This window comes from Rhodococcus sp. NPDC079359, assembly GCF_040702585.1.
Classification (GTDB): domain Bacteria; phylum Actinomycetota; class Actinomycetes; order Mycobacteriales; family Mycobacteriaceae; genus Rhodococcoides.
Window position 1 is genome coordinate 1 of sequence record NZ_JBFBLH010000010.1, and the last position, 57671, is coordinate 57671.

Genomic DNA, 57671 nt, shown 5'->3' on the forward strand with positions numbered 1-57671 from the left:
CTCCACTCCGGTCTCGTAGCAGGGGTCGAGGCGGGAGTGGAGCCTGCGGAACGACCCGAAGGCACCTCGCGCACATGCGGCGGAGCCGCTCTATCCGAGATTGCGGTAACGACCGAGTCTGTTTCGAGTCCGGGTGGCGGGATCGACGGTGGACAGCGCATGCAGTTCCCGGACGATGGCGTCGGCGATGCGGCCGGAGAAGGATGCGGGTTCGTCGGCCGCATCGGGGAGTTCGGGAACGATGGCGTCGACGATGCCATCGCGCAGAAGATCGACCGACCTGATGCCTTGGGCCTCGGCCATATCCGGAGCGTGAGCGGTGTCGCGGTGCACGATGGCACTGGCACCCTCGGGCGGAAGTGGTGCGAGCCAGGCATTCTGGGCGCACAGTACGCGATCGGCCGGCAGCAGTGCGAGCGCTCCACCGCCGGTTCCTTGACCGAGCAGCACCGAGACGGTCGGGGTGTCGACGGTGACCAGATCGGAGATCGAGCGGGCGATCTCGGGTGCCAGGCCGCCTTCTTCGGCTTCCTTGGACAGTGCCGCGCCGAAGGTATCGATCACCAGCACCAGCGGTAGGCGCAGTTCCTCGGCGAGGCGCATGCCGCGTCGCGCTTCTCGCAATGCCGCCGGGCCCATGGTGGCGGTGGCGGTGCTGCTGCTTCGGTCGTTACCGAACAGGACGCAGGAGACTCCTTGGATTCGGCACAGCGACAACAGAATCGACGTGTCGGCCTCGCCCTGACCGGTGCCGCTGAGCGGAACATGTTCGCTGGCAGCGTGTTCGATGAGCTGCCGAATGCCGGGGCGATCCGCGCGACGCGACGACTGCACCGAATGCCAGGCAGACTGCTCCGGTATCTCGGCCGGCTCATCGCCGGTGAGATCGGGCCACACGGTGGCGTCGAGGATCACTCGAAGTGTGCGAATCAGTAGGTGACGCAGGTGATCCAACGGCACTACGCCATCGATGACGCCGTGCTGGTAGAGATTCTCGGCAGTCTGCACCCCGTCCGGAAAGGGCTTGTCGTACAACGCCTGATAGACCCGCGGACCGAGAAATCCGATGAGCGCACCGGGTTCGGCGACGGTGACGTGCGCCAACGATCCCCAGGACGCGAACACCCCGCCGGTCGTGGGGTTGCGCAGATACACCAGGTACGGCAGGTGCGCCGCCTTGTGTGCGGTGACGGCGGAGGCGATCTTGACCATCTGCACAAAAGCCAACGTTCCCTCCTGCATGCGCGTGCCGCCGGAGGTGGGGGAGGCGATGAGCGGCAGGCCCTCCGCGGTGGCGCGCTCGATGGCCGAGGTGATGCGCTCGGCCGCAGCAACGCCGATCGAACCGGCGAGAAACGCGAACTCGCACGCGATCATCACCACCCGCCGGCCGTCGATGGTGCCCTCGCCCGTCAGCACCGACTCGTCGACCCCGCTCTTCTCCCGCGCCTTCGCCAGGTCGCGCTGATAGGAGTCGTTGGGGTGCACATCGACCGGCTCGGAGTCCCAGGACACGAACGATCCGCCGTCGAGAACGGAATCGAGAATCTCGGCGGCGGATGTCCGTGGGCTCATGTCGGGGAGCCTACGCAGCGAACCCTAGCGAGCAAACGCTTCCTTCCACGAGACGGTCTTGCCGATCCGGAGAATGGATCGCTGGTAGATCTTCGCTGCACCCATCGCCAGGATCGCGGTGGTGACGATCATCAGGACTGCCGATCCGACGATCTGAACCGGCGAGGTCACCCCGGCTGCGATACGCAGTGGCATCATGATCGCGGAGAACGGGGGAATCCAGCTCAATGTGTTGGCCAGGGTGCTCTCCGGATCGCTGACGGAATAGAAGGCCGCGAAGAACATCGCCATGATCAGGATGAGTAGCGGCATGGTCGTCGAATTGACGTCCTCCTGCCGCGAGACCATCGACCCGCCGGCGGCGTAGAGCACCGCGAAGAAGGCGAATCCCAAGATGAACCACGCCAGCGTTGCCGCGAAGACGCTCACCGCGGCACCGGTGACCGTCAGGACGCCTGTGCCCAATCCTGCTCCTACACCGGCTATTCCGTACAGGGCGAGCTGCAGAATGCCGACCGCACCGATACCGAGAATCTTTCCCCACAGCAACTGCAGGGGGCGGACGGTGGAGAGCAACAGTTCGACCACGCGTGAGGACTTTTCCTCGACGACGCCCATCGCGACGTACATGCCGAAGCCGATGATCTGGGCATACAGCAGGAACACTGCGGACAGCGCCAGAGCGGTCCGCTGCCCGGCCTCGGGATCCGGCGGATCGATCGCGTCGACGGTGACCGTCGCGGCACTCGTCGCTGCCCCGAGTTCGTTCTGATCGACACCTTGTTGCGCCAGTGCAGTATTCGTTGCCTGCGTCGCGACACTACCTTCGACGACGGCCCTCAACGTTCCGGTCAGATCGGACTCGGTGACGGCGGTGTACGCACCCGCGGTTCCGTCCGGAACCAGCGCCACGTCGAGATCCCCGGATTCGACGCCGCTGCGTGCGGCTGCCGCGTCGGCGACTTCGCGCACCTCGACCGGAGATCCGACGGCGTCCCCGGTTGCTTCCACCACGGCCGCGATGGATTGGTCTCCGGCAATGCCGACGACGTCGCGCTCTTCGTCGCCGCTGCCGGAGAAGATCGAGAACGCGATGATGCCGCCGACGATGACGGCGAGAATGATCACGTTGCTGATGACGAAGCTCTTCTTCATCACCTGAACGGTGAACTCGCGCTTGGCTATCAAAGACACTGCGCTGAATGAGTTCAGTTGGGAGCTCATGCCACTACCGCCTCTCGGAACAGGTCGCTCAGGGAAGGTTTCTGGATGGAGAAGTCGTGTACCGGACCGGTCACCAGTGCGGCTCGGAGGACTTCTTGATCGTCGGCCCCGGGTGCCAAGCCCAGGACTGTGACGCCGTCGCTGTGGCCGAGGGTGCTCACCCCGGCGATGCCCGACGCCCATCCGGGTGCCGCGTGCGGTGCATGGACGCGCAGTTGCGCATCTCCCGATCCGCGTAGCTCGTCGACGGTACCGACGGCCTTCATCGAGCCGGCGGCGATGATGCCGACGCGATCGCACAGACGTTGCACCAGGTCGAGCTGGTGACTCGAGAACACCACCGGTACTCCGGCAGCGGCCTTTTCGCGCAGCACCTCGCTCATCACGTCGACGGCGATGGGGTCGAGACCGGAGAATGGCTCGTCCAACACGAGAACCGCGGGGTCGTGCACCAGCGCGGCCGCCAACTGCACCCGCTGCTGGTTGCCCAGGCTCAGCGCGTCGACTGTGTCGTTGACGCGCTGATCGATGCCGAGGCGTTCGGTCCAGCGGATCACCGCAGCCTTCGCGTCCTTGGACGACAGGCCGTGCAGTTCGGCCATGTACGCCAACTGCGGGCCGACCTTCATCTTGGGATACAGGCCGCGCTCCTCGGGCATGTAGCCGATGGTGCGACGAACATCGAGGTCGACGGGCTTGCCGCCCAACAGAACCTGGCCGGAATCCGCCGACAAGACTCCGAGCGCGATGCGCATCGTGGTGGTCTTGCCAGCACCGTTGCTGCCGACGAAGCCGAACAGCTCGCCGGGCCGGACGTCGAAGCTGAGGTTGTCCAGGGCGATCTTGTCGCCGTACTTCTTGGAAACGGAGTCGATCGTGAGGGTGCTCATGGTGCCCTTTCGGTCGTTACTTCGGGTCGAAATCTTCGGGGTCTTCGAGTTCGGGGTCGGGGGTGATCCAGGCGAGAATCATTGCGGGGGAGCAGATGCCGGCCAACAATGCCGCGAGAGTCCAGCCGCCACCCGCGTAGGCGAGGCGAGGCATTTCGTCGTTGGCCGTCGACAGGAAGATGGACGCGAACGCTGCCGCCATCACAAGGGTCTGCGTGATGGTGAGGCCGATGGAGCGAGCCTCGTTGCGTTGCTGTACTTCCCACTCGTCCAGTGCTCCGACCGGAGCGTCGCCGTGCCTTCCGGAGACCGTCTGCAGCGCCGTCCAGATCGGAAGGAACAGCAGAACGGCCGGTATCCATGCGATTGCTGCCCACTCGACGAAGAGGCTGGTAATGCTGATGACGAAGAAGGAGAAGAGAACGACGGACAGCGCGACAACGAGGATTCGACGTCGATGCTGTGTCCGCCAGGCGGGCAGCCAGTGCCTTGTCTTGGCGTCGTTCTCGAGAAATCGCCGCGTGCGATAGGCCTGATAGCGGGTGAGGATGTCGGGTCGTTCGCTCATTGTCAGCCGTCCTCGGGGTCGGGGTCGGGAGTGGTCCATGCGAGAAGCATTGCGGGAGTAGCACCTCCAGTGCTCAAAGCGGTCAGCATCAGTGCGCCGCCGGAGATCCCGAGATTCGTTGCCCCGAAAATCGATCCGAGGAACAGGTACGCCGCGGCAGCGGTGCCCAACACCTGAGTAACCGTCAGGCCGATGGATCGGGCCTGGTTGCGGAGCTGGACTTCGAGCTCGTCGAGCGCTTCCACCGGTGCTTCGGCGCGCCGATTGGACACGATGCCGAGGACGATGGTCGCGAACGCGAACACGATGTAGCAGATTCCCCAGAATCCGATCGCCCACTCGAACAGCGGGTCCGACAGTGCGAAGCCCGCGGAAGCTGCGAGCAGCACCAGGAGGATGGTGACGAAGGCTCGGCGGCGTTTCTGGACTCGCAATCCCGGCAGCCAGTTCGCATAGGTCTTTTCGTTCTCCAGAAACACTTTCGTCCGGGCTTCCTGATATCTACTGAAGATGCTGGGACTGTGCGTGTTCATCGATCCTTCTCCCTTCGGAAGAGTTCGGCGGAGAGTGGTCCGAGTTCGGTGCGTGAGAACACTGCTTCGATCGGCAGATCGAAGACGTCGCAGATGCGCATCGCAAGGTCGAGGCTCGGGTAGTGGTCGCCTCGTTCGAGGGCACCCACTGTCTGGGGGTTGACTTCGACGAGTTCGGCCAGTTGCGCGCGGCTCATCTTCCGTTCTGCCCGCAGAACACCCACCCTGTTGAAGATCGGGAGCGCGGTACCGCGCTTGACGGGGCTCATGACAATGAAGTGTTGTATAAACCCAACGATCTGTCAACGGTTAATAACAGATTGCTTCCGTTGACTACGTTGCCTGTTGGTCCCGGGCGTCGGCGACGATGGCGCGCATCGTCGTCAGAAACTCGTCGATCGTTGCCCGCTGATCGGGAGTGAAGCGTGCGAGCTCGTCGACCGCCCGACCGATGACGGGGCCGAAGAACGTCGTGCCGAGTTCGGCTGCGTGTGCGGTGACGTGCAGGAGTACGCGCCGCCGATCAGCTGGGTCGGGTTCACGCGATACCAACTCGTGCTTGGCCATTCGATCGATCAGGGCGGTAACGGACGCGGATTCCAAACCCAGTTGCGCGCCGAGCCAGCCGGGTGTGGCACGCGTTCCGGCTCGGTCTGCATCCAGCAGGCAGATCAGCGCGCGGATGTCGGTCGGGTGAAGTGAGTGCTTCTGGGCGAAGCCTGCGCCGAGGAGATCGAGCTCGACGGTGAGTGCTCGCAGCTGATGCACGGCGGCGACAGGTTCGGTCATGTGCTGATCCCTCGGGAGATGCTGGACGAGCGGTCTCTCTATTGTCTACTATCTCGATCATCGAGAGAGTAGAGGGTTGTAATGTCGCTGGACGAATTCTTCTCCGCCTACGACCGGGTGCTGCTGAAGTGGCCCGCAGATACCCACGCCATCGACGTGAAGACGGTGCACGGCACCACGCGAATCAACGCCTGCGGACCCGCCGACGGCCCGGCGCTGGTCCTGCTACCGGGGGCGGGTGCGACGTCCACCGTGTGGTTCGCCAACGTCGAGTCACTCTCGCAGCACTATCGGGTGTACGGGGTCGACCTCATGGGCGACGTCGGGCGCAGCGTTCCCGGAAAACAGTCCATCGACTCCGTGGACGAGCTGCTGAACTGGGTGACGGCGGTTCTCGATGCACTGGACCTTCGAACTGCGGCACTCTGCGGACATTCATACGGCGCGATGATCGCCCTGGCGTTCTCTCTGCGCAGCGAAAGCCGCGTCGACGCACTCACACTCCTCGATCCCAATTCCTGCTTCGGCTCCATGAGCCCGCGGTACCTGCTGCATGCGCTACCGATACTGCTGCGGCCCAACGAAAACCGGCAGCGCCGCTTCGTCGCGTGGGAGACCGATGGCCTGGAAATGGATTCCGACTGGCTCGACGTCCTCGCGCTCGGGGCCGCACATTTCCCGACGGCAAAGACCATCGTTCCGAAGCGGCCGAAGCCTGCTGAATTCGAGAACTTCGATGTGCGCACCACTGTGGTCCTGGCGGGGAAGGCGAAGGTGCACAACGCGGCTCGTGTCGAATCGGCTGTGCATGCTGTCCTGCCGACGGCGAGGACGGTGCTGCTCGAGAACGCCACCCACCACGGGCTGCCGATGCATCCGGCACTCGAGGTCAACGAAATTCTGCTCAGTTGATGAAAATCGGGTGCAGCTGACCGCGCTCACCGCGGTCAGCTGCACCCGATTTCGACTCCCCGCGTCTACAGTTCCGACAGCTGCCCGTCGTTCATCGTCCAGTGTCTTGTGCTGCGGACCGTGTCGAGCATTCTGCGGTCGTGGGTGACCAGCAGCAGTGTTCCCTCGAAGTTCTCCATCGCACGTTCGAGTTGTTCGATGGCAGGTAGATCGAGGTGGTTGGTCGGCTCGTCGAGTACCAGCAGGTTGACGCCGCGGGCCTGCAGCAGCGCGAGTGCCGCGCGGGTTCGCTCACCGGGCGAGAGAGACGACGCCGGCCGCAGTGCATCGTCGCCGCGTAGCCCGAATTTGGCCAACAGTGTGCGGACCTCGGCGTCGGGCCACTCGGGAACGGCCGCGCTCAAGGCGTCGGACACTGTTCCCTCGCCGACGAAATATGCTCGTGCCTGATCGATTTCACCGACCGCCACACCCGAACCCAACGATGCCGAGCCCTCGTCCGGGTCCAACCGGCCCAGTAGTACCGACAGCAACGTCGTCTTGCCGGAGCCGTTGGGCCCCGTGATCAGAATTCGATCGCCCCACTCGATCTGCGTCGTCACCGGGCCGAAGGTGAGCCCGGATCGCCGGACAATGGCACCGCCCAGAACTGCGACGACAGTGCCACTGCGTGGAGCCGCCGCAATCTCCATCCGCAGCTCCCACTCCTTGCGCGGCTCCTCGACCACCTCGAGTCGCTCGATGCGCCGCTGGGTCTGACGGGCTTTCGCGGCTTGCTTCTCGGTCGACTCGGCGCGGGTCTTGCGGGCGATCTTGTCGTTGTCGGTGGCCTTCCGGCGTGCATTGCGCACCCCCGACTCCATCCAGTTCCGCTGCATCTGCGCCCGAGACTCCAACGCGGACTTGGTGTCTGCGAACTCGTCGTACTTTTCCCTGGCGTGCTGGCGCGCAATCTCCCGTTCCGCCAGATAGGACTGGTAGCTGCCGTCGTACACATCGATGCGCCGCTGCGCCCGATCGAGTTCCACTATTCCCGTCACCGTCCGCGCCAGGAATTCACGATCGTGACTGACGACGACGATCGCCGCCCGCGTCGCGACGACGAACTGCTCCAGTTGCTCGAGTCCCGCCAGATCGAGGTCGTTGGTGGGCTCGTCGAGCAGCAGGATGTCGTAGCGAGCGAGCAGAATCGCGGCGAGCCCCGCGCGGGCAGCCTGCCCACCCGACAGCGCCGTCATCAGCGCAGACCCGTCGACATCCAGACCGAGATCCGCGAGAACCTTCGCCGTGCGCTCCGCCAGATCCGCGCCGCCGAGTGCCAGCCACTTCTCCAACGCGGGGGTGTAGAGGTCCTCGTCACTCGAGCCCAACGCCTCGGCGGCTGCGTTCATGGAGGCTTCGGCCGCCGTGACCCCGGTACGTCGACCGAGGAAGTCCAGCACCGTCTCCCCGGCGATCCGCTCGGGCTCCTGCGCCAGATATCCGACGGTCGCGTCGGGCGGGCTGGTGTAGATCTCGCCCTCGTGATCGGCCGTCCCCACCCCCGCGAGCAGGGTCAACAACGTCGACTTGCCTGCACCGTTCGCTCCGACGAGCCCGATCACATCACCCTCGGCAACCGTCAGATCGAGTCCGGAGAACAGGGTTCGATCGCCGTGAAAAGCGGCGAGATCATCGATACGAAGCGTTGCGGTCACACCGAAACACTAAGGGGCGGGAACAACACCACCCCACCCACCGTTGCCATTCGTATGACGTATTCAGCCGAGACCAGTACTGTCCCGACCATCGTGCTCAACGACGGCACGTCCATTCCCCAGCTGGGGTTCGGTGTGTGGCAGGTGCCCGACGACGGTGCGCAGGCCGCAGTGACCGAGGCGCTGAAGGTCGGCTACCGCAGCATCGACACCGCCAAGGTGTACGAGAACGAGACCGGCACCGGCCGCGCAATCGCAGAGTCCGGCATCGCCCGTGACGAGCTGTTCATCACCACCAAGCTGTGGAACGACGATCAGGGCTACGACTCCACTCTGAAGGCATTCGACGCGAGCATGGATCGCCTCGGACTCGAGTACCTCGACCTGTACCTCATTCACTGGCAGCAGCTCGATCGCGACAAGTACATCGATACCTTCAAGGCTTTCCAGAAGCTCAAGGCGGACGGCCGCATCGGCTCCATCGGCGTCTCCAACTTCACCATCCCCACCCTGGAGAAGCTGATGGATGCCGTCCACGAGGTGCCGTCGATCAACCAGGTCGAGCTGCACCCGCGGTTCGTCCAGGAGGAGTTGCGCGCCTTCCACACCTCGAAGGGCATTGCCACCGAGGCCTGGAGCCCGCTCGGCTCGGGCACCATTCTCGACGAGCCGGTGTTCGCGAAGATCGGTGACGCGCACGGCGTGACCCCGGCCCAGGTCATCCTGCGCTGGCACATTCAGCTCGGCAACGTGGTGATCCCCAAGTCGGTGACCCCGAAGCGCATCGCCAGCAACTTCGACGTGTTCGGCTTCGAGCTCAGCAACGACGAGATTCAGCAGATCAACGCGCTGGACTCCGCAGACGGCCGCACCGGCCCGGACCCGGACAAGTTCAGCAGCTGACACCGGGGGCCTAGTCTGTACCCATGTCCGATTCGCTCGCAGGCAAGACCGTTGCCCTCACTGCCGAGCGACGTGCAGACGAACTGGCCACCATGCTCGAACGCCGCGGCGCGAACATCGTTCACGCCGCGGCGATTCACGTTCTGCCCCTGATCGACGACTCCGATCTGAGGTCCGCCACCGAGGGCATCGTCGAACGCCCACCGCAGATCGTCGTGATCAGTACCGGCATCGGTTTCCGGGGCTGGCTCGACGCGGCCGCCGACTGGGGTATGCGCGAAGAACTCGTGACAGCGCTTGGTCACACGCGAATCCTTGCCCGAGGTCCCAAGGCGCGCGGGGCAATTCGTGGCACGGGGCTCCGCGAGGAGTGGTCGCCGGCCACCGAGGCCTCGCAGGAAGTCTCCGATCATCTCGAGGCCGAGGGTGTTGCCGGGGTGGACATCGCAGTTCAGCTGCACGGGGTGATCACCGAGTGGGAGCCGACCATTCACCTCAGTGATGCGCTGACCGAACTCGGCGCGCATGTCCGACCGATCCCGGTGTACCGCTGGATTCGCCCCGCGGATCAGGCTCCACTGGTCGACCTGTTGGAACAGATCATCGAGAATCGGGTGGACGCGGTGACGTTCACCAGCGCCCCCGCGGTCGCGTCCCTGCTCTCGACCGCCAAGGACAACGGCATGCTCGACGCCTTCCTCGACGCGCTTCGAGGCCCCGTCGCCGCGATCTGCGTGGGGCCGGTGACGTCGGCACCGTTGGACGCGTTGGGTGTTCCGACCTCCATGCCGAGCCGGGCGCGACTGGGCGCGCTGGCGAAATTCGTGACCGAGCGGCTGGGTTAGTCCAGGGTCTCGAGCAGTTCGGTCACCGCGGCTCGCCCGGCTCGGTTCGCCCCGATCGTGCTGGCGGACGGCCCGTAGCCGAGCAGGTGTACGCGATGGTTCGCGGCCACGCGGGTGGTGAGCCTGCCGTCCATGACGATTCCGCCGCCGTGTCCGCGCAGACGCAGCGGAGCGAGGTGGTCGAGGGCGCTCCGAAATCCGGTGGCCCACAGAATCACATCGGCGTGCTGAGTCGACCCGTCCTCCCACACAACGGAATCTTCCGTGATGGACGAGAACATCGGCTTGCGTTCCAGAGCCCCGCGTTTCTGGGCGGCAGCCAACGACGGCGTCAGCAGCAGTCCGGTCACCGAGACGACCGAGCCGGGTGGCAGGCCCGCCCGCACACGTTCCTCGACCATGGCGACGGCCTTGCGGCCGGCATCGTGATCGAATTCGCTGTCCCGGAACACCGGTGGTCGACGCGTCACCCATGTCGTGGACGTGACCTGCGAGATCTCGTCGAGCAGTTGGACGGCCGAGATGCCGCCGCCCACGACGACGACGTGCTTGCCTGCGAACTCGTCGGCCGTCCGATAGTCCTTGGTGTGCAGTTGCCTGCCTGCAAAGGTCTCGGCTCCGTCGTAGTGCGGAACGAACGGCTTCTCCCACGTGCCGGTCGCATTGATCAGCCCCTCGGCCATGACGACGGTCTCGCCGGCTTCGACACGGAATCGGGGTTCCCGATCGCACACGACGGTCACCGTGACGGGGCGTCGAACATGCAGTTCGAAGCGTTCCTCGTACTCGCGGTAATACCGGGGGACGGCGTCGGCGGCGGCGATGGTCTCGGCCGGCTCGTCTCCGAGCGTGTCCGCGAAGGCCATACCGGGCAGGTCGTGGACGCCGTTGACGGTGCTCAGCGTCAACGAGGGCCAGCGGAACTGCCATGCGCCGCCCGGCCCGGGGGAGCGATCCAACATCACGAAGCCCTCGCCTGCGGTGAGTCCGGTGCGGTGCAGGTGATAACCGGCCGAGAGTCCGGCTTGGCCGGCGCCGATGACGGCGACCCGAGTGTCGATCATGGAGACCAGTAGATCAGGCCCCGCACTGTCATTTTCTGTACTGGTGGGTAACCTCTGCTCTCGTGATCGGACTCTCTCGTGACGGCGACGTCGTCACCCTCGAACTGCAGCGGCCGGATCGACGGAACGCGTTGAACTCCGAGTTGTGCCTGGCGGTGCATCGCGGAGTCGAACAAGCCGAGCGTGACGGCGCGCGGGTCGTGGTCGTCACCGGCCAGGGCACCAGCTTCTGTGCGGGTGCAGACCTGACGGGGGACGCGTTTCCCGAGCACTTCGGGCAGATCCTCGAAGAGATGCTGACGGCAATCCAGCGGACCTCGATTCCGGTCGTGGCCGCGGTGAACGGACCGGCCGTCGGTGCCGGCACACAGTTGGCTGTCGCGTGCGATCTGCGAGTCGTTGCGCCGGGCAGCTTCTTCGAAATACCGTCGACCCGGCTCGGCATCGCGGTGAGCAACTGGACCATCCGGCGGTTGGCCTCGCTCGCGGGCGGAGGTGTTGCGCGCACCATCCTGCTCGGCGGTGAGCGGGTGTACACCGAGCAGGCGTTCACCTGCGGGCTGGCGAACAAGCTCGGCGACCTGGACGTCGCGATACAGTGGGCGCAGTCGATCACCGAACTCGCTCCTTTGGCGTTGCGTCACCTCAAGCTCGTCTTCAACGACGATGGAGCACAGGATGTTCCGACGCCGGAGCAGGTCGCTGCGTTCGAGGCCGCGTGGAGCAGCGAGGACATGAAAGAAGCGCGCCGCGCACGATCCGAGAAGCGCAAGCCGAAGTTCGTGGGCAGGTGATCGTCGGCGCGCCCGATGCGGGCGATACGGCGTGGCTGCTGACCAGTACCGCGCTGGTGCTGTTGATGACTCCCGGCCTGGCCTTCTTCTACGGCGGCATGGTGCGCTCGAAGAGTGTGCTGAACATGATGATGATGAGTTTGTCGGCGATCGCAGTGGTGTGGCTGCTGTGGTTGGCGTTCGGATTCTCGATGGTGTTCGGCGACAACGTGATCGGCGGGTGGATCGGAAACCCGTTGCAGTTCGCCGGTTTCGAGGGTCTGCTGGGTGGTGTGTACACCTCGGCCGCAGGGACGGTGTCGATTCCGTTGGTGGGAACCGTTCCAGCACTGGTGTTCGCGGCGTTCCAGGCGGGATTCGCGATGGTGACGGTGGCGCTGATCTCCGGTGCCGTCGCAGACCGAATGCGATTCGTACCCTGGGTACTGTTCGCGGCGCTGTGGTCCACACTCGCCTACTTTCCGGTGGCGCACTGGGTGTTCTCGCTCGACGGGCTCACCAGTGAATTCGGTGGGTGGATCACCAACAAGCTCGGTGCCATCGACTTCGCCGGCGGAACTGCGGTGGAGATCAACGCCGGTGTCGCCGGCCTCGTTCTCGCGCTCGTGGTCGGCAAGCGGCGTGGTTGGCCGCGAGATCCCATGCGCCCGCACAACCTTCCGGCCGTCATGCTCGGAGCCGGGTTGCTGTGGTTCGGTTGGTTCGGGTTCAACGCGGGATCGTCGTTGGCCGCGGACGGCGTCGCCGCGGTGGCTCTGGTGAACACGATGGGTACCGGAGCGATGTCCATGGCGGCGTGGCTCGTGGTCGAGAAGCTGCGGGACGGCCATGCGACGTCGTTCGGTGCGGCCTCGGGCGTCGTGGCCGGGTTGGTGGCCATCACACCCTCGTGCACGGCGGTCACCCCCATCGGCGCCGCGGCGATCGGCATCGCGTCGGGTGCGCTGTGTGCCCTGGCCATCGGCCTCAAATACCGCTTCGGCTACGACGATTCGCTCGATGTCGTCGGTGTGCATCTCGTCGGCGGCATCGTCGGCACGCTGATGATCGGACTCGTGGCCAGTGCGCAGATGCCGGCAGGCGTGGACGGTCTGTTGTACGGCGGCGGGCTGCACCAGCTGTGCGTACAGGCGGTCGCGGTGGCTGCGGTGTTCGCCTACTGCGCCGTCGTCACCACCGGCATCGCGTTCGCGATCAAGGCTGTCATGGGAGTGCGCGCCGACGCGCAACACGAAGCCGACGGTCTCGACGAGCACGAGCACGCCGAGTCCGCCTACGACTTCGGGGTGAGCCACGGAGGCAGCAACAAGCCGGGTCTTTTCGGTAAGTAGAGACAACCCGCGCGTGTCGTTTACGAACGGTTTGGACTTCGAAAGCCGTTCTGTCCCTTATGAGTCGATGCGCGCAATCGTTGTTCGGTTCGACCCCGATCGTTCATCTTCGGTTCTCCTGACCCGCGTGTTCCACCCATAGTTTTTCGCTGCTCGCATCGAGTGATGGACACGACGAAAGACTGAGGAACATGAAGCTGACTCGATTCGCGGCAACGTCCGCATTGGTCATTGCAGCGATGACGACCGCCATGGGCACCGCCTACGCGGATCCGGCACCGGCTCCCGCCGCTGCCGTCGGGTGGAACGTCACCCAGGCCGGCAACCAGGTCCTCGTCGACACGACGGCCGGCACCCTGAGCAACGAGGACAACCACCTCGTCGTCCGCGACGCCAACGGTGTGCTGGTCGACTCGGTGCCGTTGGCCATTGCCGCAGACGGCTTCTCGCACCCCGTCGCAGCCGTCATCGACGGAAACCACGCCACCCTGACCGCCGACGCCTCACCTGCCGCGGCAACCCCGGTCTCCGCCTCTCTCCCGGGTCTGCAGCAGGTCGACCTGCCCGCCGCAGTCTCCGGCGTCAAGGACAACATCAGCCTGTCCGCTTCGGTCGGTGGATTCCTCGGAGCCGCAACCGGTCTGGTCACCGGTTGCTTCCTCGGAGCCATCGCCGCCGGCACCGTCTCCGCGCCTGCCCTGCTGCTCTTCGGTGCAGCACCGGTAGCCGGATGCGTCGGCGGCGCACTGCTTCTCGGCTCGGGTGCTTCGCTCGCCGGAACCGCCATCGGTGGTCTCGGTGCCATCGCCGGCAACGCAGGGCAGTTCATCCAGCTCCTCAACGCTCCTCCCGCCGTCAAGAAGTAACTCTCGTACAGCAGTGCTGTGGCCCGCATCGGATCCTCCGTTGCGGGCCACAGTCGTCGGCAGGTTCTTGTCGCTAGCGAGCCAGCGCGAGATCTCGCACGTGTGCACGGCGAGCCGCCGTCACGAGTTCGACGACGGCATCGGCCACTTCGCGGGCCCGTTCCAGGATCACCATGTGCCCGGCCTCCGCGACGCACACCAGGCGAGCGTCGGGCAGATGTTCGGCAATGGTTTCCGAGTGACGCATCGGTGTCATCAGGTCGTCCGAGCCGCACAACACCAGGGTGGGGATCGAGGCGAGAGCAGCCAGGCCGGCCACCTCGTCCAGACCTCGGAATGCCCCGAGGAAGCCGGCCAGCGTCACGATGGACGTCTCGCCCAGCATTGCCGTCGCCAGCGTCACCACCCTCGGACCGACTCTTCGGGATCCGCATCCCGCAGTCCTGACGATGGGTGCCCATACGCCGCGACTGAGTCTCTTGGCACCCGACATCAGTCGAGGGGCGCGTCGAACAGCGGCCTGGAACACCGACACCGCGGGATGCGCGAGGGCACTGCCGAGTCCGTCGTCGGTGATTCCACCCGCCGACGTCGCGATCAAACCGACTCCGACCAGGCGCGTGCCGATGGCCTCCGGGTTCTGACGGGCGTAGGAGAGCGCCGTCATTCCCCCCATCGAATGGCCGACGACGACGAACGGTCCCGACGGGACCACAGCACGGATGACGTCGGCCAGATCCTCGCCGAGTCGGTCGATGGTGCAACTCTCCGGCGCGGCCGCACTCGATTCCCCGTGCCCGCGGTGGTCGTACATCACGATCCGCACGTCGTCTCCCCAGGCGTGCTCCACCTGCTCACGCAGGTCGGTCCACGACTGCATCCGCAGGCAGTGTCCGTGCACGAACACCGCGGTCAGCGGTGCATTCGGATGCCCGAACTCGCGAACCGCCAGAGCGGTGCCGTCGCCGGCAGCGACGGTGCTGCGGCGACCGACCTGATGGCTCTGCTCGCTGGTGATCATGGGCGCTCCGCGGGTGTGAGTGTCACGTGCTGCGACGACGGTGTTGTCCGGTACTTCGCTTCGTCGACACACCGTGTTACCTGAATCACAATTTTTGTTCGGTGTGGTACCCGTTCGGACCAAGCCGGGTGGGAATCGGCACCGAAGTACTGGTGAGCGTTCAGGAGAGGACGCGCGTTGCCAGTGAGGAGATCGGCCATGAGTTTCGGCATGGACAGGCTCGAGGACGTTGTGCCCCGCGCCGTTGCGGGAGATCGACTCGCTCTCGAACAGGTGCTGGTGTTGATCCAGCCACCGGTTCGCCGATACTGCGCAGCTCGCATCGGGAATCTCGACGTCGCCGCGGACGATGTGGTGCAGGAGGTCTGCCTCGCACTGGTCACCGCCATTCCCAAGTACCGCGACATGGGGAAGCCCTTCATGGCGTTCGTGTACGGGATCGCCGCGCACAAGCTGGCCGACGCAGGTCGTAAATCGGTTCTGCGACAGTCGTTCTCGATCGACGAGATGCCGGAGGAGCAGTCCACCGATGCCGGGCCGGAGCAGCTGGCGCTCGGCGACGAACTGCGTAGCCACACCCAGGCATTGATGGACACCCTGCCGACGAAGTACCGCAAGATCATCCTGATGCGAGTCGTGTGGGGAATGACGGCACCGCAGACCGGCGAAGCACTCGGAATGACGGCCGGAGCCGTGCGAGTGGCCCAGCATCGCGCGATGAACATGCTGCGCGCCGAGCTGTCGAACTTCTCGCTGCTGGCGGCGCGCGCAGTCGCCTGACAAACCTCGCCGGCGGGACTCCGGGGTCGAATGTCCGAATCGCCGGACTGAGTAACCGTAGCTACATCTTTCCAAGACATAGCGGCAACGTGGCGGTTCTACGTTGTTGAACCATGACCGCCGTACAGCCTGCGCCGACAGACACCGCGCTGAAAGAGACGCTCGAGGACTACACGCTGCGCTTCGCGCCGCGTAGCTACCGCAAGTGGGGTACCGGTGTCGTCGCGACGTCAGCGCTCGGCGGCATCGCGTATCTCGCGGACTTCGCCATCGGTGCCAACATCGGAATCTCCTACGGAACCGGCAACGCGCTCTGGGGCATCCTGGTGTTCGCCGTCGTGATCTTCCTGACGGGACTTCCGCTCGCCTACTATGCCGCCCGCTACAACATCGACCTCGATCTGATCACGCGGGGAAGCGGTTTCGGATACTACGGATCGGTCGTCACCAACGTCATCTTCGCGACGTTCACGTTCATCTTCTTCGCGCTCGAAGGCTCGATCATGGCGCAGGGACTCGAACTCGGCCTGGGCATCCCGTTACCCATCGGCTACGCGGTGTCCACGATCATGGTCATCCCGCTGGTCATCTACGGCATGAAAGCCCTTGCCAAGCTTCAGGTCTGGACCACTCCGCTGTGGCTGGTGCTGATGGTGCTGCCGTTCGTCTACCTCGTGTTCAGCAATCCCGATTCGGTCGGCCAATTCCTCGCCTACGGCGGTCAGGACGGTGCCGACGGCAAGGGGGTCAACATCGGATCGGTGATGCTCGCGGCCGGCGTGTGTCTGTCGCTCATCGCGCAGATCGCCGAGCAGATCGACTACCTGCGTTTCATGCCGCCCAAGACTCCCGAGAATTCCCGACGCTGGTGGACCGCAGTACTTCTCGCCGGACCGGGCTGGGTCATCTTCGGTGCGCTCAAGCAGGTCGTCGGACTGTTCCTCGCCGTGTACCTGATCGCCAACGTGGTCGACGGATCCACCATAGCCAACGAGCCGGTGCACCAGTTCCTGGAGATCTACGAGAACTTCATGCCGGGCTGGCTCGCCATGACCCTCGCGGTGATCCTGGTCGTCATCAGTCAGATCAAGATCAACGTCACCAACGCGTATTCCGGGTCGCTGGCGTGGACCAACTCCTACACCCGCATCACCAAGACCTACCCGGGGCGCATGGTCTTCGTGCTCTTCAATCTCGCGATCGCGCTGATCCTGATGGAAGCCAACATGTTCAGCTTCCTCAACGACATCCTCGGCTTCTACGCCAACTGCGGTATCGCGTGGATCGCCGTGGTGGCGTCGGACATCGTCTTCAACAAGTACATCCTGAAGCTCTCACCCAAGGTCCCCGAGTTTCGACGTGGCATGCTCTACAACATCAATCCGGTCGGCTTCGGATCGATGGCGGCGTCGGCCATCCTGTCGATTCTGGTGTTCTTCGGGGCATTCGGACCGGCGATCAAACCGTACTCGCCGATCGTGGCCCTCGTTCTGGCACTGATACTTCCGCCCATCCTGGCGGTGGCAACCAAGGGCAAGTACTACCTGCGTCGTACCGACGACGGCATCGATCTGCCGATGTTCGACGAGCACGGCAACCCGTCCGACGCACTCGTGATGTGCCACGTCAGCGGTATGGAATTCGAGCGACCCGACATGATCGCGTCCAACGTGCCCGGGCCCAACGGGGAGAAGCAGTACATCAGTTCACTGTCGCTGAGCACCGACAAGACGGGGGAGCACATCCTGCCCCCGCAGTAGCGACTTCGTCGCAGGTGAGCGGAAACTCGTAGTGGGGCCCGAGTTTCCACTCACCTGGCGAGTCAGCGTCCTCGGAACTCGGGATCGCGACGCTCGAGCATCGCGTCGACAGCCTCGGAATGATCCTCGGTGTGGTGTGCGATGGCCTGATAGGCGGCGGAGAGTTCGAGCAAGGATTCCAGACTCTGCTGCTGGCCCTCGCGCAACAATTTCTTCGTCATACGCAGTACCTGCGGTGGGTTGGCCGCCACACGCCGAGCCAGTGTGTGGGCAGCGTCGAGCAGATCCTCGGGCTCGACGACCCGAGAGACCAGGCCCCATTCCAATGCCGTAGCGGCGTCGATGGCCTCGCCGGTGAACGCCATTTCGCTCGCCCGTGCCATGCCGATGGCCCGGGGGAGCAGCCACGCCCCACCGTCTCCGGGAATGATGCCCACCTTGGCGAAACTCTCGGCGAATGTCGCAGTGGTCGAGGCGATTCGGAGATCGCACATCAAGGCCAGATCGCAGCCTGCTCCGATGGCAGGGCCGTTGACCGCGGCGATCGTGGGAATCTCGCAGTGATACAACGCCTTCGGGATTCGTTGGATGCCGTGGCGGTAGCCCTGCCGCAACTCGGCCGGGCTACCACCGAACATTCCCTGCTTGTCCCGCATGTGCTTGACGTTCCCGCCCGACGAGAATGCCGAACCGGCACCGGTCAGGACGGCAACCCTGATCGATGGATCCCCGTTCGCGTCGGCGATCGCGGCCTCGAGGGCGTCGATGGTCTCCGCCTCGGAGATGGGATTACGGGCCTGGGGGTTGTTCAACGTCCAGACGACCACGTCGCCTTGTCGTTCGGTAAGAACAGGTTCTCTCACGGTCGGGCCTTTCGTTGCTTGGCCGCAGTGGCGCGGTTAAGTGCCGCCTGGGGCACATAACCACACCACTGCCGCAGGCACTCAGATGGTCCGCGTCAGCCTCTCGGCCAGCAGACGGGAGAACTTCGCCGGGTCCTTGAGCTCGGTGCCTTCGGCCAACAAGGCCGTCGCATAGAGCAATTCGGCGGTCTCGGCGAGGTGCGGATCGTCACTGCGATCCTCGCGGGCCTTCTTCAGTCCCGTCACCAGGTCGTGGGTCGGGTTGAGTTCGAGGATCCGCTTGGAGGTCGGCACGAATTGTCCCGACGCCTTGTACATCTTCTCGAGCTGCGGGGAGAAGCTGAACTCGTCGCCGACGACGCAGGCCGGGGACGTGGTGAGCCTGGTGGACAGGCGCACCTCCTTGACGTCCTCGCCGAGGGTCTCGGTCAGCCAGGTGAGCAGGTCGGCGAACTCCTTGTCCTGCTCCTCGCGCTTGGCCTCTGACTCCTTCTTCTCCTCTTCGGTGTCGAGGTCCACCTCGCCCTTGGCGATGGACTGGAACGACTTTCCGTCGAAGTCGGTGACGTTGCCGACCCACACCTCGTCGACCGAATCGGTGAGCAGCAGCACCTCGAGCCCGCGAGCCTTGAAGGCCTCCATGTGCGGAGAGCTCTCGATCTGCTGACGGGATTCGCCCGTCATGTAGTAGATCTGCTGCTGGCCGTCCTTCATCCGGTCCACGTACTCGGCGAGGGTGGTGAGCCCCTCCTCGGAGTTGGTGGACGCGAACGAGGAGATGCCCAAGAGGGTTTCGCGGTTGTCCGAATCCGAGATCAGGCCCTCCTTGAGGACCGTGCCGAACTGCGACCACAGCGTCTTGTACTTGTCGGGCTGCTCGCTCTGCAGTTCCTTGACCGTCGAGAGGACCTTCTTGGTCAGGCGTCGACGGATCGCGCGGATCTGCCGGTCCTGCTGCAGGATTTCGCGAGAGACGTTGAGCGAGAGGTCCGCCGCGTCCACAACACCCTTGACGAAGCGCAGGTACTCGGGCAGCAGTTCCTGCGAGTCGTCCATGATGAACACGCGCTTGACGTACAGGTGCACGCCGGCCTGGCTCTCGCGCATGAACAGGTCGAACGGTGCCTGCGACGGAATGAACAGCAGCGCTTGGTATTCGAACGTGCCCTCGGCCTTGAACGGGATGACCTCGAGCGGCTCGTCCCAGGCGTGGCTGACGTGCTTGTAGAACTCCTTGTACTCTTCCTCGGACACCTCGTCCTTGGAGCGGGTCCACAGAGCCTTCTGAGAGTTGATCGTCTCCGTCTCGATCGTGACGGTGTCCTCGCCGCCCTCTTCTTCACTCTTGACGCGCTTCTCGACGTCGATGCGAATGGGCCAGGCGATGAAGTCGGAGTACTTCTTGACCAGTTCCTTGATCTTGCGCTCGGACGAGTAGTCGTGGAGGTGGTCCTCCTCGTCGGCGGGCTTGAGGGCCAGCGTCACCGACGAACCCTGCGGGGCGTCGTCGACGTCGGTGATCTCGTAGGTGCCCTCGCCGGTGGACTCCCACTGGGTGGCCGTGCTCTCGCCCGCCTTGCGGGTGAGCAGCGTGACCTTCTCGGCCACCATGAACGTGGAGTAGAAGCCGATGCCGAACTGGCCGATCAGTTCTTCGGAGGCGGCCGCGTCCTTGGCTTCCTTGAGCTTCTTGCGAACCTCGGCGGTGCCGGACTTGGCCAGCGTGCCGATGAGGTCGATGACCTCGGCGCGCGACATGCCGATGCCGTTGTCGCGGATGGTCAGCGTGCGGGCCGCAGCGTCGATGTCGATCTCGATGTGCAGATCCGAGACGTCGACGTCCAGGTCCTTGTTGCGGTACGACTCCAGGCGCAGCTTGTCCAGCGCGTCCGAGGAGTTCGAGATCAGTTCACGGAGAAAGCTGTCCTTGTTGGAGTAGATGGAGTGCACCATCAGATCCAGGAGCTGACGCGTCTCCGCCTGGAATTCGAGCTGTTCGGTACTCAATGTCTCCCCTTCTAGCAGCAAAACCGACGCGAATATTCTACGGCAAGACTACGGGTGAGCTGCGAAGACGTCGGCGCCGCCTACTGTGGTGGCCGTGACGAAGACGAAGTTCGTTCTGGGAGCAACGGCAGCACTGAGCGGGGCCTGGTTGGCGCGTGCGCTGTGGGGTCTGCCGTCGGCCATCGGTGCCCGACGCGTGCACATCACTCCGTATGCCGCCGGGTCTCCGCGATACCGCGATCGCCGGTTCCACAACTCCGACCCGAGCTCGAGCTACGTACCGGGGCGCGGCGAGAAGGGACAGCAGAACATGTTCGTCTCGCTGATCACCGAACGCGGCAAGGGCAGGCCGCAACGCCCGATTCCGTTGGCACCGCCGATCGCGCCGGTGGACGCGGGCGAGCTGGCCGTCACCTGGTACGGCCACTCGAGTGTGCTCGTCGAGGTCGACGGCTATCGCGTCCTCGCCGATCCCGTGTGGAGCAACCGGGTGTCCCCGTCCTCGGTGGTGGGCCCGGCACGGCTGCATCCGACGCCGGTCGAGTTGGTCGACCTACCGACGGTCGACGCCATCGTGATCTCCCACGATCATTACGACCATCTCGACAAGGCGACGGTGCAGAAGCTGGCGAGTACACAGTCGGCTCCGTTCGTCGTGCCGCTCGGCATCGGCGCTCACCTGCGTAAGTGGCGGGTGCCCGACGAGCGCATCATCGAGCTGGACTGGGACGAGCAGACGAACATCGGCGGCCTCACCGTCACGTGCACCGAGGCTCGGCATTTTTCCGGCCGCGGTCTGACCCGGGACTCGACGCAGTGGGCGTCCTGGGCCTTCGCCGGTCCGATTCGACGCGTCTTCTTCGGCGGCGACACCGGCTACACACCGAAGTTCGCCGAGATCGGCAGCAACTACGGCCCCTTCGACCTGACGCTGCTGCCCGTCGGGGCCTACGACGCCCGGTGGCCGGACATCCACATGAATCCCGAGGAAGCAGTCACGGCGCACATCGACCTGACGGCGTCGGGCATCTTCGTTCCGATTCACTGGGCCACGTTCAACCTCGCCTTCCATCCGTGGTCCGAGCCGATCGTGCGGCTGCATGCCGCTGCGCAGGACGTCGGTGTGCAGGTGGCAGTGCCGATGCCGGGCCAGCGCATCGACGGCACCCGAACCCTGCACGACGATCGCTGGTGGTCTCGGCTCGGCTGAGCGGGTTTAAGCTGCACGCATGTCTATCGAGGCCGATGCTCAGCGGGACACCGGGCTGACCGAGGCGGAGGTCGCCAGGCTCAGGGCCGAGGGAAAATCCAACGACGTTCCGGCCCGTGCTTCTCGGTCGGTTCGCGACATCGTCCGCGGCAACGTGTTCACCCGAATCAACGCGATCCTCGGTGTGCTGTTGATCATCGTGCTCTCGACGGGCTCGGTGATCGACGGCATGTTCGGGCTGTTGATCGTCGCGAACAGCGGCATCGGCATCGTGCAGGAGATTCGCGCGAAGCGCACGCTGGATCGGCTGGCCATCGTCGGACAGAACAAGCCTCAGGTTCGACGCGACGGCGTCTCGAAGCAGATTCCCCCCGACGAGGTCGTGCTCGGCGACATCGTCGAACTCGGTCCCGGTGATCAGATCGTCGTCGACGGTGAGGTGATCGAGAGCGCCAGCCTCGAGGTCGACGAGTCGTTGCTCACCGGCGAGGCCGACACGGTGCACAAACTCGAAGCAACGCAGGTGCTGTCGGGAAGCTTCGTGGTCGCAGGCAGTGGGGCGTACCGTGCGACGAAGGTGGGCCGAGATGCGTACGCGGCCAAGCTCGCCGAGGAGGCCAGCAAGTTCACGCTGGTCAAGTCCGAGCTGCGCAGCGGTATCGACAAGATCCTGAAGTTCATCACGTACCTGATGATTCCGGCGGGCGCGCTGATCATCTACAACCAATTGTTCTCCAGCGGTCAGGCTTTGAAGCCGGCCCTCAACGGTATGGTCGCCGCGCTCGTTCCGATGGTGCCCGAGGGCCTGGTGTTGATGACGTCCATCGCGTTCGCGGTGGGCGTGATCCGACTCGGTCAGCGGCAGTGCCTGGTCCAGGAGCTGCCTGCGATCGAAGGCCTCGCCCGCGTCGACGTGGTGTGTGCGGACAAGACCGGAACCCTCACCGAGAACGGTATGCGGCTGTCCGAGTTGATGCTGATGGACGAGCACGATTCCGACTCCGTCACAGCGGCTCTCGCATCTCTGGCGCACGACGATCCGCGGCCGAATGCGAGCGTGCAGGCCGTCGGCGAAGCGTATCCGGACGCGCCCGGGTGGACGCAGAGTGCCGTGGCCCCGTTCTCCTCGGCCAAGAAGTGGAGCGGACTGTCCTACGGCGACCACGGGAACTGGCTGCTCGGTGCACCGGACGTGTTGCTCGACGCCTCCTCCGACATCGCTCGTCGCGCCGAGGAAACAGGCTCGCGTGGCCTACGGGTGTTGTTGCTCGCCAGCTCGGACCGCTCGGTCGACGACGACGAGGCACCCGGTGTGGTGACACCGCGTGCGCTGGTGATTCTCGAGCAGAAGGTGCGCGAGGATGCCCGAGACACGTTGGAGTACTTCGCAAGCCAGCACGTCGAGGTCAAGGTCATCTCCGGCGACAATGCCGTCTCGGTCGGTGCGGTCGCGGGTTCGCTCGGGCTGCCTGGCGGCGACGCCCCGATCGATGCGCGTGATCTGCCCGAGGACTCCGAGAAGCTGGCCGACGCCGTGGCGTCCTCCACCACGTTCGGTCGGGTCCGGCCCGATCAGAAACGGGCGATGGTGGGCGCGTTGCAATCTCGCGGCCACACGGTGGCGATGACCGGCGACGGCGTCAACGACGTGCTCGCACTCAAGGACGCCGATATCGGCGTCTCGATGGGTTCGGGGAGTGCGGCCACCCGAGCCGTCGCGCAGATCGTGTTGTTGGACAACAAGTTCGCCACGTTGCCCTACGTCGTAGGGGAGGGGCGACGCGTCATCGGCAACATCGAGCGTGTGTCCAATCTGTTCCTCACCAAGACCGTGTACTCGGTGTTGCTGGCGTTTCTGATCGGGCTCTCGGGTGTGCTCTCCCAGATCTTCCACTTCGAGCCGATTCCGTATCCGTTCCTGCCCCGGCACGTGACGATCGCGGCATGGTTCACCATCGGAATCCCGGCGTTCGTTCTCTCGCTCGCGCCCAACAACGAGCGGGCGCGCAGCGGATTCGTTTCGCGGGTGATGCGGCTGGCCGTCCCGTCCGGTCTGATCGTCGGCTCGTGCACGTTCGTCTCCTACCTGCTGGTCTACGCAGGCCCCAACGCCAGCGAGACCCAGGTGACGCAGGCCAGTACCACCGCGCTGATCACGTTGATCATGATCGCGCTGTGGGTGCTGGCCGTCGTCGCGCGGCCCTACAACTGGTGGAAGATCCTGCTGCTCGGTGGGTCGGTCGGTGGCTATCTGCTGCTGTTCGCAATCCCGTTCTGCCGCACCTTCTTCAAGCTCGATCCGTCGAACGTCGGAGCCACCACCAGTGCCTTGATCATCGGCGGCATCGGTATCGCGCTCGTCGAGGTGGCTCATCGATTCGGATCGGTACTACGCAATCGGCAGAACGAAACGTAGGCTTCCGGGTGTTCCGTTGCACCCGACCGGCAGGAGAGTTTCATGGGCTTCGCAGACAATTTGAAGGGCATGGTCGACAAGGGCAAGGACCTTGCGGCCGAGAACTCGGACAAGATCGACGACGTCGTGGAGAAGGCGGGGGACTTCATCGACAACAAGACCGGCGGCAAGTACTCCGACAAGGTCGACAAGGTTCAGGACGCAGTCAAGAAGGCGATTCCGGACAAGTAGGACCTTTCGGTCTCCCGCATCGGTGATCGTGGCCGTCGGTCGTACCCCGGGGTGCGGCTGACGGCACAATCGTCGGGGTGGACGGACCGATTCTTCTTCTCGTAGTCATCTTCGCGATCGCAGTCGCCGGTTTCGCCAGGCGCATCGATCTGCAGGTCCCGCTCGTCCTGGTCACCGTCGGCTCCATCGCCTCGTTCGTTCCCGGGGTGCCGCACGTCAGCCTGTCGCCTCAGCTGATCCTCGGCGTGGTGCTTCCGCCGCTGCTGTACTCCGCCGCGCTGGATTTCTCGTTCGTCACGTTCAGGCGAAACCTCGGTCAGATCCTTCGGCTCGGACTGGTCATGGTGATCGTGACGACGGTGGCCGTCGGCTGGTTCGCCAATCTGCTGATCCCGGAGCTGACCTTGGGTGCGGCTCTGGTCCTCGGTGCCGTCGTCGCCCCGCCCGACGCAGTGTCCGCTGTCGCCGTCGGCCGCAAGCTCGGTCTGCCCGCGCGGATGATGGCGATCCTCACCGGCGAGTCCCTGGTGAACGACGCGGCCGCGTTGACTCTGTTCACCCTGGCCGTCGCGTCGGTGACGGGCAGTCGAATCGAACTGGGCTCACCGGTGCTGTTCTTCCTGTACGAGATCGTCGGCGGTGTGCTGGTCGGATTCGTCCTCTCGCGCCTCGTTCGTTTCGTCCGCAATCGCATCGCGGACTCGGCGCTCGAGACTGTGCTCGGACTCGTCCTACCGTTCGCGGCCTATCTGGCGGCCGAGGAAATTCATGCCTCCGGTGTGCTCGCCGTCGTCACGGCAGGCTTCGTTCTGGGCCGCGTCACTGCCGACGTCTCGGTGTCCACGAGGGTTCAGGAACGGCAGGTGTGGCCAACTCTGGATCTTCTGCTCGAAGCATTCGTGTTCGCCTACATGGGTTTACAGCTGAAGTTCGTCATCGAAGAGGTTCAGCGTGAGGGGTTGCCGGTCCACCACGTGTTCGCCTTTGCGGTGCTGGTGCTCGTCGCGGTCATAGCGGTGCGTCCAGCGTGGATCTTCGCAAACTCCGGTCGAGACATATTGCTTCGTAAGCTGTTTCGACGATCTGCGACCGGTGAAGCCGGATTGACGTGGCAGCAGAACCTCGTGCTCTCGTGGGCGGGCATGCGTGGGGTGGTCACGCTCGCTGCGGCGGCCGGTGTGCCGCTGACCACCGTGCTAGGCGACGAATTCCCCGGTCGCGCAGTGATTCAGGCCGTGGCCTTCGTCGTCGCGGTCGGGACGTTGCTGCTGCAGGGGCTGACGCTTCCGCTGCTGATCCGTCGACTCGACGTCGCAGATCCACTCGAGCAACAGCGCAACGACAATCAGCGGCTGCTTTCGCAGGCCATCGCCCGTACCGCGGCGGAGGACTATCTCCAGCGCGCGGCGAAGGACGGAATTCCAGGAGTGGACAGCGAACGTGTCGCGGAGGTGATCGAGCGCGTCCGACGCTCGGTGCGCGCTCGATTGGATGCAGACGAGACCGAGGATCGCGAGAAGCGGATCGCGGCGGCAGGGGCGTTGTTCGATTCGCTGCGGCACAACGTCCTGGTCGCGCAGCGGGCGGCGCTCATCGCGGCCCGCGACTCGGGGGAGTTGGAGGACGAAGCTCTGCGGGCAGTGTTGAATGGCTTGGACGTGGAAGAAATTGCGGCGGAAGCCCGCATCGCACGACGCACGACGTAGACGAACGCAATGTAGGAGCGCAGAGACAGTGAGGTCGACCGGACCGGTGGTCGCCGCGGCACTGGTGTTCGCCCTTGCCGCGTGCAGCACTCCCGCCGCCGAATCGGTCGACCCGGCCCCCGTGCAGTCCGCGGGCTCCGCTCCGGCACCCGAGGGCTCGGAACGCGGTGAGATCGTGTCGTCGATGCTGCTCGGTCAGGTCGACATCGGGGTCGCCTACCTCGGCGCGACCGCCACGAAAATCGTCTACCGCACCACCGACGGGGTCACCGGAGGCGGAACGGAAACCTCGGGAACGGTGTTCGTGCCCAAAGGGTCTGCGCCGCCTGGAGGCTGGCCGATCGTCTCCGTCGGGCACGGAACCACCGGCGTCACCGACGAGTGTGCGCCCTCGCTGTACCCGAATCTGTTGGGCACCATCGGCCTGGTGACGCCGTTCCTCGAACGCGGCACAGTGGTGGTGGTGACGGACTACCAGGGCCTCGGAACGGCGGGTGATCCCGCCTACCTCGACCGGGACGCCGCAGCGTACGACGTCATCGACGCGGTCCGCGCGGCCCGCAACGTGGTCCCCGACGTCGGCACCAGGTGGGGTGCAGTGGGCACCTCCCAAGGCGGACAAGCAGTCTGGGCGGCAGCCGAGCGCAACGAGAACTACGGCGGCGGTCTGCAACTGGTCGGAGCCGCGGCGCTCTCGCCCACGGCTGATCTGACGCGATTCTTCGCGCCCGAGACCGAGCAGAGCGTGCCGCGTCAGCTGCTGGTGCCGTATCTCTACGAGGGTCTGCGCACCGCGGATCCGAGTGCCGAACGCTCCGACTACATCCGCGGCACGTTCGCCGACAACGTGACCGCACTGACCGCCTGCAGTGACCTGCTCGGCTTCTCCAAGGCCGACGCCGGAGCCGTCCTCGATCCGGCCGATGCTCTCCCGGACTCCGAGGAGGCGTCGGATCGGATGACGCGGTGGCTCGAATCGGTGGCGCTACCGACCACTCGCACCGGGGTACCGCTGATGGTCCTGGTCGGCGAACGCGACGACCTCATCGATCCCCGGTGGACCCGCGACGCGGTAGCGCGGGCCTGCGCACTCGGCGACGATGTCGAGCTTCGCTCCGAACCGGAGCAGGGCCATGCCGAACTGGCCGCCAACGGCATCGGAGTCGACTGGCTCGTCGAACGCTTCCTGAACGTGCCCACCTCGACCACGTGCGCGCGATGACCGCGGCACTGGCGGCACTGGCGGTGATCGTGGCCGTGATCGTCTCGGTGATCGCCGTGATCAGCCTGCGCGGTCGACGTGACCTCACCACACCTGCCGAGCGGGCCGTCCACGCCACCCTGCACACCGCCTCGCTGGCGGCCAAGCCGTTGCGCGACGGTCTCGACGCTCGTTCGGCCGCCGCCGCCGCGCCGCATCTGCGGGTGCTGACGGGTGCGGACGCACTGGGCATCTGCGATCCCGACGGTTCGCTGCTGGCCTGGGACGGGCCGTGGGACGAGCTGACACCGGCATTCGTCGAGGCGGCGAAGCGGGCGGTGGACGGGCAGCGGCGCGTCCTGGTACGTCTGCCGCTCGGGTCGATCCACGAGGTCAGAGCGCTGGTGGTGCAGCCGTTGGTCGTCGACGAGTCTCCGGTGGTCGGGGTGTTGGGGGCCGCTGTCGTGGCCGAGCCCGGGCCCGGCATGCTCGGTGCCATCGCCGAGGTCGCGCGCTATGCGTGCGGGCAGATCGAGCTCGCCGAACTCGATGCGTCGAGGGCGCGGTTGGACCGAGCCGAGGTGCGGGCCCTGCGCGCACAAATCAGTCCGCACTTCATCTACAACGCATTGGGCACGATCGCGTCGTTCGTGCGGACCGACCCGGATCGGGCGCGGGAGCTGGTGCTCGAGTTCGCCGACTTCACCCGATACTCGTTCCGCAACGCAGGAGAGTTCACAGTGCTCGCGGACGAGCTGCGCAACATCGATCGGTACCTGACGCTCGAACGTGCCCGCTTCGGCGACTCCCTGCAGGTCACGTTGCAGGTCGCGCCCGAGGTGTTGGGCGTCGCCCTGCCGTTTCTCGCGCTGCAGCCGCTCGTCGAGAACGCCGTCCGGCACGGCCTGTCCGGTAAGGCCGACGGCGGCCGCGTGACGATCATCGCCGCCGACGAGGGCACCGACGCGGTGATCAGTATCGAGGACGACGGTGTGGGGATGGACCCCGAGGTGTTGCGCTCGGGAAGCCTGCACACCGAGGACGCGGCCCATGTCGGATTGGCCAACGTGGACGATCGGCTGCGGGCAGCCTTCGGAAACGACTACGGTCTCGTAGTGGACACCGCACCGGGCGCAGGCACCAAAGTGAGCATGCGGGTGCCCAAATTCAGGCCGGGAGTGCGGGCATGACTCAGGCTGCCAAAGACAACCCCGGCCGCGGATTGGTCGTCCTCGCCGTCGACGACGAGCGCCCGGCGCTGGACGAACTCGCGTTTCTGCTGCGCCAGCAGGAGACCGTCGCCGAGGTATTCACAGCGCAGGACGCCACCACTGCCCTACGGCAGATCCAGAACACCGCCGCCCCGGGGCAACCAGTGGTGGACGCGGTCTTCCTCGACATCAACATGCCCGGGCTCGACGGTCTCGAACTGGCCGGCATCCTGTCGGCATTCGCGCGGCCCCCCGCGGTCGTGTTCGTCACCGCCCACGACGACCGAGCACTGGCTGCCTTCGACCTCGGTGCCGTCGACTATCTGCTCAAGCCGTTGCGGGAGGATCGGCTCACCGAGGCGCTGCGCCGGGTGCTGCTCGCGCGGCGTCGACCCGCTGAGTCCGCGGACACCTCGGCCGACGAGGTCATTCCCGTCGAACTCGGCGGAACCACCACCCTGGTGCACCGGTCGTCGGTCGCGTGGGTCGAAGCCGACGGCGACTACGCGAGACTGCACACCTCCAACGGCTCACACCTGGTGCGCATACCCATCTCGGCTCTCGAAAGTCGTTGGGCCGATGCCGGATTCCTGCGTGTGCACCGCTCCTACCTGGTCTCGCTGCGGTTGGTCACGGGGATCCGCAGCGTCGGTTCTGGTCTGGTGGTGTGCCTGCGGGCCAGCGGGAACCTTGCTGCCTGCGAACTGCCGGTGAGCCGACGGCACGCCAGAGAACTCAAGGACAGACTGGTCCGCGGTCCGTTGCAATCGTGGTCGTCTCGGTGACGAGGGATCGGCAGTGAGCCAGCCGCACCGACAACGGGTGGTGCTCTCGCAACGTCGCGGCGCACGGATGGTGCGCACCCGCGTCGAAGTGCAGGAGCAGACCGAGGTCGGCGACGCCCTGGTTCGCAGCCTGGTTCGCGCGCAGCTGTTGCTGTCGGTGCGCCTGGCGGTGATGACGCTGTCGATTCTGTTCGCAATTCCGTTGCTGGGCATGCTCCTCGCCCGCTTCACCGACGTCGCGCCGTTCGGTATCGGTCTGCCGTGGTTGGTGCTGGGGGTGGCGATCTATCCATTGCTGTTCGGTGTCGGCTGGGTGTACACGCGTCGAGCCGAACGCAACGAGCAGGACTTCACCGCCTTGACCGATGATTGACGTCGCCGAGGGATCAGAGGGCGTTCAGTGTCATGTACGTGCCGAGGCCCAACAGGATCACGGCCAGAACGAGGCCACTGTGCGCAATGAATCCGTCGACGATCGCGTTCAGTGGCCGGCGGGCACGGTCGCGGAAGACGAGCAACGCGAGTGCGGGTGCCGCGACACCGACGCTGGACACCACCACGAACACCACGAGAGCCGCCGCTTGGACGGCCACGGCCGAGGATGCGTCCACGATCACCGCCACGGCCGACAGTGCGATGACCACACTCTTCGGATTGACCGATCCGAGGAGGAACGCGGTCGCGAATGCCCTGCCACCGTCGAGGCGACGTGCTCTGTCCACCCATCCCGGTTCCTCGCGGGCCGGGCCGTGTCGTACGCGCTCGATCAGCTTGCGGGCACCCAGGATCAGCAGAGCGACGCCGAGCGCGATTCTCAACCACCGCACCCAGGCGGACGAGTCCGAGGCCACCACCGCGGTGTCCACGACCACCAAGCCCGCCGTCGCGACGACCGTGACGCCGACCAGCCATCCGGCGGTGAACCGAGCGAGCACGGAACCGGTGTTGAGTGTGGCCAGGGCGGCAGCCATTGCCGTGGTGGGCAGGTGTGCGATCAGCGCCCCGGCCGCCAACGGAAGACACGCAGAGACGGCTGCCGTCACGGACATCAGGTGGCGCTCGTCCACTGCATCGGTAGATCGTCCCACTGCACCACCCGAGATGTCGTCGATTTCGCTACCGTCCGCGAAGTGCGCCGTTCCCGTGCAGGGCATGGCGAGCAGGGGCGGATTCGGTGAACGGGTCCATTCCGATCGCGACGGTGATCGCATTGCTCGCGGCCGCGCTGGCCACCGTGGGCATCGGTATCTACGGAGTTCGGTTGGCACGCACCACCTCCGACTTCCTGGTGGCCTCGCGAAGCGTCGGTCCACGCTGGAACGCCGCCGCCATCAGTGGTGAATACCTTTCCGCTGCATCGTTCCTCGGGGTTGCCGGGCTCATCGCGAAATACGGAGCCGATGCGCTGTGGTACCCGGTAGGGTTCACCGCCGGCTACCTGGGTCTGCTGCTGTTCGTTGCGGCTCCGCTGCGTCGAAGCGGCGCGTACACGGTGCCCGATTTCGTCGAATTCCGGCTCGGCGCACCATGGTTGCGCACCGTGGCGATGCTGGTGGTCGTGGTCATCTGCGCGCTGTACCTGGTGCCGCAGTTCCAAGGCGCAGGCCTGACGCTGAACATTCTGTTGGGGGTGCCGGGGTGGGTCGGGGCCCTGGCGGTGGGGCTCATCGTCATCGCGAACGTCGTCGGCGGTGGCATGCGCTCGATCACCTTCGTCCAGGCCTTCCAGTACTGGCTCAAACTGACCGCGATCGCCATCCCGGCACTGGTGCTGGCCGTGCACTTCTTCGCCGACGACCGTAGCGTCGGCAGCCCCGCCCCACCGACCGTGTCCGAGCAGACCGTCGTCGACATCACCACCGACGTTCTCGTGCAGGTCGATTCGCCGATCGTCGTGTCGGTGGCGGGAACCCTCGACGACGAGAGCGTCGACGGGCGAGTCCTACTGGACGCAGGCGAACATCGGTTGGGCTCGGGCACGTTGCTGACGCTCGACGCCGGATCGCCCGTTCCCGTCGTCGCAGGCGCGCCGACCACCGACCGAGCGTGGGCGATGCCCGGCGGGGGACTGGGCGGAGCGCATCCGCTCTATCAGGTTTACTCGCTGATTCTGGCCACGTTCCTCGGAACCCTCGGCCTGCCGCACGTGCTGGTGCGGTTCTACACCAACCCGGACGGCCGAGCGGCGCGGTTGACCTCGCTCACCGTCCTGGCGTTGCTCGGCATGTTCTACCTGTTCCCGACGGTGCTCGGCGTCTTCGCCCGGCTGTACGTGCCGCAATTGCTGATCACCGGAGCATCCGACGCCGCAGTGCTGCTGCTGCCCGGCTCGGTGCTGTCCGGAATACCGGGCCAACTGCTGGCCGCGCTCGTGGCCGCCGGTGCCATCGCGGCCTTCCTGTCGACCTCATCCGGTCTGCTGGTCAGCATCGCCGGGGTGCTCAGTACCGACGTTCTCTCGGGCAAGGTCCGAGACTTCCGCGTCGCCGCGATTCTCGCCGGTGCCGTGCCGTTGGCGCTGTCGATCGGCGTTGTCTCCCTGGACCTCTCGCGCACCGTCGGGCTCGTCTTCGCCGTCGCCGCGTCCACCCTGTGCCCCCTGCTGGTACTGGGCATCTGGTGGCGCGGACTCACCGCGGCTGGAGCGGCAGCCGGACTGTTCCTCGGCGGCGGCATTTCCCTCGTCGCCGCGTCGATCTCCGTCGTCACCCCCATCTCCGACGGCGTCCTCGGCGGCTGGGCGGCAGCGATTCTCGGCTACCCCGCCGCCGTCAGCGTGCCCGTCGCCTTCGCCGCGATGATCGCCGTCAGCCTCGCCACCCGAAAAACCGTACCGTCCGACATCTCCCGCATCTTCGCGCGACTGCACCTGCCCGAAGGCCTCGACATGGGCAAAGATCGCGAGCGCGAACTCTGAGACCGCTGGGTCATTCCGCAGGCTCCACTCCCTCACTGGGTCATTCCGCAGGCTCCACTCCCTCACTGGGTCATTCCGCAGGCTCCACTCCCTCACTGGGTCATTCCGCAGGCTCCACTCCCGCCGCCGCTCAACTGCCATTCTCGACCGCTCGTCGCACACTCCCGCTTCCCATCGTGTGATCGACACCACCTCCTGATTTTGTGACCTGACTCTCATTACTGTTCCGATTCAGCTACAGCTCACATCTACTTCAGGAGTCCAAGGTGACCGCACCGGAAACCAATTCGCCACCGGACGCGCAAGCGTTCGTCGACATGCAGGCCAGTCCAGAGTTCCAGGAACTTCGGCGTCGTCTGCGTAGCTTCGTGTTCCCGATGGCCGGGTTCTTCCTGGTCTGGTACGTCATCTACGTGCTGCTGAGCACCTACGCGGTCGACTTCATGTCGACCAAGGTGTGGGGCAACATCAACGTCGGGCTGCTGCTCGGCCTCGGCCAGTTCGTCACGACGTTCGCCATCACGGGCATCTACGTGAAGTTCGCCAACCGTGAACTCGATCCTCGCGCCGCAGCCCTGCGCGCCGAGATGGAAGCCTCCCAGGGAGCCAAGTCGTGACCACATCGCTGATTCATTCCGCAGGCTCCACTCATCTACTAGCCCAGGCCGCCGATACAACAGTCGGTGAACCGCTCGTCAACATCGCGATCTTCGGTGCGTTCGTCATCATCACGATGGCCGTCGTCATTCGAGCATCGAAGAAGAACGCGACCTCCGCGGAGTTCTTCACCGCAGGCGGCGGATTCTCCGGACCGCAGAACGGCGTCGCGATCGCCGGTGACTACCTCTCGGCAGCAAGCTTTCTCGGTATCGCCGGTGCCATCGCCGTCTACGGCTACGACGGCTTTCTGTACTCCATCGGCTTCCTCGTCGCCTGGCTCGTCGCGCTGCTCCTCGTCGCCGAATTGCTCAGGAACACCGGCAAATTCACGATGGCGGACGTACTGAGCTTCCGGCTCAAGCAGGGCCCGGTTCGCACCGCGGCCGCGCTGTCGACCCTGACCGTCTCGCTGTTCTACCTGCTCGCTCAGATGGCCGGTGCCGGCGGACTCGTCGCACTGCTGCTCGACATCTCCGACCGCACCGGACAGTCCATCGTCATCGCGATCGTCGGTGTGCTGATGATCGCCTACGTGCTCATCGGCGGCATGAAGGGCACCACCTGGGTCCAGATCATCAAGGCCGTTCTGCTCATCGCGGGTGCGGCGTTCATGACGGTGCTCGTTCTCGCCAAGTTCGGCCTTAACTTCTCCGAACTGCTCGGCAGCGCCCAGACCATGGTGGCCGGATCGGCCAACGAGGCTGTCGCAGCCCGTGACGTCATCGAGCCAGGTGCCCAGTACGGCGGCAGTGCCACCTCGAAGATCAACTTCCTCTCGCTCGGTATCGCACTCGTGCTCGGCACCGCGGGTCTGCCGCACGTGCTGATGCGCTTCTACACGGTGCCCACCGCCAAGGAAGCTCGTCGCAGCGTCGTGTGGGCCATCGCGCTCATCGGTGCGTTCTACCTGTTCACCCTGGTGCTCGGCTACGGTGCCGCAGCGATCGTCGGACCCGACCGCATCCTGGCCTCGGCCGGCGGTCAGAACTCCGCGGCTCCGCTGTTGGCCTTCGAGCTCGGCGGCGTGATCCTGCTCGGCGTCATCTCGGCGGTTGCCTTCGCGACCATCCTCGCCGTGGTCGCCGGCTTGACGATCACCGCCTCGGCGTCGTTCGCTCACGACATCTATGCGAGCGTCATCAAGAAGGGCAAGGTCGACGACAAGAAGCAGGTCAAGGTCTCGCGGATCACCGCCGTCGTCATCGGCGTCCTGGCCATCGGCCTCGGCATCCTCGCCAACGGGCAGAACATCGCCTTCCTGGTGGCACTCGCGTTCGCCGTTGCTGCGGCCGCGAACCTGCCGACCATCCTGTACTCGCTGTTCTGGCGTCGCTTCACCACCACCGGCGCACTGTTCAGCATGTACGGCGGCCTGATCTCGACGATCGTGCTGATCATCTTCTCCCCGGCCGTCTCCGGATCGCCGACGTCGATGGTCCCCGGCTCGGACTTCGCCTGGTTCCCGCTCTCCAACCCCGGCATCGTCTCGATCCCGTTGGCATTCATCCTCGGCATCGTCGGAACACTGATCTCGAAGGACACCGAGAACACCGACAAGCAGGCCGAGATGGAGGTTCGCTCCCTCACCGGTATCGGTGCGGAGAAGGCCAGCGCTCACTAGTCGATAGCAGGTTCCACCGAAAATGTCCGTGTGAGCAAGGCCTCACACGGACATTTTTCGTGTAGCGGTTACCATCCCTGCTGTGGCCAAGCTGAAGGTTTCCCTCGACGTCCCACTCACCCCCGAGCAGACGTGGGCGCACGCGTCCGATCTGTCCGGATACGAGCAGTGGCTCTCCATCCACGAAGCGTGGCGCGGTGAGCTGCCCGAGCAGCTGGCCGTGGGCACCACCTTGGACTCCGTCGCCAGCGTGAAGGGCATGCGCAACCGGGTGTCCTGGAAGATCGAGTCCTACGACCCGCCGAAGAAGCTCGAGCTCGAGGGCAAAGGTAAGGGCGGGGTCAAGATCGGCCTGAACCTGTCCGTGAAATCCAAGGGTGACGGCTCCGAGATCACCATCGACGTCAACCTCGGCGGCGCGCCGCTGTTCGGTCCGATCGGGTCCGGCGTCGCACGCGCTCTCAAGGGCGACATCGAGAACTCGCTGAAGACGTTCGTCAAGATCTACGCCTGACGCGGCAGGGGTGGAGCCTGTGGAACGACCAGTGAAGTAGGAGCCCGCGATGCCCGGTAGACACAGTGCCCCGTCGTCCGCGACGAGCAACAGAGGGTTCGCCAAGTACGGCGTCGTGGCCGTGGCCCTGTTTCTCGTGGTGGGCGGCGGCGTGGTCGTCGCGCAGAAGGCTTTCGGTTCCGAGTGCGGCGATCCCGCGTCCTACTCTCTGGCCGCGGACCCTGCCATCGCGCCGGTGCTGCAGAAGATCGTCGACGAGACGTCCACGGAAAGTCTCGGTTGCGCTCGGATCGAGGTCACCGCAACCGAATCCGGTCAGGTTTCGGCTGCGGTCGCCAAGGGCGACGATGTTCCCTCTCTCTGGATTCCGGATTCCTCGCTCTGGATCGGCAAGACCGTGCGGTCCACCGCGTCGCTGATCGACCTGGCGAGTCAGTCGGTGGCCGGCACCCCGGCTGTGCTCGCGGCCCGCAAGGACGAGGTGCCGTTCTTCGACACCTGGCTCACCGCGTTGAAGCTCGAAGGTCTGCGCATCGGTAACCCGCTGACCAACACCACGTCCGATGCGGCCATCCTGGGGGCGGTGGCCGAGGCCGGATCGGACGAGAGCGCCCTGGACTCGGTCGGAGCGGCGCTCGTCCCCATCGCTCAGGCCCAGGCCGCCACTCGCGGTGAGGCCGATCCGACGGTACGGCTGGACGATCTGGTTGCCGATGGCGGTGTCGCAGTGGTCTCCGAGCAGGCCTTCCTGGCCTACCAGCAGGACAACAGCGTCGAACTGGGCGCGACGGTGCCACCGACGGGCAGCATCTTCCTCAACTTTCCGCTGGCCGTGACCGAGCCCACAGGGGATCGACACGAGACCGCGAAATCCGTCGGGACGGCACTGGCCACGGCCATCGAATCCGAACAGGGGCAGCGGGCTCTGTCCGAAGCCGGGTTCCGCTCCGCGGACAACGCACCCCTCGATTCCGATCGCGGGATCGGTGACGTGACGCTTCTGACGATCGCCGACCAGCAGGCCGCCGAGTCGACGTTGCGTCAGTACCAGGTGTTGGCGCTGCCGTCGCGGACGCTGGTGATGGAGGACGTCTCCGGATCGATGAACTACAGCGCCGGGGCCGATTCACGTATCGCACTGACGGTGCAGGCCAGCGAAACCGGAAATCGACTGTTCCCCGACAACGCGTCGATGGGGTTGTGGGCATTCTCGATCGGACTCGGCGGCGAATCGCAGGACTACCGTGAGCTCGCACCGATCCGGCGAATGGACGAAAAAGTCGGCAACACCACGCAGCGTGAGGTGCTGCTGCAGCAGACTCGAACGCTTCCGGCCCTGGTCGGAGGTGGTACTGGTCTCTACGACACCACGTTGGCAGCGTTCCGCACGGTGCAGCAGGGCTACGATCCCGACGCGGTCAACAGCGTCATCATCCTCACCGACGGCACCAACGAGGACCCCGACAGCATCGCGCTCGACGAGCTGCTGTCCACTCTGCGTGCGGAGCAGGACCCGTCCAGGCCGGTCGTCATCGTCACGATCGGCATCACCGATGACGCCGATGCCGGTGTGCTGCAACAGATCTCGGCGGCAACGGGCGGTACGAGCTTCGTTGCACGAAATCCCGCGGAGATCCCGAACGTTTTCGTCAATGCGCTGAGAAGTCGCTCCGGTCGCTGAGAGGGCTACTATGCTGTGCGTCGCGTCACTTCTGAGGGCGCGTGCGCTTGCACTCGTCCTGTGAGTGCAGCGGGGGGCCGAGCAGGGGGTTGCATCGATGTCGGGACGTCACAGCGGTAGTGCTCGGCGGTTCGGTTCGGCCGCGATCTGGTCGGTGCTTGCGCTGGTGGCAGTCGTCGTCGTGGTCGGTGGCTGGTTCGGCGTTCAGGCCGTCCGCGCGTCCGGTGCCGATTCCTGCGATTCCGTCGACACCGTCTCGCTCGCCGTGGACACCTCCATCGCCGAGCCCGTCGAGCAGATTCTCGCGCAGGCCACCGAGTTCGATCGTGGTTGCGTGAACTTCGAGGTTCGCCCCGAACGACCCGCCGACACCGCCACCGAGATCGCCGGAACCGAAAATCGCCCGGACCTGTGGATACCGGATTCGACACTGTGGCTGCTCAAGACTCTTCGCTCGACCGGTGCGCTTCCCGAGCTGGCCAAGGCCTCCGTCGCGAACACGCTGCCGGTCCTGGTCTCGAAGTCCGATGCCGCGCCGGTGACCGATACCTGGCTCAGCGTGCTCCAGCTTCCCGGGCAACGCATCGGTGATCCCCTGACCAGCAGCGCCTCGAATGCCGCGATCCTCGGTGCGCTGGCCGAATCCGAGGTGGCGATCTCCGACGCCAAGGCCGTGTCGGCGGCACTGGTCCCGATGGCTCAGGACTTCGGACGAATCGCGGACACTCCACACGACACCCCGGATCTGGTGGCCCAGGTGGCCGCCGAGGGTGGCACCAGCGTGGCGACCGAGCAGGCACTGCTTGCGTACGAGGCCGACAATCCGGGATCGGGACTGACCGAGTCGGTTCCGCCGACCGGCAGCTATTTCCTCAACTACCCGCTGGCCGTGACCGCGCCTGCCGGCCCCGAATACGACCGCGTCAAGCAGGCCGGAGCCGCTCTGGGCTCGGTTCTCGCCACCGCGTCTGCCGCTGAGACCCTGGTCGCAGCCGGCTTCCGAACATCGAGTGGCACACCGCTTCCCGACGGTCGAGGCGTCGGGTCCGTCGCGTCGCTCGAGATCAAGAACCCGCTGTCCATCGAGACGACGCTGCGGGACTGGGCCGTGCTGGCACTGCCGTTGCGCACCCTTGTCGTCGAGGACGTGTCGGGTTCGATGGCCGCGAAATCGGGCGACTCCACCCGCATCGCGCTGACCGTGGACGCGTCGGTAGGTGCCAACTCGCTCTTCAGCGATCAGACGCAGATGGGGTTGTGGGCGTTCTCGATCGGTCTCGGTGGTGGCAAGCAGGACCACCGTGAACTGGTGCCCATGGGTAAGGCCGACGGAACGTTCAACGGAAAATCGCAGCGCGACGCCATTCTCGATTCGATCCGGGGGCTTCCGGCTCTCGTCGGCGGCGGAACGGGGCTCTACGACACCACGTTGGCTGCATTCCGGCGGGTCAAGGAGGGATACGACCCCGACTACGTCAACAGCGTCATCATCCTGACCGACGGTGCCAACGAAGACGAGGGCAGTATCTCCCTCGACGAGCTGCTGGCGTCGCTGCAGAAGGAACAGGATCCGGTGCGCCCCATCGTGATCATCACCGTCGGCGTCACCAGTGACGCAGATCCGGTTGCGCTGCAGCAGATCTCGGCTGCGACCGGCGGAACGAGCTATGTCGCCGAGGATCCACGCGACATCCCGGAGGTGTTCGTCAAGGCCTTGAACTCGCGCACCGAACGTCTCGCGGGGGAGTAGGTCAGCCCAACAGGAAGCTGATCGCGATCGCCGCGGCGCACGCCAGAGTCACCACGATCAGTGTCACCGCGTCCGAGGCCTTGAACCGCGCGTCGGTGGCGGTGATCATTCCGGTACCTCCGCGAGCGGTGATGGCCCCACCCATTTCGTCGGCCCGCCTGATCGCCACCGACATCACCGTCGTGACGATGTCGACCAGAGAATTGTCCGACGCGCTGTTGACGACCGGCTTGGGGCGCAGGCGTCGGGCAGCATTGAGGGTGCGCATCTCTTCGATCAGCAGCGGAAGCGACCGCAGGCTCAGGGCCACGGCGATGGCCCACTCGTCGACCGGCAACTTCAGCTTCTTCAGCGGTGCGCCCAGTTTGGAGACCGCAGGCGCGATGTCGCTCATCGACGTGGTCCAGCCGATCATCATCGATGCGCCGAGCAGGACGAAGATGAACAGCGTCGCGCGCAGATACACCAGCACTGCCGCGCCGCCGATCGGCAGATTGATGAGAGCTCCGACGCCGAACAGTGCCCAGATCCACCACGGTGGACGCGGAATTGCGGTGATCGGGACATGCGCGATGATCGCGGCGATGACCAACAGCGCGAACACGATTCCGAGGGCAGGCCACGTCGGTGCCACCACGAGAGTGATGCTCAGCAGCAGCACGGCGACGAGTTTGGTGCCGGCCCACAGGCGGTGGATCGGTGAGAATCGCGGGACCTGACGCAGTACGACGGTGGTCACGAGTGCACGCTCCCCAGGATCGAATCGGAGACGATGTGGCCGTCGGCCATCGTGATGGTGCGGCTGCAGACGGTGTCCATACCGTCCACGTCGTGCGAGATGACGACGATGGCGACGCCGCGATCGCGCAGTCCGGCGAGAACGCCGATGATGTCGTCGCGGCCGGGAGGGTCGAGCCCGGCCAGCGGTTCGTCGAGAACCAGCAGTCGAGGCCGACGCGCGATCAGCCCGGCCAGCACCACGCGTCGCATCTGACCACCACTGAGCGAATCGATGTCGCGAGCGGCCAGCGACCTGTCCAGGCCGACGGCATCCATCGCGGCCGACACTGTGGCAGAACCTGTTTCGGGACCGGCAGCGGCAGCGATGTCCTCGGAGACGGTGCGCCGCTGCAGCTGCAGGCGAGAGTGCTGAAATGCGAGTCCGACGTCGCCAACACGTGCGGTCATCGCCTTGCCGCCGAGCTGGGCGGTGCCTCTGGTCGGGCCGGTGAGGCCGGCCATGATCCAAGCGAGAGTGGACTTGCCCGAACCGTTCCCACCGAGAACGAGCACACCCTCACCGCGTTTGACAGTGATGTCGATGCCGTTCAGTGCTACCTGCGCCCACGGTGTGCGCCGGTTGTACGTGTGCGCCACGCTGCTCAGTTCCAGAAGACGTTCGCTCGAATTGTCGTGCAGCGCAGCGGGGTTCTCCGTCCGAGCGTGCATCCACGTCGAGTCGTGCTGCACCTGATAACCCTCGTGCAGATGTACGACGCGATCCGCGGCGACGGTCTCCGAGACATGGTGGGTGACGAGCACGACCGACATCGCGTGCCTGCGGGGCAATTCGGCGAGGAGCGAGACCAGATGTTCGCGCCCGGAGGCGTCGATCATGGCGGTTGCCTCGTCGGCGATGAGCAGTGCGGGACGGCGAGCAAGTGCTGCGGCGACAGCGAGTCGCTGCATTTCGCCGCCGGAGAGGGAGGCCGTGTCGCGCGCTCCCATACCGCCGAGCCCGACCTCGTCGAGCAAGGCCTCCACGTCGGGGCGTGAATCGCCGGGCGGCAGTCCCCACACCACGTCGTCGGCGACGCGGGTGCCGAGGATCTGGCTTTCGGGGCGCTGCAGCACCACCGCGGTGCCGCCGTAACGTCCGAGTCCGGTCGAGCCGGGCCTGTCCACGGTGCCCTCCGACGGTTCGAGGCCGGCGAGGATCCGCGTCAGCGTCGATTTGCCGGAACCGTTGTGGCCGACGATCGCCACGAATTCGCCGGTGTCGATGCGGAGGTCGACGCCGGTCAACGCGGACGTCGTGCTTCCCGGGTACCGGAACCCGACCGCGGTGAGCGTGACCGGCAGCGGCCCGATCTCGTCGTCGGTGCTCGAGGCCAGAGGCTCGGGGGTGGGGATGGTGGAGAGACGGTCCAGAATCGCGGTGAGGATGAGCCACGCGAACAACGTTCCGGTGACGATGCCGAAGGCGATCGATCCGCCGACCCACCACCACCAGTTGTCGAGCACGGCCGTGCTGCTGCTGCGGAGCACGTCCGCGGCACCCTGCAGCGCCGACGTTCGCTCGAGCAACCGAGAAATGCCCTCCATCGTGTTGCGAAGCGTTTCGAGGAACAGCTCGCGCAACGGAACGAGGATGAGCAGCATCAGCACGGTCAACGCCCCGAGCACCGGCCCGACGACCATCGAGGTGACGAGAACGCCGAACAGTCCTTGCTTCCTGCGTTTCGCCCGCCCGACCAGGCCGCCCAGTAGGGCGGCGCTGGCGACGGTGATGGCCGTCTGGGTTCCGGCCGCAACGAAACCGACGAGGGTGCCGGCCACTGCGGAGGTGACCAGTGCGCGGGTCCGATACCGGAGTGCGACCACCGACATGGGAATCGCCGCGACGACCTGAAGGATCGCCGCCATCGGTACCAGCACACCGATCACCGTCAACGCGACGGTGAAGCTGCTCATGACGGCAGCGGTCGCCATTTCCTGCGGACCGAGGGGCCCTGACTTCGGCGTGTGGGAAGAGCTGACGGTCACCGCTCCAGTGTGCCAGCCTGAGATCAGCGGCTGCGCTGGCTCGTGGCGGGGCCTGCTGCACGACGGCTGTGGCCGCCGCCACCGCTACGCGGCTGACCACCGCTGCGGGGCTGTCCACCGGAGCGCGGCTGCCCACCGGATCGGGCCGGGCCGCCGCGTCGGGCGTTGTTGCTGTTGCGAGGGTTCGCGGCGCGAACTTCCGGCTCGGCCTTCGGCATCGGCTGGACGTAGCGAGCCTGCTCACCGACGAGGTTCGCCACTGCGGGCGAGTCGGCGGTGACGCGGACGGGCGTGACCTTGATATCGGCCTTGCGCAGCAGAACGGCGGTGTCCTTGCGCTGCTCGGGCAGGACGACGGTCACGACGTCTCCGGCGCTTCCCGCGCGAGCGGTGCGGCCGGAACGGTGCAGGTACGCCTTGTGCTCGGCCGGGGGATCGACGTGGACGACCAGCTGGACGTCGTCGACGTGAACGCCGCGGGCTGCGACGTCGGTGGCGACTAGAACACGGGCCTGGCCGGAGGAGAACGCGGCAAGGTTGCGGTCACGGGCGGCCTGCGAGAGGTTGCCGTGCAGGTCGACGGACGGGATTCCGGCGTCGGTGAGCTGCTTGGCGAGCTTGCGGGCCTGGTGCTTGGTGCGCATGAACAGGATGCGGCGTCCGGTTCCGGAGGCGAGCTGGTGGACCAGCTTCTTCTTGGCTTCGACGCCGTCGACCTCGAACACGCTGTGCGTCATGGCCTCGACGTGTGAGGTGGCCTCGTCGACGGAGTGCGTGATCTGGTTGTGCAGGAATCGCTTGACCAGCTTGTCGACGCCGTTGTCCAGGGTCGCGGAGAACAGCATGCGCTGGCCCTTGTCCGGGGTGGCGGCGAGGACGCGGGTGACGACGGGCAGGAACCCGAGATCGGCCATGTGGTCCGCCTCGTCCAGGACGGTGATCTGAACGCCGTCGAGGGTGAGGTGGCGCTGCTTCATCAGGTCTTCGAGGCGACCGGGGCACGCGACGACGATGTCTACTCCACCCTTGAGTGCGGAGACCTGGCGGACCTGCGAGACACCACCGAAGATCGTGGTGACCTTCAGCGAGTACGCGGACGCGAGGGGTTCGATCGCGACGGCGATCTGGGTGGCGAGCTCACGCGTCGGCGCAAGGATCAGGCCACGGGGGCGGCCGGGCTTGCGGTTGCCGGGAAGCTGGCCTGCGAGGCGAGCGACCATCGGGATGGCGAATGCGAGTGTCTTACCGCTGCCGGTCTTTCCGCGTCCGAGCACGTCGCGTCCCTGCAGTGTGTCGGGGAGTGTGTCGGCCTGGATGGGGAATGCCTCGGTCTTGCCCTGGCTCGCGAGTACATCCGCGATGGCCTGGGGTACGCCGAGTGCAGAAAAAGTCTGTGGGGTCGTCATAGTGATGAAAAGTGCCTTTCGGGCAGGGTGTTGCACCTGCGGGCCTTCGGGCCGAGATGCAAGGTGGCGAGACTGCCGGTGGGCAGTTTCGATCGCCGTAAGAGAAGCCTGTGCAGGGTGCACATGGAGGTTCGGGAGCATTCCACGACGTCTGGCGTGCAGCTACGCGCGCCGTTGACGAGTGTAACCGAGTCGGTGCTCGGTATCTTCCCGCCGCAACCCGTCATGCGGCGTCGTCGTCGAAGAGGCCGGTGATCATCACGTTCTCGATCGTCGAGCTGTACAGCTCGACCACCGGCATCGGCGGCGCACTCGAGTCATAGCTGTGCCCGGTGGGTGAGATGAGCCGGTAGCGGTGTCGCGCGTTGCGTTTGTCTCGCCATGCTTCGGCTGTCCAGCCCTCACCTTCTTTCGCGTAATTGCATGCGGCACAAAGGCCTGCGCCGTTCTCGGCACTCGTTCTGCCACCCGCGGAGTGCGGTCTGATGTGATCGTGGTGACGGATCGGTGCGTCGCACCACGGGGTTCGGCAGGTGCGATCGCGGAGATCGATCAGGCGTCCCAGCGCGGTGGGAAATGCGCGCGAAGTGGACTCCACTGCCGTCAGCGCACCGGACTTCGGGTGCGCGTAGAGGCGGCGCAATGCGACGTGCGTCTCACTGTCGAGTGTGTCTCGGATCAGTTGCCGTGCGACATCGGACGGAATGTCGCCGTAGCCGTGCATGTATGCGGACGTGTCACCGCCGGCGAGGAGGGTGGAATCCGAGATCACGATGTCGACGGTCACCGGCGGGCCCTGAGCTGCAGATGCGCCGGTGATGCGCTCGAACACGAGGTCGGCCATGATCTGATCGCGGGTGCGTGTGTCACCGCCGGAGTTGATGATTGTGTCGGCGTCTCGTCTCAGCGTCGCCCACATGCAGACCATCTTTTCCATCGACGTGAGGACCGTGAAGAAGCCCATCGATTCGGGTGCTGGACGGGTGCTGGTGCGGCGGGCGGCGTAGGCCTTGGCGCGTCGTTTCACCTGGGAGGCGGCGTCGAGCTCGTTGGCGAGTGCGCGGGCGCGGCCTTCGATGGTGCGGTCGCCGGCACCGGCCAGGGTGGCGGGGTCTGCGCACAGTCGTGCGTCGATGGTGCGGCGATCGTCGACGGTGAGGCATGCGGTTTCGCGAGCGAGGATCATGGCGCGCCACTCGTTGAGTTCCCCAGCTTTCAGCCGCGCGAGGGTGTGCGGCATTTCGTGCACCAGCGCGCGAGCGAGTCCCAGGTGAGTGCCCCCACGGTTCGGTGATTCGCGCCGAGCCAGTCCGATCTGTGACGCAATACCATTGTGCCACTGGGCTTTCGGCTTGCCGCGCTCTCTGCGTTCGTTGCTGATGGCTGTCGCAACGGCATCGGTCACCACGGCTTGCGTTGCCACGCTGGCGCACTTGACAGTCTCGAGAGCGGAGATCAAATCGATGCCGGCTGCTGCGTCGACATCGAGATCGGACGCCTGAAGACGCGCAACGAAGCGCAGCACTTCATCGGGCGTGAGTGGTGAATCTTGTACAGCTGTGACCACGAGTTCCTCCCCAGTACTCGAATACATGTTCGATAGTACGGGGAGTTTTGTGGCTGCGCAATAGTTGCCAGCAATTGGGGAGGGTGGAGCGCGAAGTCGACTCGTGGTGCCCTCGGCAGGATTCGAACCTGCGACCTACCCTTTAGGAGAGGGTTGCTCTATCCCCTGAGCTACGAAGGCTGGTGACCGTTCTGCTGATCCGAAGTCATTGTCCAGCAACGGCTTTCGATCCATCGAACAATCGGTTGCGGATGGGTTCGCTGCCACGGTGTACAGCTGGCCCACATCGCGCTCGCTAGTCTAGCGGCCCACCGTGCCGATCGTGAAGCAGGTTGCCGCTGCTCCTCGCCGTCCCGGTCGGCGATGCGATCAGGTTAAGGGCAGTGCGGTGCTGGTCAGCGGTGTGATCGGCAGCCGATTCGATGCCGACGAAGCACCGAATGTCGCGGGCGAAGGCATCGGTCATCCTTGGACAAACGCGCGCGCATTCGCCAAACGCGCGCAGAGTCGCCGGCCACTGGCTGTCTATTCCGCTCGCACCTGACAAACGCGAGCGCATTTGCGGATCCCGAGGCCGGAGCCCGTCTGCGGATCCCCATCCCGAGGCCCCGCCCACCATCTAATCCGCCGCGATAGCGTCCACGATGCTCAGTCGAGAGGCATGCACGGCAGGCGGAGCCGAACCCAGCAGCGACAGGCCGAGGGCAACGAGTCCGTACAGCAGCACCGACCAGCTCGCGGTGTAGGCGACCGGAATTCCGATGCTTGCTCCGAGGATCAGGGTGCTCAGGTATTGCAGACCCGCACCGATGATCAGGCCGAGCACACCACCGACGACGCCGACCGAGAGCGCCTCGGCGAGCACCATTCGCGCCAGGGTTCCGCGGCCACCGCCCATGGCCCGCAGTACGCCGAGTTCACGTCGACGCTCGAGTACCGACAGTGTCAACGTGTTGAGCAACGCGACCGCAGCGACGAGCGCGACGATCCACTGCAACGCGATGGCCAGTGCCCCGGACTGTCGGATAGCGGCGCTCGTTCCCTCGAGTGCGGCATCGCCGGTGTAGACGAAAGCCTCGGGTGGCAACGCTGCGCGCAGCGAATCCTGGACTGCCGCAACGTCTCCGTCGACGCTGATCTCGAGGTAGGTAGCCCCGGGCCGGTCGTACCAACGCTGCATCGAATCCAGCGAGATCGCCATCGTGCCGCCGGCGGCGTTGATGTACTCGACCAGGTCGAGCACCCGCACGGTCTGCACCCCGGTCGGCGTCGGCAGATCGATGGAGTCGCCCACCGAGACACCGAGTGTCCTGCCGAACCCCTGAGAGAGCACCACACCCTCGCCGGCGAGCACCGCCGCGCGGACGTCGTCGGAGAGCGATGCGAGCGTCACTGCGTTGCTACCGTCGGCGACCCCCTGGATGGATACCGTCTCGCCGTCGATCGTCGCGTATGCCCACTGTCCCTCGACGATGCGAGAGACCCCCGGCGTCGCCCGGACAGCGTCATCGACAGAGGCGGGAACGATCGGGCCCGACGGTATGGCGTCGGGTGAGGTCATCGACACGTACAGGTCGGTGTTCGCCAAGGACGACAACGATTCGGCTGCCGAGTCGGTCATGTTGGTCAGCGAACCCGACACTCCCACACTGACTCCCACGGCGATCACGATCGTCATCACGGTTGCCCAGATACGCCGCGGGGCGCGTTCGATGGTGGCGGTCGCGAGGCGTCCGGCACCACCCCAGCGGCGGGGGACCGCTGCGGTGACGGACACGATCGGCCCGGTCGCGCCGACGCACAGCGCGACGACGCCGAACATGAACAACGCACCGGCTCCGAGGGTCAACTGCCCGTCGACGTTGACGGCGAAGAGGAAGGATCCGGCGACGGCGAACACGCCGAACACGGTCGCGGCCAGGGTGAATCGCAGACCGGGGCCACCCGAGGTCTCTCCGCCGCCGACTGCGAGCGCTTCGATCGGTGAGATGCGATACACCTGCACGGCGGCGACGGCCGAGGCCCCGACGCAGGCCAGCACGCACGCGACGATCGCCACCGGAATCGCGAAGCCGGGCAGCACGTATTCGATTCGCGCATCGAAGGCTTGGGAGAGGAACGGCGGCAGACTTTCGATCGCGATGCGGCCCATCACGATTCCCAGCGGAACTCCGACGGCACCGCCGACGAGACCGACCAGAACGGACTCGAACAGCAGGTCGCGGACGATGTCGCCGCGGCGGCCACCGACTGCCCGGAGCAGAGAGATGGTGGGTCGACGCTTCGCGATGGCCATGTTCATGACGTTGAAGACGAGGAACGCCGCGACGACGAACGCGATGAGCGAGACCATCAGTGTCGCATTGCGCGTCAGGCTCATCGCCTGGTTCGCGCGGTCGGCCCGGAAGTCCGGACTCATCACCGACACCCGGCCTGCCAACGCGGTATCGAGTTCGGTGCGCAGAGAGTCGCCGCTGCCGAGGACGAAGATCGAATCGAGCTGATCGGGGCGGTCGGTGAGCGCCTGAGCCGTCGGGACGAGCGCGACGGCGAACATGCCCCCGCCGATGCGCTGCGTCCCGGGGCCGTCGACCACGCCGACCACCGCGGTCGGAACATCGTCGATGGTGACGGTGTCGCCCTGCGTCAGACCCGTTGCGGCCCCGACCAATACCCCGTCCGGATCGGTGAGCAATCCTGACGCGTTTCCGACGGCACCTTCCAGATCGGATTGCAGTGCCGTGATGGATGAGTCGACACCGAGAATCGTCAGGTCTCCGACATCGGACCGAACGGTGCTGCGCAACAGTGGAACCGCTGTCTCGACGCCGGGAACAGCACGGACGGCGTCGAGTTCGCTCTGATCGAAACCGGAGTCGGTGACACCGACGATCTCGTAGTTCGCGTTACCGGCGATCGACACGGCGAGCCGCTCGACGGATCCGGTCAGGGAGCCGTAGGTGCCGAGGACGGCGATGAGCAGCCCGGCCGCGACGGCGACGACACCGGCCGAGACCAGCGAACGCACCCAGTGCATGCGGAGATCGCGAAGGCTGATGACTCTGAATCTGCTGAGCGCGGTGCCTATCACCGATCGAGGCCGGCCGTCAGAGTGTCGGTCTCGACGCGACCGTCGATCATGCTGACGATGCGATCGGTGGACCGTGCCGCCTCGAGGTCATGGGTCGCCATCACCACTGCTCGACGACCGTTGCTGGCGTGCGCCACGTCGGCGAGGATCTCGAGGACGTTGTGGGAGGTCTTCGAATCGAGATTGCCGGTCGGTTCGTCGGCGATGAGCAGCGCCGGATCCATCATCAACGCCCGGGCGATCGCAATGCGCTGGATCTGACCACCGGACAACTGTGCCGGTCGGTGCTCGGATCGGTTCGAGAGTCCGACCATCTCGAGCAGACGCATCGCGTCGGTCTTGGCCTTTTTGATGGGTGTGCCGTCGAGCAGCTTGGGCACGGCGACGTTCTCCCACGCGGACATCGTCGGCAGCAGGTTGAAGAACTGGAAGACGAACCCCACCTGGTGGCGTCGGAAATCGGATTGGGCGTTGTCGTCGAGGGTGGTGACCTCGACGTCGTCGAACCGGATGGAACCCGACGTCGGCGTGTCGAGAGCGCCGAGCATGTGCAGCAGCGTCGACTTTCCGGCACCGGACGGCGCGACGAGCGAGACGAACTGGCCACCCTCGATCGTGAGATCGATACCGTCCAACGCGCGTACCGGTTGCTCGCCGGTGGGGTACTCCTTGACCACACCGGACAGCTCGAGCTTCAAATTGGTCATGCAACGATCCCCTGCTCCTCGAATACTTCCGACGCTACCTGCCGTCGGGTCGAGAAACCGGTCGGAGTTCTCAGATCACGCTGCGCCGCGCGAGGATTCGAGCCGCCGAGCCACCAGTGCGGCCTGCAGGTGCCGAATTCCCGAGGGGCGGGTGGGATCGAACCCGGTGAGTTGGGCGATCCGCTTGAGGCGGTAATCGACGGTGTTGGTGTGCAGATGGAGCTGGCGGGCGGACCGCTGACGGTTCAGATCGTGGGAGATGTGGATCTCGAGGGTCTCGAGCAGCTCAGGGGACGAATCGAGGGGCTCGAGGATCTGGGTCAGGTGGCGACGCCCGGGGCCAGGCCGCGTGAGCTGGTACTCCAGCACCAGGTCGTCCATGCGGTACAGGCCGGACGGGCGGTGCAACTGGTGCGCCAACGACAGCAGTTCGTGTACCTGATCGGCTGCGGTGGGGATGTCGGCGGTTGCGGCTTGTTCGGCGGTAACTGTGACGGGAACCTCGGCGGCGGTACCGATGCGATGTACCAGGGCCTCGACCCACTCGTCGTCGTGGGTACCGGGGATGAGCACGGTGCCACCCTCGGTACTGAGCAGAGACAGGGGAGTGCGGCCGCAGATCGTGGCCAGCTCGGCCTGGACGCGGCGCAGCTTTCTACGGGCGGCGACGGTCTTCTGAATGTTGGGATCGTTCTCGTCGGGGTGCGGCGGAACAGAGATGGCGAGCACGAGGTAGCTGTCGGCGAGTTCGATGCCGGACTGACGGGCCATCGAGACCGCGTTGTGGCCGCTGAGCAGCGAGGTCACCAGGGTGTGCGCTGCCGTGTGGTGCTCACTTGCCACCGCTTGGAGCTCCTCGACGTAGCTCTTGCTGGCGGCGATGGACACCTTCTCCGACAGCAGCACGAACATCCGCGCGGCCTCGATCAGTTGAGCGGCGTCGCCCTCACCTGCCCTCTTGGACACCAGATTCCAGCCGATCTGGATGCCCTCGTGGTAGACGCTGAGCACGGATTCGAGGGGCACGCCCTCGCGTGCCCACTGGCTGGCTTTGACGCGAAGTTCGGCCAGGTCGGACTCGGCCGGAGCGCGCCGTTCGTCGAGCATCTGCACGGCGATGCTGATGCACTTGACGGTGAATTCGGTGACGTCGCCGTGGAGCTGTTCGCCCGGCAACGACCCGCAGGGGGTGTTGGCGGCGAAGTGCCCCACGAGGAGCCGCGCCACTGCACGGAAGTCGCGAAGAGGAGCCGACGCAGGCTGACCCGCGACCATGATTCCGAGGCTAGTCGAGTTGTGAACGGTCACAGATCAACCCTTCGTGTTGGGATCTTCAGGTCATCGGAGAGCAAACTTACTTGCGCGTATCGATGCGCTTCCGCGGCTCAATGTATGCAATCCCCGACGAAACCGCGGCGTTTTCGTACTTCAAGTTTGTTTCCTGGCCTCTAACAGGGTCGATCATAGGTTGTTATCAACGCGTGATCCACCATTTCGGCAAAACTCGTTGTGACCTGTCTCGAGCGCGCGCCCCGAGCGCTTGCGACTTGCCCTAAACAATCCGCAAGCGCTCCACGGTGCGAGTTCGGCGGATCTACCTTTGTCTCCGTCGGAGAGGGTAGGCGGGCGACGAAGGGGCGGGAATGCGCAGAGATATCGGGCAGTTCGCGGTACTGCGAGAACTGTTGCCGACCATCGAGGCCAACCTGGCTCGGCATCGCGACGAGGCCGTTCTGTGGGAACCGGCCGACTACGTCCGAGCCGAGATGTACTGGGGTTCGCGTCCCTCGACCCTGACCGAAGCTGCCAAAGCGGCACTGGTGACCACCCTGCTCGTCGAACAGAACATTCCGCTGTATCGGCGGGATACTGCAGCCTCCGAGAACGGGGTCTGGCCGTCGTGGCTGACCGAGTGGAGCGACGAACGAACCCGGCATGCAGTTGCCGTCACCGATTACCTGGTCGCCACCCGCAGCGTCGACCCGGTCGCCCTCGGTCGAGCCCGAGCGCAGTGCATGACGGTGGGTTTCGACGCCCCGATGAACGGAGCGCATCTGCTCCGGTCTCTGGCCCAGGTCGCCCTCGACGAGTCGGTGTCGAGCGTCTGCCATCGCAACACTGCCGTTCAGTGCCACGATCCGGTGGCCGATCGTCTGCTCGGACGCATCGTCGCCGATCAGGACCTGCATGTCCGCTTCTTTTCCGACCTGGTCTCTGCGGCGCTCGAGGTGGCACCGTCGCTCACCGTCACGGCGATCACCGAGGTCGTCATGAACTTTCAGCTGCCGGGTACCAACCTGCCGGGGTTTGCGCGCAGCGCGATGCTCATCTCGCGGGACGGAATCTACGATCTGCGCCGCCATCTCGACGATGTTCTGCGACCCCTGTTGGCGCAGTGGCGCATCTTCGAGCGCACCGATCTCGGTGCCGGAGCCCGCAGCCGCGACCAACTGGCCGACTATCTCGATCATCTCGACGCCCAGTACGCCGCAACCCAGCTCGGCCGCACACGAGTCCGCGAATACTCGAACGCATTGCGCGCCAGCTGACACACATACCCCGGGGGGTCCGTGGGACCGGTGCCTCTTCGGTTCGATTCGAATCGAAGAGGCGCTCGGGCGGACCCCATCGACTAGCCTGAACGCCTATTCGTCATACGCGCGAGGATTGGTTCTCGCGCAAGACCGGAGGCCCGAAACGTGACAGGCTCTCGACCGATCATCGTCGGTATCGACGGATCCGCTGCAGCGGACAAGGCCGTGATCTGGGCGGCTCTCTGCGCTCACCGACGGGACCGACGATTGCACATCGTCACTGCCGTCGACATGCCGGGGGTGGTCGACCTGAGCGAATTTGCAGGAGAAGCAACCGAATTCGTTGCCACTGCCAAGTCGAGGTTGGTGGCGGCAGAAACGCTGGCCGCACTGGTCGTCGACGATCCAGCCTTCGAGGTGACCTCCAGTGCCGTCGAGGGCGGCGTGATGGATGTTCTCATCGGCGTCTCGGCGCAGGCCGAGATGCTGGTGATCGGGGCCAGCGAAACCGGCGCTGTCACACTCTCGTTGGCCGCGCACAGCGTGTCCCCGGTCGCGGTGGTGCGAGGCCGCGACATCGATGGCCGCCCGGTTGCCGAGGGGCCAGTGATCGTCGGTATCGACGGCTCGGACGTCAACCAGGCTGCGGTTGAGTGGGCTTTCGTCGAAGCATCCGCTCGCGACGCCGTGCTGATCGCGGTTCACGTGTGGTCCGATGTCGATCTCACCCAGTCGTTCGGCCGTGCGCCCAAGGACTGGCAGGCCATCGCCGACGGCGAGGAGGTTCTGCTGGCAGAGAGCCTCGCCGGCTGGCAGGAGAGGTTCCCCGACGTCGAGGTGCAGCGCGTCGTCGCTCAGGACCGTCCGGTGCGGGTTCTGAGCGGACTGTCCGAAACCGCGGCGTTGATCGTGGTGGGCAACCGGGGGCGCGGCGGATTCGGTGGGATGCTGTTGGGCTCCACCAGTTTCGCGCTCGTCAATACCGCGGACTGTCCGGTGCTGGTCGTGCGGAAAGCGCTCACATAGCGACGGTCAGCAAGAAGCTCACGTCTTCGAGGGCCTCGACGCTGTGTCGGGCGTCGGGGATGACGAGAAGGTCGCCGGTCGAGCCCTTCCAGGAGCGCTCACCGGAGATCAGTTCGAGCTTGCCGCTGAGCACCAGGACGGTGGACTCGCCCGAGAGGTCGTGTTCGGCCAGCTTGTTGCCGGCGGCCAGTGCCACCACGGTCTGCCGCAGGTGGCGTCGGTGACCGCCGTACACCGTTTGTGAACTGCGGCCACTCGACGCGCCGACTGCAAGTTTGAGCTGTTGGCGGGCAAGGGCGGTGAGTGACTTCTTGTCCATGATCGTCAGTATGACGCACCGCTCGCAGTCGCGACGGGGGAATCCTGAACGCGCTCAAGAAGGTTGGGTAGGCTTTCCGTACTCGACCCAGCGGAATCGGGTTCCGTCGACCCGGCTGCTCTGCCACTCACCTGCCGTCGCGACCCAGCCGTCGGGAATCTCGGGGGCTTTCGTATCGCCCTCGACGTCGAGATCGACCTCGGTCACTTCCAGGTGGGTCGCGATATCCATTGCACTGCGATAGATTTCGCCGCCCCCCATGATCCAGACCGGGCTCTCGCCCACCAGGGCCACGGCGTCGGCGACACTCGGTGCGTTCTCGGCACCGTCGGCGCTCCACGAGGGGTTGCGAGTGACCACGATGTTGCGACGGCCCGGCAGTGGACGGAACTTCGCGGGCAGTGAGTCCCAGGTCTTACGGCCCATGATCACCGGAAGCTCGGCCGTCTTCGATTTGAAGTGCGCCATGTCCTCGGGGACGTGCCAGGGGATCGATCCCGCGTCTCCGATGACGCCGGCGGTGGTCTGAGCCCAGATCAGGCCGACGAAGTGCGGTGCACTCACACCGCTACCGGGGCCTTGATCGCCGGGTGATGCTGGTAGTCCACTATCTCGATGTCCTCGTAGGTGTAATCGAAGATCGAATCCCGTTGCGCCAGTCTCAGAGTGGGGTACGGATACGCCTCGCGTGAGAGCTGCTCGGTGACCTGCTCGCGGTGGTTGTCGTAGATGTGGCAGTCGCCGCCGGTCCAGACGAACTCGCCGACCTCGAGGCCGGTCTGCGCCGCCACCATGTGCGTGAGCAGTGCGTAGCTGGCGATGTTGAACGGCACGCCGAGAAACATGTCTGCGCTGCGCTGGTAGAGCTGGCAGGAGAGTTTTCCGTCGGCCACGTAGAACTGGAAGAACGCGTGGCACGGCGGGAGCGCCATCCGCGGGATCTCGCCGACGTTCCACGCCGAGACGATCATTCGCCGCGAATCCGGATCGGTCTTCAGGGTCTCGATGACCTGGCTGATCTGGTCGATGTGCTCGCCCGACGGGGTGGGCCACGACCGCCACTGCACTCCGTAGACGGGGCCGAGTTCGCCGTCCGGAGCGGCCCACTCGTCCCAGATGCTGACGCCGCGCTCTTGGAGCCACGTGGCGTTCGAGTCTCCGCGCAGGAACCACAACAGCTCGTAGACGATCGACTTCAGGTGGACCTTCTTGGTGGTGATCAACGGGAAGCCCGCTGCCAGATCGAAGCGCATCTGATGCCCGAACACGCTGGTGGTGCCGGTTCCCGTGCGGTCGGATTTCGCCGTCCCGGTATCGAGGATGCGGCGCAGCAGATCTTCGTACGGAGTCGGAACCATCACGACGGTCATCGTAGCTGCATACTGGACGCATGCCGGAATTACCCGAGGTGGAAGCCCTTGCCGGCTTTCTGCGCGAGCATGCCGTCGGAGCCGTGATCGGCCGAATCGACATCGCTGCGCTGAGCGTTCTCAAGACATTCGATCCGCCGATCACCGAGCTGCAGGGCAAGGACGTCACCGATGCCGCCCGCTTCGGAAAGCACCTGGCGCTCCGAGCCGGTGACCTCTGGCTGATCACCCATCTCTCGCGTGGAGGATGGCTGCGGTGGGTGGACAACCCCAGCGCCGCGCCGCCGAAGCCGGGCAAAGGGCCCCTCGCGCTGCGGATCCACTTCTTCACCCCCGAGGGAGCGACGCCCGCGATCGATCTCACCGAAGCGGGGACCAAGAAACGGCTGGCGGTGTGGGTGGTACGCGATCCGCAACAGGTGGCGAGTATCGCCCGGCTCGGACCCGACGCGCTGACGGTCACCGAGCTCGAATTCGCCGAGATCCTCAGCAGCACCACCGCGCGACTGAAGACTTCGTTGGTGGATCAGTCGCTGTTGGCCGGCATCGGCAATGCCTACTCGGACGAGATACTGCACGTGGCGAAGCTCTCGCCGTTCGCATCGTCGAGCAAGCTCGATTCCGAGGCCGTCGGGGCGCTGTACGCGGCGATGCGCTCGGTGCTGTCCGACGCGGTGGCCCGCTCGGCCGGGCAGGATGCGGCGCGTCTGAAGGGAGAGAAGAGATCGGGGATGCGCGTGCACGCCAGAACCGGACTTCCGTGCCCGGTGTGCGGCGACCCGGTACGCGAAGTCGCCTACGTCGATCGCTCTTTTCAGTACTGCGCGACGTGTCAGACGGCCGGCAAGATTCTCGCCGACCGTCGTATGTCGCGACTGCTCAAGTGACGGGCTCTAGCTTCTGGCTGTCGTAGCCCCGGTAGCCTTCCCACGCCTTGCGACGGTCGCTCCGTGGGTCCTTCTGTACCCGGGTGCGGGTGTCGAAGATCAACGTCTTGCGGTCGGTCTCGTTGTACTCCGGCCACGATTCGAGGGGTTTTCCGTTGGTGGCGAACGCAATCCAGTTCGCCTGGACCTGCTCGGTGACTTCGGCGAAGGCCTTCCGTCCGCCTGCGAGCGTCAGCGCCTTGCCGAACAGTGTTTCGCTGATGCCGAACACGGCGAACAACTCGAAGCCGTGGGTGGCGTCGAAGCCGAGCAGCTTCATCGACCGCGGGGCGAAGTCGAACCGGTAGAAGTACGTGGGTGCATGACGCGAATGTCCTTCGGCCACTTCGAGAGAGGGCTTCCAGAACGTGAAGTCTCCGCCGAAGTCGATGGCTGCCCTCTCGTTGGGGTAGCCCCGGTAGCCTGAAGTGACCACGGCCTCGGCGTCGGGATCGGTGAGGGAGAACAGCTTGGTGATGCGCTCGGGGTTGGTGGGCAAAGCGTCGAGGAACTTCGGAAACAGTGTTCCCTCACGGGCATTGGTGCCGATGATCAGCGGGACGCGGTGCGCCGTTCCGTTCGCGTATGCCTCGACCGGGCTGACCGGGAGGAAGTCGCCGTCGATCACCGGGCCGAACGGGAGCAGCCCCGGGGTGCGGTGCAGGGTGGTGAGGCCGAGTTTGGTGCCCGCCCGGCCGAGCCGGAGCACCTCGGCGTTGTCGAGGGTCTCGGTGGCGGTCTCGACCGTGCCGCCGAGGTAGCCGACGTACTCGCGCGCCCACTGATCGGCGCGCTCCTTGGTGGCCGTCATTCCCGGGGCGGAGCTTTCGGAAATAGCTTGCGCGAACAGGCCTTTCGCGGCGGGAACGGTCATGAGAGTGGTGACCGCATTGCCGCCTGCGGACTCGCCGAAGATGGTGACGTTGTTCGGATCGCCACCGAAGTTCGCGATGTTGCGCTGCACCCATTCCAGCGCCGCAACCTGATCCCGCAAGCCCAGGTTGGAGTCGAAGGGCCGCTCGGGAGTGGAGAACTGGGACATGTCGAGGTACCCCAGTGCGCCGAGTCGGTAGTTGACCGACACGTAGATGATGCCGTCGCCGTCCTTCAGCGAGCGGCGTACCAGAGAGCCGCCGCCGTACAGCGGGGTCGCCGATGTGCCGAGCGTGTAGGCACCACCGTGGATGAACACCATGACCGGCCGTGGGCTCGCGCTCGGTGTGCTGGGGGCCAACACGTTGAGCGTCAGGCAGTCCTCGCTCGACGGTTGGTACTTGCCCACTGCGAGCATCGTGCCGCGCTTGTGCTGAACGGAGGCATTGCCCCACTCGGTGGCGTCGCGCACACCCGACCAGGGCTCGGTGGGTTGGGGCGCTCTGAAACGAAGCGGTCCGACGGGCGGGGCGGCGTAGGGAATGCCTCGCCAGGTGGTCAGATCACCCACCGGCTTTCCCTCGATGATGCCGTCCGATGTGGTCACGCGGGTCGTCACAGCCATGTCGCGAGTCTACTGATCTCTCCTTACCCGCGGGTAAGAACAGCGGGGGACGGGCACACGGCAGACTCGAAGGCATGTCCTTCGAGTACCGCGCCGAGATCGTGCAGCTGCTGCGAGCGCCCACACACGCCTATTTCGGCAGATCCAAGGACGGCCCGGCCGACGTACCGACGGACCTGCCCGAGAGTGTCGAGATCGTGGCCCACAAGGGCATCCGGGGCGATCGGTTCTTCGGCGTGCGGGCGCATACCGAGGCGGCGGTGAGCTTTCTGGCCGTCGAGGCCTGGGAGGCAGTGGGGGATGTGCTCGGCGTCGAGGTCCCCGACCCGGCCGTGGCCAGGAGAAACGTCGTAGTGCGTGGGCTCGAGCTCGACCCGTTGCGAGGTCTGGAATTCGAGCTCGACTCCGGTGACGGCTGGATCCGCTTTCGCGGTGGACGACCGGCCCACCCGTGCGCGTGGATGGACCGGATGGTCGTCGACGGTGCCCGTAAAGCATTGATCGGTCGCGGCGGGCTTCGCGTGGAACCGTTGTCCGACGGGATCTTGCGGGTCGGCGAGTTGGCGGTGCGCTCGCCGGTCGAACTCGATGCCTCGCGAGCTGCGCTGTCGGTTCGGCGCGCACAGCCCATCTGACGCCAAGTCGGGGTCACTCTTGCTCACGAAGTAAATCTGTGCCCATAATGTGAGCAATGGTGCGACGCATCACACCGGTCCGTCTTCGATGGCGACGGTCACTCTCTCTGGTGGGAAGAACTGCCGATGTCCGACATGTGGATCGTGATCAACACCGTCGTCGCCGTACTGGCGGTGGTGGTCTTCATCGTTCGTTTTCACTTCAATCCGGTGATCTCGCTGGTTCTCGGGGCCGCGTATCTGGGTCTGGCGACAAAGCTCGGAGTGTCGACCACCGTCGACACCATCACGGGCGGATTCGGCGAGATCATGGCCGAGGTGGGGCTGCTCATCGCCTTCGGAGTCCTGATGGGTTCGGTGCTGCAGGAGATGAGCGCCATCCAGCGACTCGTCGGCACGTTGCTGAAAACGTTCGGCCCCAAACGACTCCCGTACGCGTTGTCGCTGACCATCGCGACCGTGCTGCAGTCCATCTTCCTCGACGTGCTGCTGGTGATCTCCGCTCCGCTCGCCCGCAACCTCGCCCCCAAGATCGGCAAGTACGGTACGGCGAGAATGGCTACAGCACTGGCCATCTCGCTCGAATGCGGGATCGTGTTCATGGTCCCCGGTGTCGCGACGCTCGCGCTGGCCGGACTGCTCGGAGTGCCCCTGGGCAAGATGATGATCTACGGGTTGATCCTGATCGTTCCCGTCGTCGTGCTGTCGGTGGCCATCATGTCGTTCGTCTTCCGACACGGCTGGTGGAACGAGGAGAAGGACGAGCAGCAGATCACCGTAGTCGAGCAGCCTGTGGTTCCCGAGCCTGCCGATTCCGACGACGAGCCCCTCGGAACCGGAGGTGGCGTGGCGCAGAAGGTGCGCACCGAGAAGCAGACGTCGCTGCTGGTGTTGCTCTCGCCGTTGCTGCTCGCGCTCGTTCTCATCGCAGTCGGAGCGGTTCTCGAAGTCGCCGAAATATCGGTTCCGGTGGTCGAATTCATCGCCAGCCCGGTCATCGCGCTGCTCATCGGCTTGGTGGGGACCTGCCTCATCGGCCGCTATCACATCGGTCAGTCCCGGGTGGAGAAGGCTCTCGCCCGTGGTTTCGCCGAGAGCGGTCAGATTCTCATCCTCACCGGTGTCGGTGGTTCGCTCGCGGCCGTCATCAACGAGGCGGGTCTTGGCGACATCCTCGGCCAGTACTTCACCGCCAGCACCGCGGCTCCGTTGTTGATGGTGTGGGTCATCGCTGCCGCGTTGCACATCGCCGTGGGCTCGGTGACGATCTCGGCCATCACGTCCGCGGGCATCCTCGCCCCGGTCGCTCCGTTGATCGGGCTCGATCCGGTGTTCATCGCGCTCGCCGCCGGTGCCGGATCGCTGTTCGCCGTGCACGTCACCAGCAACACCTTCTGGCTGCTGCAGTCCTTGATGGGACAGTCGACCAGGGGCACACTCAAGACGTGCTCGGTGGGCGTCTCGGTGGCATCGGTCATCGCCATCGCCTTGATCGTGCCGA

Annotated in this window: 51 protein-coding genes and 1 tRNA gene (1 of these 52 running past the window's edge); 27 read left to right on the forward strand and 25 right to left on the reverse strand. The window is 65.4% G+C overall.

What is annotated here, in order from left to right; translation table 11 throughout:
• Window positions 1-90: 90 nt before the first annotated feature.
• The 7 genes from AB0362_RS20765 to AB0362_RS20795 form a co-directional block, all read right to left on the reverse strand.
• Window positions 91-1575 carry a carboxyl transferase domain-containing protein gene (locus AB0362_RS20765; protein WP_317532592.1) on the reverse strand — a complete coding sequence of 495 codons (1485 nt, stop codon included), beginning with the start codon at window positions 1573-1575 and terminating at the stop codon, window positions 91-93.
• Between the two features lie 24 nt (window positions 1576-1599).
• Window positions 1600-2799 carry an ABC transporter permease gene (locus AB0362_RS20770; RefSeq protein WP_149405067.1) on the reverse strand — a complete coding sequence of 400 codons (1200 nt, stop codon included), beginning with the start codon at window positions 2797-2799 and terminating at the stop codon, window positions 1600-1602.
• The gene (locus AB0362_RS20775; protein WP_317532593.1) at window positions 2796-3689 is read right to left on the reverse strand and encodes an ATP-binding cassette domain-containing protein; all 894 of its coding nucleotides are present in this window, start codon (window positions 3687-3689) and stop codon (window positions 2796-2798) included. Before AB0362_RS20775 ends, AB0362_RS20770 begins: the two co-directional genes overlap by 4 nt.
• Window positions 3690-3705: 16 nt before the next feature.
• A complete protein-coding gene (locus AB0362_RS20780; protein ID WP_317532594.1) occupies window positions 3706-4257 on the reverse strand; it encodes a hypothetical protein in 552 nt (183 codons plus the stop codon).
• A 2-nt stretch (window positions 4258-4259) separates the two neighbouring features.
• Window positions 4260-4790, reverse strand: coding sequence for a hypothetical protein (locus tag AB0362_RS20785; protein WP_149405069.1), 531 nt, complete (start codon window positions 4788-4790; stop codon window positions 4260-4262).
• Window positions 4787-5059: a helix-turn-helix transcriptional regulator gene (locus AB0362_RS20790; RefSeq protein WP_032372936.1), complete on the reverse strand. Its 273-nt coding sequence runs from the start codon at window positions 5057-5059 to the stop codon at window positions 4787-4789. The genes AB0362_RS20785 and AB0362_RS20790 overlap by 4 nt, the downstream gene beginning before the upstream one ends.
• Before the next feature lie 64 nt (window positions 5060-5123).
• A complete protein-coding gene (locus tag AB0362_RS20795) occupies window positions 5124-5579 on the reverse strand; it encodes a MarR family transcriptional regulator (RefSeq protein ID WP_317532595.1) in 456 nt (151 codons plus the stop codon).
• A gap of 81 nt (window positions 5580-5660) precedes the next feature.
• On the opposite strand from AB0362_RS20795, the gene AB0362_RS20800 reads away from it, so the two are divergent.
• Window positions 5661-6491 carry an alpha/beta fold hydrolase gene (locus AB0362_RS20800; protein WP_317532596.1) on the forward strand — a complete coding sequence of 277 codons (831 nt, stop codon included), beginning with the start codon at window positions 5661-5663 and terminating at the stop codon, window positions 6489-6491.
• Window positions 6492-6556: 65 nt separating this feature from the next.
• Here the strand turns inward: AB0362_RS20800 and AB0362_RS20805 are convergent, their stop codons facing one another.
• Window positions 6557-8188, reverse strand: coding sequence for an ABC-F family ATP-binding cassette domain-containing protein (locus AB0362_RS20805; protein WP_317532597.1), 1632 nt, complete (start codon window positions 8186-8188; stop codon window positions 6557-6559).
• Window positions 8189-8242: 54 nt separating this feature from the next.
• Between AB0362_RS20805 and AB0362_RS20810 the strand changes: the two genes are divergently transcribed.
• Window positions 8243-9091 (forward strand): aldo/keto reductase, encoded by an 849-nt coding sequence (locus AB0362_RS20810; RefSeq protein WP_283347745.1) that lies wholly within the window; start codon window positions 8243-8245, stop codon window positions 9089-9091.
• A 23-nt stretch (window positions 9092-9114) separates the two neighbouring features.
• Complete coding sequence (locus tag AB0362_RS20815; RefSeq protein ID WP_269594855.1) at window positions 9115-9936, forward strand: uroporphyrinogen-III synthase; 822 nt, start codon at window positions 9115-9117, stop codon at window positions 9934-9936.
• On the opposite strand, the gene AB0362_RS20820 is transcribed toward AB0362_RS20815, so the two are convergent.
• Window positions 9933-11000, reverse strand: coding sequence for an NAD(P)-binding domain-containing protein (locus AB0362_RS20820; protein ID WP_317532598.1), 1068 nt, complete (start codon window positions 10998-11000; stop codon window positions 9933-9935). The two genes, AB0362_RS20815 and AB0362_RS20820, sit on opposite strands and share 4 nt — an antisense overlap.
• Before the next feature lie 62 nt (window positions 11001-11062).
• Here AB0362_RS20820 and AB0362_RS20825 point away from each other — a divergent pair, with 62 nt between their 5' ends.
• The 3 genes from AB0362_RS20825 (at window position 11063) to AB0362_RS20835 (ending at window position 13991) form a co-directional block, all read left to right on the forward strand.
• On the forward strand, window positions 11063-11794 hold the full coding sequence (locus AB0362_RS20825; protein WP_317532599.1) for an enoyl-CoA hydratase: 732 nt from the start codon (window positions 11063-11065) through the stop codon (window positions 11792-11794).
• A complete protein-coding gene (locus AB0362_RS20830) occupies window positions 11791-13125 on the forward strand; it encodes an ammonium transporter (RefSeq protein ID WP_317532600.1) in 1335 nt (444 codons plus the stop codon). Before AB0362_RS20825 ends, AB0362_RS20830 begins: the two co-directional genes overlap by 4 nt.
• Window positions 13126-13316: 191 nt before the next feature.
• Entirely contained in the window at window positions 13317-13991 is a 675-nt protein-coding gene (locus AB0362_RS20835) for a hypothetical protein (protein ID WP_149405078.1), read from the forward strand.
• A 73-nt stretch (window positions 13992-14064) separates the two neighbouring features.
• On the opposite strand, the gene AB0362_RS20840 is transcribed toward AB0362_RS20835, so the two are convergent.
• Window positions 14065-15012, reverse strand: coding sequence for an alpha/beta hydrolase (locus AB0362_RS20840; protein WP_149405079.1), 948 nt, complete (start codon window positions 15010-15012; stop codon window positions 14065-14067).
• 198 nt (window positions 15013-15210) lie between these two features.
• On the opposite strand from AB0362_RS20840, the gene shbA reads away from it, so the two are divergent.
• On the forward strand, window positions 15211-15792 hold the full coding sequence (gene shbA, locus AB0362_RS20845) for an RNA polymerase sigma factor ShbA (RefSeq protein ID WP_068051103.1): 582 nt from the start codon (window positions 15211-15213) through the stop codon (window positions 15790-15792).
• Window positions 15793-15905: 113 nt separating this feature from the next.
• Window positions 15906-17552 carry a cytosine permease gene (locus AB0362_RS20850; protein ID WP_149405081.1) on the forward strand — a complete coding sequence of 549 codons (1647 nt, stop codon included), beginning with the start codon at window positions 15906-15908 and terminating at the stop codon, window positions 17550-17552.
• A 62-nt stretch (window positions 17553-17614) separates the two neighbouring features.
• On the opposite strand, the gene AB0362_RS20855 is transcribed toward AB0362_RS20850, so the two are convergent.
• A complete protein-coding gene (locus AB0362_RS20855) occupies window positions 17615-18415 on the reverse strand; it encodes a crotonase/enoyl-CoA hydratase family protein (RefSeq protein WP_317532601.1) in 801 nt (266 codons plus the stop codon).
• Between the two features lie 81 nt (window positions 18416-18496).
• Window positions 18497-20422, reverse strand: coding sequence for a molecular chaperone HtpG (gene htpG / locus AB0362_RS20860; protein WP_317532602.1), 1926 nt, complete (start codon window positions 20420-20422; stop codon window positions 18497-18499).
• Window positions 20423-20516: 94 nt separating this feature from the next.
• Here htpG and AB0362_RS20865 point away from each other — a divergent pair, with 94 nt between their 5' ends.
• From AB0362_RS20865 to AB0362_RS20900, 8 genes are all read left to right on the forward strand, one after another.
• Window positions 20517-21632: an MBL fold metallo-hydrolase gene (locus tag AB0362_RS20865; RefSeq protein WP_094686777.1), complete on the forward strand. Its 1116-nt coding sequence runs from the start codon at window positions 20517-20519 to the stop codon at window positions 21630-21632.
• Between the two features lie 19 nt (window positions 21633-21651).
• On the forward strand, window positions 21652-24048 hold the full coding sequence (locus AB0362_RS20870) for a cation-translocating P-type ATPase (protein WP_283347148.1): 2397 nt from the start codon (window positions 21652-21654) through the stop codon (window positions 24046-24048).
• Window positions 24049-24090: 42 nt separating this feature from the next.
• Complete coding sequence (locus AB0362_RS20875; protein WP_068051116.1) at window positions 24091-24279, forward strand: antitoxin; 189 nt, start codon at window positions 24091-24093, stop codon at window positions 24277-24279.
• Window positions 24280-24356: 77 nt separating this feature from the next.
• On the forward strand, window positions 24357-25985 hold the full coding sequence (locus tag AB0362_RS20880) for a Na+/H+ antiporter (protein WP_317532603.1): 1629 nt from the start codon (window positions 24357-24359) through the stop codon (window positions 25983-25985).
• Between the two features lie 28 nt (window positions 25986-26013).
• A complete protein-coding gene (locus AB0362_RS20885) occupies window positions 26014-27207 on the forward strand; it encodes an alpha/beta hydrolase (protein WP_317532604.1) in 1194 nt (397 codons plus the stop codon).
• Window positions 27204-28376: a histidine kinase gene (locus AB0362_RS20890; RefSeq protein WP_094639800.1), complete on the forward strand. Its 1173-nt coding sequence runs from the start codon at window positions 27204-27206 to the stop codon at window positions 28374-28376. The genes AB0362_RS20885 and AB0362_RS20890 overlap by 4 nt, the downstream gene beginning before the upstream one ends.
• Complete coding sequence (locus AB0362_RS20895) at window positions 28373-29182, forward strand: LytTR family DNA-binding domain-containing protein (protein ID WP_094639503.1); 810 nt, start codon at window positions 28373-28375, stop codon at window positions 29180-29182. Before AB0362_RS20890 ends, AB0362_RS20895 begins: the two co-directional genes overlap by 4 nt.
• Window positions 29183-29249: 67 nt before the next feature.
• Complete coding sequence (locus AB0362_RS20900; protein ID WP_231893895.1) at window positions 29250-29555, forward strand: hypothetical protein; 306 nt, start codon at window positions 29250-29252, stop codon at window positions 29553-29555.
• 13 nt (window positions 29556-29568) lie between these two features.
• Here AB0362_RS20900 and AB0362_RS20905 read toward each other — a convergent pair whose 3' ends face one another.
• The gene (locus tag AB0362_RS20905) at window positions 29569-30336 is read right to left on the reverse strand and encodes a GAP family protein (protein ID WP_317532605.1); all 768 of its coding nucleotides are present in this window, start codon (window positions 30334-30336) and stop codon (window positions 29569-29571) included.
• Window positions 30337-30356: 20 nt separating this feature from the next.
• Here AB0362_RS20905 and AB0362_RS20910 point away from each other — a divergent pair, with 20 nt between their 5' ends.
• The 6 genes from AB0362_RS20910 (at window position 30357) to AB0362_RS20935 (ending at window position 38325) form a co-directional block, all read left to right on the forward strand.
• The gene (locus AB0362_RS20910; RefSeq protein WP_317532606.1) at window positions 30357-32099 is read left to right on the forward strand and encodes a cation acetate symporter; all 1743 of its coding nucleotides are present in this window, start codon (window positions 30357-30359) and stop codon (window positions 32097-32099) included.
• Between the two features lie 317 nt (window positions 32100-32416).
• Entirely contained in the window at window positions 32417-32716 is a 300-nt protein-coding gene (locus AB0362_RS20915; protein ID WP_032378306.1) for a DUF485 domain-containing protein, read from the forward strand.
• Window positions 32713-34380: a cation acetate symporter gene (locus AB0362_RS20920; RefSeq protein ID WP_262498252.1), complete on the forward strand. Its 1668-nt coding sequence runs from the start codon at window positions 32713-32715 to the stop codon at window positions 34378-34380. Before AB0362_RS20915 ends, AB0362_RS20920 begins: the two co-directional genes overlap by 4 nt.
• An 82-nt stretch (window positions 34381-34462) precedes the next feature.
• Window positions 34463-34894: an SRPBCC family protein gene (locus tag AB0362_RS20925; protein WP_317532607.1), complete on the forward strand. Its 432-nt coding sequence runs from the start codon at window positions 34463-34465 to the stop codon at window positions 34892-34894.
• A gap of 49 nt (window positions 34895-34943) precedes the next feature.
• Complete coding sequence (locus AB0362_RS20930) at window positions 34944-36575, forward strand: substrate-binding and VWA domain-containing protein (RefSeq protein ID WP_317532608.1); 1632 nt, start codon at window positions 34944-34946, stop codon at window positions 36573-36575.
• A gap of 97 nt (window positions 36576-36672) precedes the next feature.
• Window positions 36673-38325 (forward strand): substrate-binding domain-containing protein, encoded by a 1653-nt coding sequence (locus AB0362_RS20935; RefSeq protein WP_317532609.1) that lies wholly within the window; start codon window positions 36673-36675, stop codon window positions 38323-38325.
• Window position 38326: 1 nt separating this feature from the next.
• Here the strand turns inward: AB0362_RS20935 and AB0362_RS20940 are convergent, their stop codons facing one another.
• The 8 genes from AB0362_RS20940 to AB0362_RS20975 form a co-directional block, all read right to left on the reverse strand.
• Window positions 38327-39064 carry an energy-coupling factor transporter transmembrane protein EcfT gene (locus tag AB0362_RS20940; protein WP_269594595.1) on the reverse strand — a complete coding sequence of 246 codons (738 nt, stop codon included), beginning with the start codon at window positions 39062-39064 and terminating at the stop codon, window positions 38327-38329.
• Entirely contained in the window at window positions 39061-41091 is a 2031-nt protein-coding gene (locus tag AB0362_RS20945; protein ID WP_317532610.1) for a DUF2232 domain-containing protein, read from the reverse strand. The genes AB0362_RS20940 and AB0362_RS20945 overlap by 4 nt, the downstream gene beginning before the upstream one ends.
• Window positions 41092-41114: 23 nt before the next feature.
• The gene (locus AB0362_RS20950; RefSeq protein ID WP_317532611.1) at window positions 41115-42497 is read right to left on the reverse strand and encodes a DEAD/DEAH box helicase; all 1383 of its coding nucleotides are present in this window, start codon (window positions 42495-42497) and stop codon (window positions 41115-41117) included.
• Between the two features lie 223 nt (window positions 42498-42720).
• A complete protein-coding gene (locus tag AB0362_RS20955) occupies window positions 42721-44064 on the reverse strand; it encodes an HNH endonuclease signature motif containing protein (RefSeq protein ID WP_317532612.1) in 1344 nt (447 codons plus the stop codon).
• Between the two features lie 104 nt (window positions 44065-44168).
• A tRNA-Arg gene (locus tag AB0362_RS20960) sits at window positions 44169-44244 on the reverse strand.
• Between the two features lie 439 nt (window positions 44245-44683).
• A complete protein-coding gene (locus tag AB0362_RS20965; protein ID WP_317810730.1) occupies window positions 44684-47101 on the reverse strand; it encodes an FtsX-like permease family protein in 2418 nt (805 codons plus the stop codon).
• Window positions 47102-47151: 50 nt separating this feature from the next.
• Window positions 47152-47853, reverse strand: coding sequence for an ABC transporter ATP-binding protein (locus AB0362_RS20970; RefSeq protein ID WP_094668584.1), 702 nt, complete (start codon window positions 47851-47853; stop codon window positions 47152-47154).
• Between the two features lie 84 nt (window positions 47854-47937).
• Window positions 47938-49137 (reverse strand): CdaR family transcriptional regulator, encoded by a 1200-nt coding sequence (locus tag AB0362_RS20975; RefSeq protein ID WP_256986296.1) that lies wholly within the window; start codon window positions 49135-49137, stop codon window positions 47938-47940.
• Between the two features lie 368 nt (window positions 49138-49505).
• On the opposite strand from AB0362_RS20975, the gene AB0362_RS20980 reads away from it, so the two are divergent.
• Together AB0362_RS20980 and AB0362_RS20985 are read left to right on the forward strand one after the other, a co-directional pair.
• Window positions 49506-50411: an acyl-ACP desaturase gene (locus AB0362_RS20980; RefSeq protein ID WP_317810731.1), complete on the forward strand. Its 906-nt coding sequence runs from the start codon at window positions 49506-49508 to the stop codon at window positions 50409-50411.
• Between the two features lie 150 nt (window positions 50412-50561).
• On the forward strand, window positions 50562-51422 hold the full coding sequence (locus tag AB0362_RS20985) for a universal stress protein (protein ID WP_149405099.1): 861 nt from the start codon (window positions 50562-50564) through the stop codon (window positions 51420-51422).
• On the opposite strand, the gene AB0362_RS20990 is transcribed toward AB0362_RS20985, so the two are convergent.
• From AB0362_RS20990 to AB0362_RS21000, 3 genes are read right to left on the reverse strand one after another with little or no spacing between them, the layout of a single operon-like run.
• Window positions 51415-51741 carry a cupin domain-containing protein gene (locus AB0362_RS20990; RefSeq protein ID WP_032395790.1) on the reverse strand — a complete coding sequence of 109 codons (327 nt, stop codon included), beginning with the start codon at window positions 51739-51741 and terminating at the stop codon, window positions 51415-51417. The genes AB0362_RS20985 and AB0362_RS20990 overlap by 8 nt on opposite strands.
• Window positions 51742-51795: 54 nt before the next feature.
• Window positions 51796-52305, reverse strand: coding sequence for a dihydrofolate reductase (locus AB0362_RS20995; protein WP_317810732.1), 510 nt, complete (start codon window positions 52303-52305; stop codon window positions 51796-51798).
• A complete protein-coding gene (locus AB0362_RS21000; RefSeq protein ID WP_300517845.1) occupies window positions 52302-53102 on the reverse strand; it encodes a thymidylate synthase in 801 nt (266 codons plus the stop codon). Before AB0362_RS21000 ends, AB0362_RS20995 begins: the two co-directional genes overlap by 4 nt.
• Window positions 53103-53131: 29 nt before the next feature.
• On the opposite strand from AB0362_RS21000, the gene AB0362_RS21005 reads away from it, so the two are divergent.
• On the forward strand, window positions 53132-53998 hold the full coding sequence (locus AB0362_RS21005) for a DNA-formamidopyrimidine glycosylase family protein (protein ID WP_149405101.1): 867 nt from the start codon (window positions 53132-53134) through the stop codon (window positions 53996-53998).
• On the opposite strand, the gene AB0362_RS21010 is transcribed toward AB0362_RS21005, so the two are convergent.
• Window positions 53991-55535: a carboxylesterase/lipase family protein gene (locus tag AB0362_RS21010; RefSeq protein WP_317810733.1), complete on the reverse strand. Its 1545-nt coding sequence runs from the start codon at window positions 55533-55535 to the stop codon at window positions 53991-53993. The genes AB0362_RS21005 and AB0362_RS21010 overlap by 8 nt on opposite strands.
• Before the next feature lie 74 nt (window positions 55536-55609).
• Here AB0362_RS21010 and AB0362_RS21015 point away from each other — a divergent pair, with 74 nt between their 5' ends.
• Both AB0362_RS21015 and AB0362_RS21020 read left to right on the forward strand, forming a co-directional pair.
• Window positions 55610-56170 (forward strand): molybdenum cofactor biosysynthesis protein, encoded by a 561-nt coding sequence (locus AB0362_RS21015; protein ID WP_269594602.1) that lies wholly within the window; start codon window positions 55610-55612, stop codon window positions 56168-56170.
• A 126-nt stretch (window positions 56171-56296) separates the two neighbouring features.
• Window positions 56297-57671: the 5' portion of an SLC13 family permease gene (locus AB0362_RS21020; RefSeq protein WP_317810734.1), read on the forward strand. Its footprint extends 17 nt past the window's final position; only the first 1375 of its 1392 coding nucleotides appear in the window; it begins with the start codon at window positions 56297-56299; the stop codon falls past the right edge of the window.

What these genes read in the sequence shown, in the direction of transcription:
- AB0362_RS20765 (WP_317532592.1), bottom strand. Translation starts at nt 1,575, where the DNA reads ATGAGCCCACGGACATCCGCCGCCGAGATTCTCGATTCCGTTCTCGAC.
- AB0362_RS20770 (WP_149405067.1), bottom strand. Translation starts at nt 2,799, where the DNA reads ATGAGCTCCCAACTGAACTCATTCAGCGCAGTGTCTTTGATAGCCAAG.
- AB0362_RS20775 (WP_317532593.1), bottom strand. Translation starts at nt 3,689, where the DNA reads ATGAGCACCCTCACGATCGACTCCGTTTCCAAGAAGTACGGCGACAAG.
- AB0362_RS20780 (WP_317532594.1), bottom strand. Translation starts at nt 4,257, where the DNA reads ATGAGCGAACGACCCGACATCCTCACCCGCTATCAGGCCTATCGCACG.
- AB0362_RS20785 (WP_149405069.1), bottom strand. Translation starts at nt 4,790, where the DNA reads ATGAACACGCACAGTCCCAGCATCTTCAGTAGATATCAGGAAGCCCGG.
- AB0362_RS20790 (WP_032372936.1), bottom strand. Translation starts at nt 5,059, where the DNA reads ATGAGCCCCGTCAAGCGCGGTACCGCGCTCCCGATCTTCAACAGGGTG.
- AB0362_RS20795 (WP_317532595.1), bottom strand. Translation starts at nt 5,579, where the DNA reads ATGACCGAACCTGTCGCCGCCGTGCATCAGCTGCGAGCACTCACCGTC.
- AB0362_RS20800 (WP_317532596.1), top strand. Translation starts at nt 5,661, where the DNA reads ATGTCGCTGGACGAATTCTTCTCCGCCTACGACCGGGTGCTGCTGAAG.
- AB0362_RS20810 (WP_283347745.1), top strand. Translation starts at nt 8,243, where the DNA reads ATGACGTATTCAGCCGAGACCAGTACTGTCCCGACCATCGTGCTCAAC.
- AB0362_RS20815 (WP_269594855.1), top strand. Translation starts at nt 9,115, where the DNA reads ATGTCCGATTCGCTCGCAGGCAAGACCGTTGCCCTCACTGCCGAGCGA.
- AB0362_RS20820 (WP_317532598.1), bottom strand. Translation starts at nt 11,000, where the DNA reads ATGATCGACACTCGGGTCGCCGTCATCGGCGCCGGCCAAGCCGGACTC.
- AB0362_RS20835 (WP_149405078.1), top strand. Translation starts at nt 13,317, where the DNA reads ATGAAGCTGACTCGATTCGCGGCAACGTCCGCATTGGTCATTGCAGCG.
- AB0362_RS20840 (WP_149405079.1), bottom strand. Translation starts at nt 15,012, where the DNA reads ATGATCACCAGCGAGCAGAGCCATCAGGTCGGTCGCCGCAGCACCGTC.
- shbA (WP_068051103.1), top strand. Translation starts at nt 15,211, where the DNA reads ATGAGTTTCGGCATGGACAGGCTCGAGGACGTTGTGCCCCGCGCCGTT.
- AB0362_RS20850 (WP_149405081.1), top strand. Translation starts at nt 15,906, where the DNA reads ATGACCGCCGTACAGCCTGCGCCGACAGACACCGCGCTGAAAGAGACG.
- AB0362_RS20870 (WP_283347148.1), top strand. Translation starts at nt 21,652, where the DNA reads ATGTCTATCGAGGCCGATGCTCAGCGGGACACCGGGCTGACCGAGGCG.
- AB0362_RS20875 (WP_068051116.1), top strand. Translation starts at nt 24,091, where the DNA reads ATGGGCTTCGCAGACAATTTGAAGGGCATGGTCGACAAGGGCAAGGAC.
- AB0362_RS20890 (WP_094639800.1), top strand. Translation starts at nt 27,204, where the DNA reads ATGACCGCGGCACTGGCGGCACTGGCGGTGATCGTGGCCGTGATCGTC.
- AB0362_RS20895 (WP_094639503.1), top strand. Translation starts at nt 28,373, where the DNA reads ATGACTCAGGCTGCCAAAGACAACCCCGGCCGCGGATTGGTCGTCCTC.
- AB0362_RS20900 (WP_231893895.1), top strand. Translation starts at nt 29,250, where the DNA reads ATGGTGCGCACCCGCGTCGAAGTGCAGGAGCAGACCGAGGTCGGCGAC.
- AB0362_RS20905 (WP_317532605.1), bottom strand. Translation starts at nt 30,336, where the DNA reads ATGCCCTGCACGGGAACGGCGCACTTCGCGGACGGTAGCGAAATCGAC.
- AB0362_RS20915 (WP_032378306.1), top strand. Translation starts at nt 32,417, where the DNA reads ATGCAGGCCAGTCCAGAGTTCCAGGAACTTCGGCGTCGTCTGCGTAGC.
- AB0362_RS20930 (WP_317532608.1), top strand. Translation starts at nt 34,944, where the DNA reads ATGCCCGGTAGACACAGTGCCCCGTCGTCCGCGACGAGCAACAGAGGG.
- AB0362_RS20935 (WP_317532609.1), top strand. Translation starts at nt 36,673, where the DNA reads ATGTCGGGACGTCACAGCGGTAGTGCTCGGCGGTTCGGTTCGGCCGCG.
- AB0362_RS20950 (WP_317532611.1), bottom strand. Translation starts at nt 42,497, where the DNA reads ATGACGACCCCACAGACTTTTTCTGCACTCGGCGTACCCCAGGCCATC.
- AB0362_RS20965 (WP_317810730.1), bottom strand. Translation starts at nt 47,101, where the DNA reads ATGCACTGGGTGCGTTCGCTGGTCTCGGCCGGTGTCGTCGCCGTCGCG.
- AB0362_RS20975 (WP_256986296.1), bottom strand. Translation starts at nt 49,137, where the DNA reads ATGGTCGCGGGTCAGCCTGCGTCGGCTCCTCTTCGCGACTTCCGTGCA.
- AB0362_RS20980 (WP_317810731.1), top strand. Translation starts at nt 49,506, where the DNA reads ATGCGCAGAGATATCGGGCAGTTCGCGGTACTGCGAGAACTGTTGCCG.
- AB0362_RS20990 (WP_032395790.1), bottom strand. Translation starts at nt 51,741, where the DNA reads ATGGACAAGAAGTCACTCACCGCCCTTGCCCGCCAACAGCTCAAACTT.
- AB0362_RS21005 (WP_149405101.1), top strand. Translation starts at nt 53,132, where the DNA reads ATGCCGGAATTACCCGAGGTGGAAGCCCTTGCCGGCTTTCTGCGCGAG.
- AB0362_RS21010 (WP_317810733.1), bottom strand. Translation starts at nt 55,535, where the DNA reads ATGGCTGTGACGACCCGCGTGACCACATCGGACGGCATCATCGAGGGA.
- AB0362_RS21015 (WP_269594602.1), top strand. Translation starts at nt 55,610, where the DNA reads ATGTCCTTCGAGTACCGCGCCGAGATCGTGCAGCTGCTGCGAGCGCCC.